Source organism: Candidatus Methylomirabilota bacterium, from assembly GCA_036001065.1.
Lineage (GTDB): Bacteria > Methylomirabilota > Methylomirabilia > Rokubacteriales > CSP1-6 > MNEF01.
The window spans coordinates 1-45235 of record DASYUQ010000216.1 but is presented as its reverse complement, the minus strand read 5'-3'; the positions used below and the strand labels follow the sequence as shown (position 1 = coordinate 45235).

The 45235-nt window shown below is 68.9% G+C and carries 50 protein-coding genes, 1 tRNA gene and 2 pseudogenes; 41 read left to right on the top strand and 12 right to left on the bottom strand.

The features are described 5' to 3' along the window. The first annotated feature begins 157 nt into the window (after positions 1 to 157). From VGV13_20900 to VGV13_20860, 9 genes are all read left to right on the top strand, one after another. Complete coding sequence (locus VGV13_20900) at positions 158 to 1516, top strand: sigma-54 dependent transcriptional regulator (protein HEV8643542.1); 1359 nt, start codon at positions 158 to 160, stop codon at positions 1514 to 1516. A gap of 136 nt (positions 1517 to 1652) precedes the next feature. Next, the gene (locus tag VGV13_20895) at positions 1653 to 2063 is read left to right on the top strand and encodes a hypothetical protein (protein ID HEV8643541.1); all 411 of its coding nucleotides are present in this window, start codon (positions 1653 to 1655) and stop codon (positions 2061 to 2063) included. Beyond that, the gene (locus tag VGV13_20890; protein ID HEV8643540.1) at positions 2060 to 2377 is read left to right on the top strand and encodes a hypothetical protein; all 318 of its coding nucleotides are present in this window, start codon (positions 2060 to 2062) and stop codon (positions 2375 to 2377) included. Before VGV13_20895 ends, VGV13_20890 begins: the two co-directional genes overlap by 4 nt. A gap of 18 nt (positions 2378 to 2395) precedes the next feature. Further along, on the top strand, positions 2396 to 2761 hold the full coding sequence (locus VGV13_20885; GenBank protein HEV8643539.1) for a response regulator: 366 nt from the start codon (positions 2396 to 2398) through the stop codon (positions 2759 to 2761). Positions 2762 to 2940: 179 nt separating this feature from the next. Beyond that, a complete protein-coding gene (locus VGV13_20880) occupies positions 2941 to 3450 on the top strand; it encodes a transcriptional repressor (protein HEV8643538.1) in 510 nt (169 codons plus the stop codon). Beyond that, positions 3422 to 3871 carry a rubrerythrin family protein gene (locus tag VGV13_20875; GenBank protein ID HEV8643537.1) on the top strand — a complete coding sequence of 150 codons (450 nt, stop codon included), beginning with the start codon at positions 3422 to 3424 and terminating at the stop codon, positions 3869 to 3871. The genes VGV13_20880 and VGV13_20875 overlap by 29 nt, the downstream gene beginning before the upstream one ends. Before the next feature lie 151 nt (positions 3872 to 4022). Next, positions 4023 to 5297, top strand: a complete 1275-nt coding sequence (locus tag VGV13_20870; protein ID HEV8643536.1) for an anaerobic glycerol-3-phosphate dehydrogenase subunit C — start codon at positions 4023 to 4025, stop codon at positions 5295 to 5297. After that, the gene (locus VGV13_20865; GenBank protein ID HEV8643535.1) at positions 5294 to 5875 is read left to right on the top strand and encodes a DUF3501 family protein; all 582 of its coding nucleotides are present in this window, start codon (positions 5294 to 5296) and stop codon (positions 5873 to 5875) included. The genes VGV13_20870 and VGV13_20865 overlap by 4 nt, the downstream gene beginning before the upstream one ends. Further along, positions 5872 to 6204, top strand: coding sequence for a cytochrome c (locus tag VGV13_20860; protein ID HEV8643534.1), 333 nt, complete (start codon positions 5872 to 5874; stop codon positions 6202 to 6204). The genes VGV13_20865 and VGV13_20860 overlap by 4 nt, the downstream gene beginning before the upstream one ends. 150 nt (positions 6205 to 6354) lie before the next feature. Here the strand turns inward: VGV13_20860 and VGV13_20855 are convergent, their stop codons facing one another. After that, complete coding sequence (locus VGV13_20855) at positions 6355 to 7080, bottom strand: urate hydroxylase PuuD (GenBank protein HEV8643533.1); 726 nt, start codon at positions 7078 to 7080, stop codon at positions 6355 to 6357. A 28-nt stretch (positions 7081 to 7108) separates the two neighbouring features. Next, complete coding sequence (locus tag VGV13_20850) at positions 7109 to 7357, bottom strand: hypothetical protein (GenBank protein ID HEV8643532.1); 249 nt, start codon at positions 7355 to 7357, stop codon at positions 7109 to 7111. 254 nt (positions 7358 to 7611) lie between these two features. Here VGV13_20850 and VGV13_20845 point away from each other — a divergent pair. Beyond that, positions 7612 to 7686 (top strand) — tRNA-Met (locus tag VGV13_20845). Between the two features lie 77 nt (positions 7687 to 7763). Here VGV13_20845 and VGV13_20840 read toward each other — a convergent pair. Both VGV13_20840 and VGV13_20835 read right to left on the bottom strand, forming a co-directional pair. After that, positions 7764 to 7979, bottom strand: coding sequence for a CsbD family protein (locus VGV13_20840; protein ID HEV8643531.1), 216 nt, complete (start codon positions 7977 to 7979; stop codon positions 7764 to 7766). 42 nt (positions 7980 to 8021) lie between these two features. Beyond that, complete coding sequence (locus tag VGV13_20835) at positions 8022 to 8189, bottom strand: DUF1328 family protein (protein ID HEV8643530.1); 168 nt, start codon at positions 8187 to 8189, stop codon at positions 8022 to 8024. Here VGV13_20835 and VGV13_20830 point away from each other — a divergent pair, their 5' ends adjacent. From VGV13_20830 to VGV13_20745, 18 genes and pseudogenes are all read left to right on the top strand, one after another. Next, a complete protein-coding gene (locus VGV13_20830) occupies positions 8190 to 8900 on the top strand; it encodes a response regulator (protein HEV8643529.1) in 711 nt (236 codons plus the stop codon). Positions 8901 to 8931: 31 nt separating this feature from the next. Continuing rightward, complete coding sequence (locus VGV13_20825) at positions 8932 to 9177, top strand: response regulator (protein HEV8643528.1); 246 nt, start codon at positions 8932 to 8934, stop codon at positions 9175 to 9177. A 126-nt stretch (positions 9178 to 9303) separates the two neighbouring features. Beyond that, positions 9304 to 10095 (top strand): enoyl-CoA hydratase, encoded by a 792-nt coding sequence (locus VGV13_20820; protein ID HEV8643527.1) that lies wholly within the window; start codon positions 9304 to 9306, stop codon positions 10093 to 10095. Beyond that, entirely contained in the window at positions 10095 to 11153 is a 1059-nt protein-coding gene (locus VGV13_20815; GenBank protein HEV8643526.1) for a glycosyltransferase family 4 protein, read from the top strand. Before VGV13_20820 ends, VGV13_20815 begins: the two co-directional genes overlap by 1 nt. Then, positions 11150 to 11557 (top strand): 6-carboxytetrahydropterin synthase, encoded by a 408-nt coding sequence (locus VGV13_20810; protein HEV8643525.1) that lies wholly within the window; start codon positions 11150 to 11152, stop codon positions 11555 to 11557. Before VGV13_20815 ends, VGV13_20810 begins: the two co-directional genes overlap by 4 nt. Before the next feature lie 4 nt (positions 11558 to 11561). Beyond that, positions 11562 to 11963 carry a 6-carboxytetrahydropterin synthase gene (locus VGV13_20805; GenBank protein ID HEV8643524.1) on the top strand — a complete coding sequence of 134 codons (402 nt, stop codon included), beginning with the start codon at positions 11562 to 11564 and terminating at the stop codon, positions 11961 to 11963. Continuing rightward, positions 11960 to 12181 (top strand): annotated as a pseudogene (locus VGV13_20800) (GTP cyclohydrolase I). The gene VGV13_20805 and the pseudogene VGV13_20800 overlap by 4 nt, the downstream one beginning before the upstream one ends. 1014 nt (positions 12182 to 13195) lie before the next feature. After that, positions 13196 to 13546, top strand: a pseudogene (gene folE / locus VGV13_20795) (GTP cyclohydrolase I FolE). 17 nt (positions 13547 to 13563) lie between these two features. Next, on the top strand, positions 13564 to 14262 hold the full coding sequence (locus VGV13_20790; GenBank protein HEV8643523.1) for an SDR family NAD(P)-dependent oxidoreductase: 699 nt from the start codon (positions 13564 to 13566) through the stop codon (positions 14260 to 14262). A gap of 62 nt (positions 14263 to 14324) precedes the next feature. Next, positions 14325 to 14651: an iron-sulfur cluster assembly accessory protein gene (locus VGV13_20785; GenBank protein ID HEV8643522.1), complete on the top strand. Its 327-nt coding sequence runs from the start codon at positions 14325 to 14327 to the stop codon at positions 14649 to 14651. A 19-nt stretch (positions 14652 to 14670) separates the two neighbouring features. Beyond that, positions 14671 to 15417: a molybdenum cofactor biosynthesis protein MoaE gene (locus VGV13_20780; GenBank protein HEV8643521.1), complete on the top strand. Its 747-nt coding sequence runs from the start codon at positions 14671 to 14673 to the stop codon at positions 15415 to 15417. After that, positions 15417 to 16787 (top strand): tRNA lysidine(34) synthetase TilS, encoded by a 1371-nt coding sequence (gene tilS / locus VGV13_20775; GenBank protein ID HEV8643520.1) that lies wholly within the window; start codon positions 15417 to 15419, stop codon positions 16785 to 16787. Before VGV13_20780 ends, tilS begins: the two co-directional genes overlap by 1 nt. Before the next feature lie 31 nt (positions 16788 to 16818). Beyond that, positions 16819 to 18240, top strand: coding sequence for a DegQ family serine endoprotease (locus VGV13_20770; protein HEV8643519.1), 1422 nt, complete (start codon positions 16819 to 16821; stop codon positions 18238 to 18240). Next, positions 18237 to 19679 carry a sigma-54 dependent transcriptional regulator gene (locus VGV13_20765; protein ID HEV8643518.1) on the top strand — a complete coding sequence of 481 codons (1443 nt, stop codon included), beginning with the start codon at positions 18237 to 18239 and terminating at the stop codon, positions 19677 to 19679. The genes VGV13_20770 and VGV13_20765 overlap by 4 nt, the downstream gene beginning before the upstream one ends. Positions 19680 to 20407: 728 nt before the next feature. Continuing rightward, a complete protein-coding gene (locus VGV13_20760; GenBank protein HEV8643517.1) occupies positions 20408 to 20572 on the top strand; it encodes a hypothetical protein in 165 nt (54 codons plus the stop codon). Positions 20573 to 20580: 8 nt separating this feature from the next. Further along, complete coding sequence (locus VGV13_20755) at positions 20581 to 20754, top strand: hypothetical protein (GenBank protein ID HEV8643516.1); 174 nt, start codon at positions 20581 to 20583, stop codon at positions 20752 to 20754. A 287-nt stretch (positions 20755 to 21041) separates the two neighbouring features. After that, positions 21042 to 22058 (top strand): thermonuclease family protein, encoded by a 1017-nt coding sequence (locus VGV13_20750; GenBank protein HEV8643515.1) that lies wholly within the window; start codon positions 21042 to 21044, stop codon positions 22056 to 22058. 228 nt (positions 22059 to 22286) lie between these two features. After that, the gene (locus VGV13_20745; protein HEV8643514.1) at positions 22287 to 22607 is read left to right on the top strand and encodes a GYD domain-containing protein; all 321 of its coding nucleotides are present in this window, start codon (positions 22287 to 22289) and stop codon (positions 22605 to 22607) included. Positions 22608 to 22680: 73 nt separating this feature from the next. On the opposite strand, the gene VGV13_20740 is transcribed toward VGV13_20745, so the two are convergent. From VGV13_20740 to VGV13_20705, 8 genes are all read right to left on the bottom strand, one after another. Beyond that, on the bottom strand, positions 22681 to 23697 hold the full coding sequence (locus tag VGV13_20740; protein ID HEV8643513.1) for an alpha/beta fold hydrolase: 1017 nt from the start codon (positions 23695 to 23697) through the stop codon (positions 22681 to 22683). Beyond that, a complete protein-coding gene (locus VGV13_20735) occupies positions 23679 to 24311 on the bottom strand; it encodes a class I SAM-dependent methyltransferase (protein ID HEV8643512.1) in 633 nt (210 codons plus the stop codon). The genes VGV13_20740 and VGV13_20735 overlap by 19 nt, the downstream gene beginning before the upstream one ends. Before the next feature lie 109 nt (positions 24312 to 24420). After that, on the bottom strand, positions 24421 to 25767 hold the full coding sequence (mgtE, locus tag VGV13_20730; protein ID HEV8643511.1) for a magnesium transporter: 1347 nt from the start codon (positions 25765 to 25767) through the stop codon (positions 24421 to 24423). Positions 25768 to 25886: 119 nt separating this feature from the next. Beyond that, positions 25887 to 27338 carry an aspartate ammonia-lyase gene (locus VGV13_20725; GenBank protein ID HEV8643510.1) on the bottom strand — a complete coding sequence of 484 codons (1452 nt, stop codon included), beginning with the start codon at positions 27336 to 27338 and terminating at the stop codon, positions 25887 to 25889. 12 nt (positions 27339 to 27350) lie between these two features. After that, positions 27351 to 27578: a hypothetical protein gene (locus tag VGV13_20720; protein HEV8643509.1), complete on the bottom strand. Its 228-nt coding sequence runs from the start codon at positions 27576 to 27578 to the stop codon at positions 27351 to 27353. A gap of 146 nt (positions 27579 to 27724) precedes the next feature. Further along, entirely contained in the window at positions 27725 to 29962 is a 2238-nt protein-coding gene (locus VGV13_20715) for a trehalose-6-phosphate synthase (protein HEV8643508.1), read from the bottom strand. Positions 29963 to 30013: 51 nt separating this feature from the next. Beyond that, complete coding sequence (locus VGV13_20710; GenBank protein HEV8643507.1) at positions 30014 to 31213, bottom strand: 2,3-bisphosphoglycerate-independent phosphoglycerate mutase; 1200 nt, start codon at positions 31211 to 31213, stop codon at positions 30014 to 30016. Positions 31214 to 31315: 102 nt separating this feature from the next. After that, positions 31316 to 32218 (bottom strand): fumarylacetoacetate hydrolase family protein, encoded by a 903-nt coding sequence (locus VGV13_20705; protein HEV8643506.1) that lies wholly within the window; start codon positions 32216 to 32218, stop codon positions 31316 to 31318. A 190-nt stretch (positions 32219 to 32408) separates the two neighbouring features. On the opposite strand from VGV13_20705, the gene VGV13_20700 reads away from it, so the two are divergent. The 13 genes from VGV13_20700 to VGV13_20640 all read left to right on the top strand — a co-directional run bounded on the left by VGV13_20700 (position 32409) and on the right by VGV13_20640 (position 45221). Beyond that, positions 32409 to 33056, top strand: coding sequence for a hypothetical protein (locus VGV13_20700; GenBank protein HEV8643505.1), 648 nt, complete (start codon positions 32409 to 32411; stop codon positions 33054 to 33056). Positions 33057 to 33102: 46 nt separating this feature from the next. Next, positions 33103 to 33396 (top strand): copper-binding protein, encoded by a 294-nt coding sequence (locus tag VGV13_20695; GenBank protein ID HEV8643504.1) that lies wholly within the window; start codon positions 33103 to 33105, stop codon positions 33394 to 33396. Positions 33397 to 33999: 603 nt separating this feature from the next. Continuing rightward, positions 34000 to 35133 carry a TRAP transporter substrate-binding protein gene (locus VGV13_20690; protein HEV8643503.1) on the top strand — a complete coding sequence of 378 codons (1134 nt, stop codon included), beginning with the start codon at positions 34000 to 34002 and terminating at the stop codon, positions 35131 to 35133. A 226-nt stretch (positions 35134 to 35359) separates the two neighbouring features. After that, positions 35360 to 35848: a TRAP transporter small permease subunit gene (locus tag VGV13_20685; GenBank protein ID HEV8643502.1), complete on the top strand. Its 489-nt coding sequence runs from the start codon at positions 35360 to 35362 to the stop codon at positions 35846 to 35848. After that, positions 35845 to 37161, top strand: a complete 1317-nt coding sequence (locus tag VGV13_20680) for a TRAP transporter large permease subunit (protein ID HEV8643501.1) — start codon at positions 35845 to 35847, stop codon at positions 37159 to 37161. The genes VGV13_20685 and VGV13_20680 overlap by 4 nt, the downstream gene beginning before the upstream one ends. Before the next feature lie 83 nt (positions 37162 to 37244). Next, positions 37245 to 37778, top strand: coding sequence for a TRAP transporter small permease subunit (locus tag VGV13_20675; GenBank protein HEV8643500.1), 534 nt, complete (start codon positions 37245 to 37247; stop codon positions 37776 to 37778). After that, a complete protein-coding gene (locus VGV13_20670) occupies positions 37775 to 39091 on the top strand; it encodes a TRAP transporter large permease subunit (protein ID HEV8643499.1) in 1317 nt (438 codons plus the stop codon). The genes VGV13_20675 and VGV13_20670 overlap by 4 nt, the downstream gene beginning before the upstream one ends. A 108-nt stretch (positions 39092 to 39199) precedes the next feature. Further along, complete coding sequence (locus VGV13_20665) at positions 39200 to 39757, top strand: TRAP transporter small permease subunit (GenBank protein ID HEV8643498.1); 558 nt, start codon at positions 39200 to 39202, stop codon at positions 39755 to 39757. Beyond that, a complete protein-coding gene (locus VGV13_20660; protein HEV8643497.1) occupies positions 39754 to 41073 on the top strand; it encodes a TRAP transporter large permease subunit in 1320 nt (439 codons plus the stop codon). The genes VGV13_20665 and VGV13_20660 overlap by 4 nt, the downstream gene beginning before the upstream one ends. A gap of 257 nt (positions 41074 to 41330) precedes the next feature. After that, entirely contained in the window at positions 41331 to 42662 is a 1332-nt protein-coding gene (locus VGV13_20655; GenBank protein HEV8643496.1) for an extracellular solute-binding protein, read from the top strand. 3 nt (positions 42663 to 42665) lie between these two features. Further along, a complete protein-coding gene (locus VGV13_20650; protein HEV8643495.1) occupies positions 42666 to 43646 on the top strand; it encodes a sugar ABC transporter permease in 981 nt (326 codons plus the stop codon). A 175-nt stretch (positions 43647 to 43821) separates the two neighbouring features. Further along, positions 43822 to 44694 carry a carbohydrate ABC transporter permease gene (locus VGV13_20645; protein ID HEV8643494.1) on the top strand — a complete coding sequence of 291 codons (873 nt, stop codon included), beginning with the start codon at positions 43822 to 43824 and terminating at the stop codon, positions 44692 to 44694. A gap of 38 nt (positions 44695 to 44732) precedes the next feature. Beyond that, complete coding sequence (locus VGV13_20640; GenBank protein HEV8643493.1) at positions 44733 to 45221, top strand: cupin domain-containing protein; 489 nt, start codon at positions 44733 to 44735, stop codon at positions 45219 to 45221. Positions 45222 to 45235 lie beyond the last annotated feature (14 nt).

Genomic DNA, 45235 nt, shown 5'->3' with positions numbered 1-45235 from the left:
CCCCGGTGATGACGGTGAGACGGTCGTGGGGAATCTCGAGCGAGATGTTCTTGAGGTTGTTCTGTCGGGCTCCTTCGATGAGGAGTCCCAGGGGGCGCGGCATCCGGGAAATCCTCCTGAGGTCGATATCTTACTGGAAGTGCTATGATGGCGCCACATGGCCAACCGCATTCAGGTGGCGGTGGTTGACGACGATCCTGAGGTCCGCTCCCTGCTCCACCGGGTGCTCGGCAAGAGCGGGTTCACCACCGCCGAGGCGACCTCCGGCGCCGAGGCGATGGCGCTGCTCGGTCGCCAGGCCTTCGACGTCGCGCTGGTCGACATCAAGCTGCCCGATGCCTCCGGACTCGACATTCTGCGCTGGGCGCGCGAGTCCGAGGTCGACTCCGAGTTCATCGTGCTGACCGGGAACGCCGACGTAGAGACCGCCGTGGAGGCGATGCGCCTGGGCGCCTACGACTTCGTCACCAAGCCGTGGCGCAACGCCGAGCTGGTCGAGATCATCGGCAAGGCCGCCGAGAAGAAGACGCTGCGCCGCGAGAACTCGGCCCTCAAAGAGGTGATGACCCGGCGTGACGGCATGCCCCAAGTCATCGGCCAGACGCCCGAGATGCAGGAGCTCGCCTCGATGATCGGGCGGGTGGCGGCCAGCGACAGCCCCGTGCTCGTCCAGGGCGAGAGTGGCACCGGCAAGGAATTGGTGGCCCGCACCATCCACCTCAAGAGCCGGCGGGCCGGACGGCCGTTCGTCTCGGTCAACTGCGGCGCGCTGCCGGACACACTGCTGGAGACGGAGCTGTTCGGCCACAAGCGCGGCGCGTTCACCGGCGCCGTCGCCTCCCGGGTGGGGCTGTTCGAGGCGGCCGACGGCGGAACGCTTTTCCTGGACGAGATCGGCGAGATGTCGCCGGCCATGCAGGTGCGGCTGCTGCGCGTGCTCGACTCGGGCGAAGTGCGCCGGGTCGGGGAGGAGCGCGCCTTCCATGTCGACGTGCGCATCGTGGCCGCCACCAACAAGGACCTCAGCCGCGAGGCCGCCGAGGGGCGGTTCCGCTGGGATCTCTTCTACCGCGTGAGCACGATCACGGTCCCGGTGCCGCCGCTGCGCCGCCGCCGGTCCGACATCCCGCTGCTGGTCCAGTACTTCGCCGCGCCGGGGGCCCGGGGCGGCAAGACGCTGCGGTTCTCGGCGGGAGCCATGGAGCGGCTCATGCAGTACGACTGGCCCGGCAACATCCGCGAGCTCCGCAATCTGATCGAGCGCCTGCTCATCCTCCACGAGGGGGACGAGGTGCAGGTGGGCGGCCTGCCGACGGAGCTGGCCTCGGCCCCGCGCGTGACCGCCGAGCCGGTCGACGCGACGCTCGTATCGCTCCAGGATATGGAGCGCCGTCACGTCGAGCGCGTGCTGCAGGCGACGGGCTGGAACAAGGCGCAGGCCGCCCGCGTGCTCGACGTCGACATCAAGACGCTGAACAAGAAGATCCGCGATTTCGGGCTGACCCGCTCCGCCTAAATTCGTCAGGGAGAAACTCCCGGCGCCAGGGACGTTCTCCTACCCGCGCGAACTTCACCCTTTCCCAATCCCTGTAATATCCTGCCGTTAGAGGGTCCGCGGCTGTGGCACCTGAGTTGCCTAAGACATCCGCATCATGGATGTGATCAGGCCGCGCCCGAAAGCCGCGATCGACATGCCGCAGCAGCCGCTCAAGTCCCGGGCTTCCGGGATCACGCTGTGGCGCCCGGAAATCCTCCTGGCCAAGACGATGACGCCCGGCGCCTGGCGCCCACGCGTCCTGATCGCCGAGCCGGCCCTCCGTCCCGAGGCCGTGAGGGCGCAGATCGAGGCGACGGGGTCGGCGCTGGCCTCGCTGGCCGAGGCGCGCCTGATCCTCACCTCCCGGGCCGCGGCGACGGAGGCCGGCGCGATGGAGGCGGACTCCGATCGCGGGCGCGTGGCAGCGATGATCGAGGCCTACCGGGTCAAGACGGCGCTCGACGACGTCTTGCGGGGGACGCTGCGCCAAGTGACTGCGCTCATGGAGGAACGGGGGCTCAGATGAACGGCATCCTGATCGACTCGAACGTCTACTATCTCCCCAGGCCGGAGTCGCCAGCGCCGGCGTCCGTCGAGCCCGAGTGGCCGACCCTCTGGAGCCGCCTACAGACCGCGTGGTGGCGCCTGCGACTGGCCGTCGCGGAGGTGCGAGGGATTCTCCGCCGCCCGCGCTACCGCCTGGCCCCCGGCGATTACGGGGCGCTCTTCGAGGACGCGGTGGAGCTGATCGTGCCGTCCCGGCCCCGCCGGGCTCGGCCGGCCCGGGTCATCGACTTCGAATCGGCGCGGCTCCGCCTGCGCCCGGTGCCGAGGGACTGAAGAGGGGCTGGCACTGAAGTGGCCGCCGCCACCACTCGCCCGCGGATTCTGCTCGTCGACGACGAGGCCGACGTGCAGGACGTCGTCGCCGAGCTGCTGACCGGGGTCGGCTACGACGTCGATGCCGTCGCCTCCGGCGAGGACGCCCTGGATGCGGTGGCGTGCTGCCCCTACGACCTGGTGATCTCGGATCTGCGCCTGCCCGGGTGCTCGGGCACGACGCTCAACGGGGAGATCGCCCGCCGGCATCCGAGGCTGGCCAATCGCATCATCCTCCTGACCGGCGAGCTGGACGACCCGGCCGGTTCGCTGCCGGTGATCCGCAAGCCGTTCAGCGTCGGCGACGTGCTGCACGTCGTGGCGGCGCACCTGGCCACCGCCTAGTGCCGTTCCAACTATTCGCGCCTAGGAAGGCACCGTGTACGTCGTTCGTGGACAGATTTAGTATCAACAAGTTGGAACGGCACTAGTCCCTCCGACCGCGGTCCGCATCGGTTGACAGCCGCCTTCCCTCGTGGCTACAATCCCGTCTGCTGTTTTTGAGAATCATTCCTAAAAAGACGATGAGGCCGATACGACCGCACGCCGCCGACGCTGCCGTCCGGACGCGGGACACTCTGCGCGCGCGGGGGCTGCGTCTGACCGAGCCCCGCCGGATCATCCTCGACGTGGTGCGAGCCACCGACGCCCACCCGTCGGCGGCCCTGGTGTATCGCCTCGTGCGGCGCCGGCTGCCGGGGGTGAGCCTGGCGACCGTCTACCGGAATCTGAGGGTGCTCGCCGCCCAGGGGCTGCTGACGGAGCGGCCCGATGTGGCGGGCATGCGGTTCGATGGCAAGACGGCGGCGCACGATCACTTCACGTGCGTGGTCTGCGGGCGCATCTACGACGTGCCGCCGCGGGCGGGCGGCGGGGTGCGCCGGGCTCTACGCTCGACCACGGGCTTCGAGGTGCTCGATCACCGCATCGAGTTCTACGGCCGCTGCGCCCGCTGTCGCGCGGGCGGCGGCTCATCCGGAAACCCATCACCGACAAGGAGGACATATGCCCGGCAAAGGCCTCAATGGGACTAAGAGCCTCGAGAACCTGAAGGAAGCGTTCGCCGGCGAGTCACAGGCGAACCGACGCTACCTCTACTTCGCGCGGGTCGCCGACATCGAAGGGTTCCCCGACATCGCGGGCCTCTTCAAGGACACCGCCGACGCGGAGACCGGCCACGCCTTCGGCCACCTCGACTTCCTCAGGCAGGTGGGCGACCCGGTCACCAGCGTGCCGTTCGGCAGGACCGAGCTGAATCTGAAGTCGGCCGTCGAGGGCGAGACCTACGAGTACACCCAGATGTATCCGGGCATGGCCAAGACCGCCCGCGAAGAGGGATTTCCCGAGGTGGCGGAATGGTTCGAGACCCTCGCCAAGGCGGAGAAGTCGCACGCGGGGCGTTTCAGCAAAGGGCTGAAGCAGGTCGCCGGCAAGGAGCCCGCGGAGGCGATCTGAAGCGTCCGGGCGCCGGGCGGCCCTCGTCGACCACGCCGGCGACCTCCCGCGCGCTGCGCTGTCCGCGCGGTGTTGACACGGTGCCCAGAAGCTACGGGTCTCCGAGGGCCGCCCGCCGCCCGCACGCGTCAGTCGCCTCTCGTTATTCAGCATGAGCAAGCTGGATATCCGGTCGGCGGAGTTCTGGGATCTTTCGAAGGTCGAGGGCGAGTTCCGGCGGGTCGCCGACATCTGCAACGGCTGCCGGCGGTGTCTGCCGCTCTGCCCGTCCTTCAAGGTCCTCTTCGACCGCCTGGACGTGGAGGCGGTGGACGGCGACGCCGAGAAGCTGCCGAAGCGTGACCTCAAGGAGGTCGTCGACCTCTGCTACCAGTGCAAGCTCTGCTTCAACCACTGTCCGTACACGCCGCCGCACCGCTGGGAGGTGGATTTCCCGCGGCTCATGCTCCGGGCCCGCGCCGCCGAGGCGCGCCGGAGCGGCGTCACCCGCCAGGACCGCATCCTGGGAAACACCGCCCTGGTGGGCAGGCTCGGCAGCCTGACGGCGCCGCTCAGCAACTGGATGGCCCAGTGGAGCGCCCACCGCGCTCTGCTGCAGGCCATCACGGGGATCCACAAGGCTCGCCGCCTCCCGCGCTTCCACCGCCGGACGTTCAGCCGCTGGTTCCGGTCCCGCCCCCCCGGGGGCGCCGGCGGGCGCGAGCTGAAGGTGGCGTTCTTCGCGACGTGCACCGTCGAATACCAGGACCCGGCGGTGGGACGCGCGGCGGTCCAGGTCCTCGAGCGCAACCGAGTCGACGTCAGCCTGCCCGACCAGCGCTGCTGCGGCATGCCCTATCTCGACGGCGGGGCGATGGATGAGGCACGCGCGCTCATCCGCGACAACGTGCGGACGCTCGCCGCCGCCGTGCGCGAGGGGCGCGAGATCGTCGTGCCGGGCCCGACCTGCAGCTACATGCTCAAGCAGGAGTACCCGTGGCTCGACGGCTCCGAGGAGGCGAAGCTCGTCGCGTCGCACACGCGCGACCTCTTCGAGTACCTGGCCCAGCTCGCCGCGGCCGGCCACCTGGACACCGGCTTCCAGCGGCCGGCCGGCCCGATCGCCTACCACGTGCCTTGCCACCTCCGGGCGCAGAACATGGGCACCAAGTCGGCGGACGTGCTGCGCCGGATCCCCGGCACCGAGGTGACGTGCATCGAGCGCTGCTCGGCGGTGGACGGGACGTGGGGGCTCAAGAAGGAGTACTACGAGCTGTCGCTCAAGCTCGCCCGGCCGCTCTTCGACGCCATCGCCGTTACCGGCGCCGCGACCTGCGCCACGGACTGCCCGCTGGCCGCGCTGCAGATCGCCGAGGGCACCGGCCGGACGCCGCGACACCCGATCCAGATCCTGGCCGCGGCCTACGGGATCGACGCGGAGCCATGAACCCGCTCACGGTCGCCGACATCCTCAATCTCCACGAGTACGAGAAGGTCCGCGAGGAGCACCGGCGGGCCATCATCGCGCTGAAGGCGGTGCGGCGCGTCCCGGTCGGTCGGTACCTCTCCTTCGTGTTCGAGAACCGGGAGACGGTCTCCTTCCAGATCCAGGAGATGTGCCGGACCGAGCGCATCGTCGACGAAGCCCGGATCGCCGAGGAGGTCGGGGTCTACAACGCACTGCTGCCGGGACCCGGGGACCTGGCTGCGACCATGATGATCGAGATCACCGAGCCGCCGCAGATCAAACCGATCCTCGACAGGCTGCTGGGCATCGACACCCGTGACTACGTGCGGATGGAGGTAGGCCCCCACACGATCGTGGGCGTCTTCGAGGCCGGGCACTCTGACGAGGAGCGCGGCAAGATCAGCGCGGTCCACTTCGTCCGCTTCCCGCTCCCGCCCGAGGCCCGGCGCATCTTCGGCCAGGCCCAGGTCGCGCTGGTGGTCGATCACCCCAAGGAGCGCGCGCGTACGGTCCTCTCCGAGGAGACCACGCGCAGCCTGGCCCGGGACCTCGAGTGAGGTCCGCCGGTGGGGTGGTCCTGCTGGCGGCGCTCGCCCTCGCGCTGGCCGCGGTCGGCTGCACGGAATCCGCGCCGAAGAACCCGCTGGCCCAGCGCGGGCGGCAGGTCTACCTCGCTCAGTGCACGCAGTGCCACGCGACCGATCCCGGGCAGGCCGGCCCCGTGGGACCATCCCTGAAGGGGGCCTCGCGCGAGCTGCTGGAGGCGAAGATCCTCAGGGGAAGCTACCCGGCCGGCTACCGGCCGAAACGCTCGACGTCGATCATGCCGCCGCAGCCGGCGGTCGCCTCGGACATCCCCGCCCTCGCCGAATACTTGAAAGACTAGTGCCGTTCCAACTATTCGCGCCTAGGAAGGCACCGTGTACGTCGTTCGTGGACAGGTTTAGTATCAACAAGTTGGAACGGCACTAGCAGCGCCGATGGCCCGGCGATGGTCACCGGGCCATCGGCGGTTCCTTGCGCGCGCGCCGCGCGCCTAGCGCATCATCGCCGCCAGCAGGAAGTACAGGATCGCGGTGAGGATGAAACCGCTCCAGAACGTGCCCTTCAGGGTACTGAGCATCTTCTTGCCGGCGCCGGTGGTCCCGACGAGGGCGTTCACCTCGGCGGCGGCGACGACGATGGCCAGCAGGATGAAGGCGCCGATCTTGGCCCCGCGCGTGGTCGGGTCGGCCATCGCGAGATGGGCGGCGGCGCCCATGAAGAAGAGCATCGGGATCGAGAGCAACGTGTTGGTCCGCGACGCGAACCCCGAGCGCTGGCCCCGGGCGGCAGCTTCGGCGATGGCCTGCCCGCCCTTGGCGACCTGCGTCGCGGAGGCGATGACCACCTTCTGGGCGGGCCAGATGATGAACCACACGTTGAACCACATCGCGGTGCCCAGGATACCGCCGAAGAAGATCTTCCACCCGTAAGCGCTCGCGAAGAACTCGCGCGCGCCGCCGTACTGGGCGAACATCTTGTGCAGGACGATCAACCACCCCGTGAGGAAGGTGAACATCGCGCCCCAGCGGAACCACCAGAGCGCGCGGCCGACGAGGCTGCCGGCGATCATGCCGGTCCGGACGGGCGCCTCCGCCGTGGCGAAGAACGGGGTCTGGACGAAGTTGAAGTAGTAAAGCATCCCGATCCAGGTGATTCCGGCGAGAAAGTGAAACCATCGGAGCAGGAACAGCCAGCCTTCTCCACTGAACAGCGCCATATCCGTGCCCCCCTAGCCGCGTGGTGGACTACTGGTCGTGGTGGTCTTCTTCCTCGTCCTTTCCCTCGTCCTCGATCTCCTCGTCGATCAGGGTTTCTTCGTCCTCCTCGAGCTCGTCTTCGTCATCGAGCTCATCGTCCTCGAAGTCTTCGTCGAACTCGTCCTCGTCGTCCAACTCGTCCTCCTCGAGCTCGTCGTCCTCCTCCTCTTCGTCCCCGTTCGGGTTCGGTTGATGGAGTTCGGCGGCGGAATCCCAGGAGTGTGTCCGGAACTGCATGTGAAGGTTCCTCCGAGCCGTGCCCGGCCTGCCTGTAGCTTGAGTCGCTACCGTTGGGATGCTCGAGCCCGGATTATAGCAAAACGTCTCACCTGTCCAGTCCATTTCGCCCGTAAACGGCGGCTACTTTCCGACGACGACCGCCTCGCCGCCAGCGGCGAGCGGCGTCGGCCGTGGAGGCGGTTCGGGGATGTTTTCGGGCGCGTCGGTCGGAGTTGCGGTACACTCACAACGCTGGTTGTTGCCCTGCTCACGGCGGTGTAGCTCAGCGGCAGAGCAGGGGTCTCATAAGCCCCGTGTCGGAGGTTCAATTCCTCCCACCGCCACCAACTTCCTTCGGGCGAAGAACGAAGGGGCCGGCCTGGGTGGCCGAGCCCCTCGTCGGAATTCCGGTGTTCAGCTGGACCTAGGAGGCTTGGGTCATTCGTTGCTGCTCCAGCCACCGGTCCAATTCACGTTCAGCCTCTTCACGGCTGTGGCCATACCGCTCCTGGATCTTCCCGATCAGCATCTCGACGTTGCCCTGGGCCTGCTCGACATCGTCATCGGTGAGCTTGCCCCACTGCGTGCGGACCTTTCCCTTGAGCTGCATCCATTGACCCTTGAGGGTGTCTCGGTTCACGGTTCACTCCTTTCCGGCGCCACGGTCTCGGGCGCGCCCCACTCACGCGGCTGGCGGTACACGCCCTCGCACCATGTGCACCACGACGAGCACAATGCCGACCACGAACAGGATCCAGGCGATCTGCCCCGCGACCTCGGCCACGCCGGCCACCCCGAGGGCACCGGCAATCAGGCCGACGATCAAGAACACGAGCGCGTAGTACAGCATGTGAGCCTCCTGGAAACACGATTGCGGCTCTGGTGGACGCTACGCTTGGAGCAGCAGGTAGCGTGCCAGGGCGAACGGGGTTGCGCCGGGGAGCCGTTCTCGCCGAGATTCGACCGCCAGGAAAGAGTTACACTGGGTGGCCTCGCCGCGGCTGACCGGCTCGCCCCGAGCGAGGCAGGCCCGGGCGCGGCTGGAGAGGACCTTGACGTCTCAAACCCTCTCGACATACGTTCGGCGCTGCCGGGAGCCCAGACCGGCGAAAAGGAGCCTGCAGATGCCACGAAGGACCCAGCAGGCCGGCCGGGTCGACTGAACATGGCCGTCGTACCCAAGAAAATTCTCATCGTCGATGACGACCCGGTGATCGTGGAGACCCTGACGGCGATCCTGCGGGACTCCTGGGAGACCTACATTGTGGACCGAGCCGCCAACGGCTCTGACGCGCTGGCGGCCATCGCCTCCGAGCGTCCGGATCTCGTTCTGCTCGACGTTGCCCTGCCGGACATCAACGGCTTGGAGGTTCTCCGGCGGGTCCGCTCGATTGATCCAAGCCTTCCCGTCATCATGATTACCGGGATGGCGGACCGCACCGCCTTCTCGGAGGCCATGAGAAGTGGCGCCTTCGGCTACATCCCCAAGCCGTTCGACATCCGGCAGATCGAGCCCGTCGTCGCCATGGCGCTGGAGAGATCACAGTCGACCGGTCGATGAGGACCAGGCGCGGCTCCGCCCCTTGAGCGACATGGCAGCCTCAGCGAAGCGGATCCTGATCGTCGATGACGAGCGAGAGGTGGCCGAGGCGCTGAGCGAGTATCTCGCCGTCCGGGGGTACGCGGTGGAGACCGCCGCCGACGGCCCCGAGGCGCTCGCCGCCGTGCGGCGGGCTCGACCCGATCTGGTCCTGCTCGCCAAGCCCTTTGCGTACGAGCAGCTCGGCCGGGTGGTGAGAGCGGCCATGTCGCGCCCCGGTGGGCCCCCTCCGTCTTGAGGAGCGCGCCGTCGATCTCTGCTACACTTTTCGTCCGTGAACAGCGCCCGGGGTGACACTCTGGTCCGGAACGGGCCGGTCGAGGCCGAGGCCCTGGGCGGGGCGGGCGTCAACGAGGGGGGCGAAATGAGCGACACCGCGGACATCGTCGTGCGCCACGACGGCCCCCTCGCCACGGTGGTGTTCAACCGGCCGAAGGTCCGCAACGCGATCAGCCTCGGCATGTGGGCCGAGATCGCGCGCGTGACAGACGGCATTGCCAAGGACGATTCCATCCGCGCCATCGTGTATCGCGGGGCGGGGATGGAGGCGTTCGCGTCCGGCGCCGACATCTCCGAGTTCGAGGAGCAGCGCAAGGACACCGAGTCGACGCTTCGCTACAACGCCCAGACCAGCGCCGCCTACGCGGCGATCCGCGGGTGCCCCCAGGCGACCGTGGCGATGATCCACGGCTTCTGCATGGGCGGCGGGATGGGCATCGCGATGGCGTGCGACCTGCGCTTCGCCGCCCAGGGGGCGAAGTTCGGCATTCCCGCGGCGCGCCTGAGCATCCTCTACGGGGCCGACGCCGTGCGCCAGCTGATCGACCTGGCGGGGCCGGCCTACGCCAAGGACATCCTCTACTCGGCCCGAACCGTGAGCGATCGTGAGGCCCTGGCGATGGGCTTGATCCAGCGGCTGCTGCCCGCGGCCGAGCTGGAGTCCTACACCTACGACTACCTGCGGCAGGTGGCGGACAACGCGCCGCTCTCGGTGCAGGGCGCGAAGATGACCGTGGAGGCGCATCTGGCCGGCATGACCGAAGTGCACCGCCAGCGGCTGCGCGAGCTGCAGCTGGAGGCGTTCGAGAGCGAGGACTACAGGGAGGGAACGCGGGCGTTCCTCGAAAAGCGCCCGCCCCGGTTCCAGGGCCGGTAGTGCGCTTCGCCTTCCTCACCTCCACCCCCTTGAGCCCGACCGAGGGGAGCGGGACCTTCGTCGCGCTCGCCGGGCTCGTCCGCGGGCTCGCCCGACTGGGCCACGACGTCGGCGTCCGCTCCCTCCGCCTGCGCACCCGCTTTCACACCCTGGACCGCTGGCTGTACAACGCCGCCGTGGCCCTGGCGCCGCCGGCCGCCGACGTGGTAGTCGGCGTGGACCTGGACGGGTTTCTCTGGGCGCGCCGGGCGCGGCGCGCCCCATTCGTGGTCGCCCTCAAGGGCGTGATCGCCGACGAGCTTAGGAACGAGCAAGGCTGGATCCGGGCGCTCCTCAGCGTCCAGGCACGGTGGGAGGGCGCCAATTGCCGCCGGGCCGATCGGGTCGTCGTCCCCAGCCGCTACTCGGCGGGCGTGGCCGCCGAGGCCTACGCCATCCCGCAGGAAAAGATCGCCGTCGTCCCCGAGCCGATCGACCTCGCCGAGTGGCGGGGACGCTTCGCTGAGTCCCGGCGCGGGCCGGTGACGCGCCCCACGGTGCTCGCGGTGGCGCGCATGTACCCGCGCAAGCGACTCTCCGATCTGCTCCAGGCGGCGGTCCTTCTCCGCGAGCGAATCCCGCGGGTCCAGGTGCGCATCGTAGGAGAAGGGCCGGAGTCCGCGCGGCTGCGCGACCTCCACGCGCGCCTGGGTTTAGGCGACGCCGTGATTTTTCTCGGCGAGATTTCGCGCGACGCCCTGGCCGTAGAATATATGGGAGCGCACTGCTTCTGCCTACCCAGCGTGCAGGAGGGGTTCGGTCTGGTCTTCGCGGAAGCCATGGCGGCGGGGCTCCCGGTGGTGGCGTGTCGCGCCGGGGCCGTGCCGGAGGTCGTCGCCGATCGCCGTACCGGGCTGCTGGTCAACCCGCGGAGCCCCGAGGAGCTGGCGATGGCGCTGGAGACGCTGCTGGCGAACGAGGGGTTGCGCAAGGATCTGGGCGAGGAGGGCAGGCGACGCGTGGAAGCGTTCGACCTGGTGCGCGTGGCGGCGCGCTTCGTGGGAGAACTCCCGCGATGAGTGGACCGGCCTACAGCACGCGGCGGTTCACGTTCTCGGCCGGCCACCGCTACTGGGTGGAGGGCTGGTCGGACGCGGAGAACGACCGCGTCTTCGGGCGGCTCACCGTGCCCCACGGCCACAACTACACCGCCGAGGTGACGATCCGGGGACCGATCGACGAGCGCACGGGGATGGTCATCGACCTCTCCGAGCTCAAGCGCATCGTCGGCGAGACGGTCGTCGAGCGCTTCGATCACGCCAACCTGAACGCCGACGCCTTGTTCCGCGGGCGCGTTCCCACCACCGAGAACCTCGCGGTGGCGATCTGGGAGCTGCTGGCGCCCAAGCTCGGGCCTGACCGGCTGTGGCGGGTGCGGGTGTGGGAGGATCCGACGCTGTACGTCGACTACTTCGGTGACTAGCCCGATGGAGCTGACGCGGGTCTATCACTTCAGCGCGGGCCACCGGCTGGAGAACCCGGCACTCGGTCGGGAGGAGAACGCGCGCCTGTACGGCCCCTGTGCGCGGGAACACGGCCACAACTACTACCTGGAGGTGACGGTGGCCGGCGCCCCGGACCCGACCACCGGGATGCTGGTCGACGTCGCAGGCTTGGACGAGGTCGTCGGGCGCGCGCTGGTCGAGCGCGTCGATCACCGGGCGCTCGAGGGCGTGCCCGAACTCGTCGACGTCATCACCACGGGGGAGAGCCTCGCGCGCGCCTTCTGGCGGATCCTGGCCGGAACGCTGGCGCCGGGAGCGCTCCGGCAGATCGCCGTCGTCGAAACTGCGAAGAACCGGTTCGAATACCGGGGCGAGGATCTATGAGCGAGTCCCCAGGTGCGATCGCGCGACTGGTCGAGCAGCTGCTGAAAGAGCTGGGGGAGGACGCCTTCCGGGAGGGGCTGGAGCGCACGCCCGACCGCGTGGAGAAGGCGCTGCGGTATCTGACGGGCGGCTACCGCATGAAGGTCGAGGACATCCTCAACGACGCGCTCTTCGTCGAGGAGTACGACGAGATGGTCGTCGTGAAGGACATCGACGTCTTCAGTTTGTGCGTGCCGAGCAAGCAGGTTGTGAATGCGGTCGACGGGGCGAAGCAGGCGCGCCGAGTGCGCCCAGGTGACCGCCTCTGGACGCTGCACCAGGGCTTCTTGAAGCTGACTATCGTCGCGAACGTGTCTTCGCACAAGACCCGGGACATCGTGGAGGTCAGGACCCAGCACGGGGCGATCCGCCTCACCCCCGACCACCCGGTCATGACGGAGTCGGGTTGGCGGGAGGCTCAGGATCTTAAGCCTGGGGCGCGTGTGGAATGGATCAACCCGAGATCCCTCTGCCGACGACCCATTCAACCGAAGCCCGGATACGCCGCAGGATACGTCCTGGGCGCCACCGCCGCGGATGGTAGCATCCAGGACGGGCGCCGGATCGCTCTCGTCGTGAAGAGTGAGCAGTTTGCCGAGAAGTACGCGGCAATGGTGGCCGAGGCGCTTCCGGGGCTGAAGCCTGCCATTGAGCGAGTAAAGGTCCCGTCCGGATTCCTCAAGACGCAACTTCCGATGTGTCGTGTGCGTACCGTGTCTCGCGCGATGGGCGAGAAGCTGTGCCGGTGGCTCGGAGTGCCTGAGAACGGGTCGCGGAGCAAGACGACGCGGTTCGAGTTCCCCAGGGTCGTGACGTCGTCCAGGGAGATGATGCAGGGGTTCTTGGACGGCTACTGCGACGGCGACGGGTACGCCATAAAGCAGGGGCGGTTCATCATCAGCGCAAACCTGGATTTTTTGGGCGCTCTTGGCCGGTACCTCCAGACGCCGGTCGCGAGGACCGGGACTGCCGATTGCGGGAAAATCTATGTTTCTGACCGGTGGGCTCAGGCCGGCTGGTACGGCAAGCACGGGTTCCGTCAACAGAGCAAGTTTTATGTTCCCATCGATAGCACCTACACAACGGTCCTCGACGTGCGGCGTCTGGCGCGGGCGAAGAAGCCCCATACCGTCTACAGTTTCAAGTGTGAGCCGTATCCCACCTTCCTGGTCGGCGGTCACCTCACGCACAACTGTGAGCACCACCTCCTCCCATTCTTCGGCAAGTGCCATGTGGCCTACATGCCGCGGAAGAAGATCGTGGGTCTGTCCAAGATCCCCCGGCTGGTGGAGATGTACGGCCGCCGGCTCCAGGTGCAGGAGCGGCTCACCACGCAGATCGCCACCACCCTCAACGAGGTGCTCCAGCCCCGGGGGGTCGCGGTGGTGATGGAGGCCGTCCATCTCTGCATGGTCATGCGAGGCGTGGAGAAGCAGAACTCCAAGGCCGTGACCTCAGCCATGCTGGGGGCGTTCCGCGACCGGCCGGAGACCCGGGCCGAATTCATGGAGCTGATCAAGGCCCGCGGCGGGCTTCAGATTTGAGCGCGCTGAGCGGGCAGGTGGCGATCGTCACCGGCGCCGGCCGGGGCATCGGCCGGGCGGTGGCGGGCGCGTTGGCCCGCGAGGGGGCCGCGGTGGCGCTGGCGGCGCGAACGCGGGCCGAGCTGGCGGCGGTGGCCGCCGAGATCCGGGAGGCCGGCGGCCGCGCGCTGGCCCTGCCAACCGACGTGACGCAGGACGCTGCCGTGGAGGCGCTCGTCGAGCAGACGCTGGGCGAGCTGGGACGGCTCGACATCCTGGTCACGGCCGCCGGCGTCGCCTCGTTCGGGCCGGTGGTGGGCGCCAAGCCGACGGATTGGGACCCGATGCTCGCCGTGAATCTGCGCGCGGTGATGGTGTGCTGCCGCGCGGCGCTGGCCCCGATGGTGCGCCAGCGCCGGGGGACGATCGTGAATATCGCCTCGGTGGCCGCCTCGCGGGCCATGCCGGGCGCGGCGGCCTACTCCGCCACCAAGGCCGGCGTGGTGGGCTTCAGCCGCGTCCTGGCCGAGGAGCTCCGGGGCGAAGGGGTGCGCGTGGGCGTGCTGCTGCCGGGTGCCGTGGCCACGCCGCTGTGGGACACGATTCCCAACGCGCCCGAGCGGAGCCGCATGCTGACCCCCGACGACGTGGCGCGCGCGGCGCTGCTGATGGTCACGCTCCCGCCCGGCGCCGCGCTGGAGGCGCTGACCCTGCTGCCGGCGGGTGGCATCCTGTGATACGATCGAGTTGGTCGTCGTTCGAAGCCACGATTGCGACGTTTGCGCACGGGAGGAATCGCATGGTCACGCTGACGGAAACGGCCGCCAAGAAGATCGCCGACCTCCGCCTGGAGGAAGGCAAGCCCGAGTGGGGGCTCCGCGTTCGCCTGGTGGGCGGCGGCTGCTCCGGGATGTCGTACGAGCTCGGGTGGGAGGATGAGGCGGCGCCGGGCGACACGGTGGTCGAGCTGCACGGCGTCAAGGTGTACATCGATCAGCACAGCGCGTCCTACGTCCAGGGCAGCGAGATCGACTTCGTCGACAACAACATGCTGGGCGCCGGCTTCGCGATCAAGAATCCCAACGTGAAGTCGAGCTGCGGCTGCGGCCAGTCTCACCGCTTCTAGCTCTCCCCCCTATCCTGCCGTGCGCATTCGGGTCCGCCTCTTCGCCCGGTACCGTGAAGCCGCCGGGCGCGAGCGGCTCGAGCTCGAGCTCCCCGAGGGCGGTACCGTCGAGACCGCGTGGTCGGCGGTCGTCGACCGCCACCCCGAGTTGGGGCGCTACCGGCCGTACACGCTCTTCGCCGTGGGCCACGACTACGTCGCGCCCGAGCACCCCCTCCGGCCGGACGACGAGCTGAGCCTGTTTCCACCCGTGAGCGGGGGGAGCTCATCGGAGGGGGCGGACGTTACGGCCCCCTCCGAGCCTCCCCCAGAGATGGCGCGGGCCAAGCCCGCGCTCAAACACGGTGACACCTACCGCGTCGTAGACGCGCCCCTGTCGCCGGAGGCGATCGCGGCCGCGGTGGACGATCCCGGCGCCGGCGGAATCGTGATCTTCTCCGGCGTCGTGCGCAACGAGACCGGTGGACGGCCCGTCAAGTTCCTCGAGTACGAGGCGCACGCGCCGATGGCGGAGGCCAAGATGCGCGAGATCGGCGAGGGCCTCCACGCGCGCTGGCCCGGCGTCAAGCGCGTGGCGATGCTGCACCGCATCGGGCGGCTGGAGATCGGCGAGCCGAGCGTGCTCATCGCCGTCTCGGCCGCGCACCGGCAGGAGGCGTTCGAGGCGTGCCGGTACGCCATCGACACCCTGAAGCGCTCGGTGCCGGTGTGGAAGAAGGAGCACTTCGAGGACGGAGAGGTCTGGGTGGGCCCGCAGGGAGGCTAGTGACGGTGCAGGCCGACGTCCTCGACGTCGTGCGCGACACCATTCGCCGCCACGCGATGCTCGCGGGCGGCGAAACTGTCCTGGTCGCCGTCTCGGGCGGCGCGGACTCGACGGCGCTGCTCCACGTGCTCGGCGGGCTGGCCGCCGAGTGGCGCCTCCGACTTCACGTGCTCCACGTCGATCACCAGCTCCGCGCCGGCTCGGCCGGTGACGCCGACTTCGTGCGGGCGCTGGGACGACGCCTGAGCGTTCCCGTGGAGGTCGCCACGGTCGAGGTGGCCGCGCGGGCCTCCCTCGAGGAGGCCGCCCGGCAGGCGCGCTATATCGCGCTGGAGGCCGAGGCCGACCGCATCGGGGCCCACCGCATCGCGCTGGGCCACACCGCCGACGATCAAGCGGAGACCGTCCTCATGCGGCTGCTGGAGGGCGCCGGTGTGCGGGGGCTGGCCGGGATCCCCGCGGTCCGGGGGCGGATCATCCGGCCGCTGCTGGACGTCCGGCGTCGCGATCTGATGGTTCGGCTCGAGCGCGTGGGGCTCGCCTGGATCGAGGACCCCAGCAACCGGGATCCCAAGTTTTTCAGGAACCGTGTCCGGCACGAGTTGCTGCCGCTCCTGGCCGCGTCGTACGCGGCCGACGTCGTCGTCGCGCTCAATCGCGTCGCCGGCCACGCGCGCACGGCGCTCGAGGCCCTCGAGCGGGTCGCCAGCGTCGAGCTGGATCGCATGGCGCGAACGGAAGGCGAGGGGCTGATCCTGCCGGGGGACGCGCTCTCGGCGCTGCCGCGGCCGCTGGCGGCCGAGGTGCTCCGCCTGGCGGCGGCGCGCCTGGGCAGCCGCGCCCCCCTCCGGGCGTGGGCCCATCGGGGCCTCGAGCGGCTCCTGGCCACGCCCCCGCCGCGGCGACCGTTCAGGCTCGGCGGCCTCACCGTCGAGGTGAGCGGCCGGCTCGTGCGGCTGGCCCGCGGGGTTGCGCCGGCTCTGATCGCACGGCCGGTGCCGATCCCCGGCAGCGTGGCGCTGCCCGAGGTCGGCCTGCGGCTGGAGACGCGCCTGCTGCCCGCCGACGGCTATGCCGTGCCCCGCGAGCCCGACCGTGTCGCGTTCGACGCCGACGAGTTGCCGGGTGCTTGGGTGGTCCGGGCTCGGCAGCCGGGCGATCGATTCCGGCCGTTCGGCGCCGGGGCGCGGCGCCTCAAGACATTCCTGATCGACGCGAAGATTCCCCGCTGGGAGCGCGAGCGCCTGCCCATCGTCGAGGCGAAGGGCGAGATCGTATGGGTCGCCGGGCTGCGCCGCGGCGCTCGGGCCCCGCTGACGTCCGGCTCCCGCCGCGTCCTCGAGCTCAGCCTGAAGCCCCTGGCCAACTAGCGACCGCGCCCGGTAGAATGCGGGGACACCCATGAAATGCCTCGCCCTTCTTGTGTGTCTCTTCGCCCTGGCGCCGCCGGCGTGGGCCGAGCGGCGCGGCGAACCCGCCACCGATCCCAGGGCCCTCCTCCGGGCGATGGAAGAGGCGTTCAGCGCGGTCGCGGACCGGGCGACGCCGGCCGTCGTCAACGTCAGCACCGTCCCTCAGAAAGGGGCGGCGGGGCCGCCCGAAGACCTGGAGCGCTTCCGGGAGTTTTTCGGCGAGGAGTTCTACGAGCGGTACTTCCGGCGGCGGCGGGAGGAGGTGCGCGCCACCGGCTCCGGCGTCATCGTGGATCCGAATGGATACATCTTGACGAACAATCACGTCATCGAGAACGCTGCCGAGATCGTCGTCCGTCTCTCGGACTCCCGGAAATTTACCGCGCGGCTCGTCGGTCGCGATCCGAAGACCGACCTGGCCGTGCTCAAGGTCGACGCGCCGAGGCCGCTGCCGGTCGCCGAGCTGGGCGATTCCGACCGCCTGCGGGTGGGCCAGTGGGCCATCGCGATCGGCAACCCCTTCGGTCTGGACCGCACGGTGACCGTCGGCATCATCTCCGCCACGGCGCGCACCCGCGTGGGCGTGGCGACGTACGAGAGCTTCATCCAGACCGACGCCTCGATCAACCCCGGCAACTCGGGCGGGCCGCTGCTGAACCTGGACGGCAAGGTGATCGGGGTCAACACCGCCATCGTGGCCGCCGGGCAGGGCATCGGCTTTTCGATCCCGATCAACATGGCCAAGGACGTCATGCGCCAGCTCATCGCGCGGGGCCGGGTGGTGCGGGGCTGGCTCGGTATCGTCATCCAGGACGTCACGGACGAGCTGGCGGGAAGCTTCGGCGTGCGCGAGCGCGAGGGCGTCCTCGTCGCCGACGTGATGAAGGGCGGCCCGGCGGAGGCGGCCGGGCTCCGGCCCGGGGACGTGATCGTCGAGTTCGGGGGGGCCCGGGTGAAGGAAGTGCCCGATCTCCAGCGCCAGGCCGCCGGCGCGATGCCCGGGCAGACGGTGGCGCTGACGGTTGTCCGCGACCAGGGACGGGCGTCGGTCAAGGTGACCGTCGGCGAGATGCCGACCGATGAGCCGGTGGCGGCGGCGGAGGGGGACGAGAGCTGGGGCCTCGCGGTCGAGCCGCTGGCCAGCGATCCGGCGCGGCGCCTGGACCTGCCCTTCGCGCGGGGCGTGGTCGTCACCGACGTGGTGCCGGGCAGCCCCGCCGACAAGGCCGGCCTTCGCCGCGGCGACGTGATCCTCGACGTCAAGGGGCGCCCGGTCACCGACGTCCAAGGCCTCTACCGCGAGCTCGGCGCGCTCAAGCCCGGCCAGTCGGCTCCGCTCTACGTGCATCGCCCCGCGGGCGGCGGTGGGCACAAGGAGTATCTCGTCCTGGAGCGCCCGAGCGCGCGATGAGCCTGGCGTCGCCTCCCGATCAGACCGAGCTGGTTCGGCGCGGGACGGTGCTCGTCGTCGACGACGAGGAGGGCGTGCGGGCCTCCGTGCGGGCCATCCTCGCGGACACCTGCCGCGTGCTGGAGGCCGAGGACGGCGCGGTGGCGCTGGAGCTGCTCCGGGCCCACGACGTCGACGTGGTCATGCTCGACCAACGGATGCCGGGCGACCAGGGCATCGACCTCCTGCCCCGCGTGAAGGCGCTCGACCCCACTCTGGTCGTCGTCCTGGCCACGGCCGTCCGTGACGTGCGCACGGCCGTGGAAGCGATGCGGCTGGGCGCCTACGACTATCTGGTCAAGCCGTTCGACGTCGACGACATCATCCTGCTGGTCCAGCGCGCGCTCGAGAAGCGGGCCCTGGAGCGGGAGGTGCTGTGCCTGCGGTCGGCGCTGGCGCCCAGCGGCGTCGCGACCGTCGGCTTCGAGGGCATGGTCGGGCGGCACCCCGAGATGATCCGCATCTACCAGCTCATTACCCAGATCGCCGAGACGCCCACGACGGTCCTGATCACCGGCGAGAGCGGGACGGGCAAGGAGCTCATCGCGCGCGCCATCCACCAGCGGAGCAGGCGCCGCGGCCAGCCCTTCGTGGCGGTGAACGTCGCCGCCCTTCCCGAGACGCTGCTGGAGTCCGAGCTATTCGGCCACGAGAAGGGCGCGTTCACCGGCGCCCACGCGCGCAAGCTGGGCAAGTTCGAGCTGGCCCAGGGCGGCACCGTGCTCCTGGACGAGATCGGCTCACTCCGCCTCGATCTGCAGACCAAGCTGCTGCGCGTGCTGCAGGAGCGCGAGATCGAGCGCGTGGGGGGCGCCCGGCCGGTCGCCGTCGACGTCCGGGTGCTGGCCGCCACGAACCTGAACCTCCGCCAGGCTGTCCGGGAGCGGGCGTTCCGTGAGGACCTCTTCTACCGGTTGAACGTCGTCCCCATCCACGTGTCTCCGCTGCGCGAGCGCCGGGAGGACATCCCGATGCTGGTGGAGCACTTCGTGCGCAAGATCGCCCGCGAGTGCCACCGCGACGTGCGCGGCGTCTCGGCGGGCGCGTTGGAGGTGCTCACCCGCTACGACTGGCCCGGCAACGTCCGGGAGCTGGAGAACGTCATCCACCGCGCGGTCGTGCTGGCGCGCGAGCCCGTGCTGTATCTGAAAGACATTCCGCTGGACGTGGCGCTGCCGGAGACCGGGCCGCGGCTGGCGGAGGACACCGGGCTGCCGCTGCGGGAAGCGTGCGAGCAGTTCGAGCGCCAGTACGTCCTGCGCGTGCTCGAGCGCGTCGGCTGGAACGTCAGCCGGGGGGCCCGGCTGCTGGGCGTGCACCGCAACACCGTGCTGGCCAAGCTGTCGGCCTGGGGCGTGCAGCGCCCCGGTACTCCGGAGGGCCGCAGCGCCTCGATGTGACGGCCACCCGGCGTCTCAGGTCAGGTTGAGCGCCGCTCCCCTTGAAGTCAGGATCGACGACGGGCCACGTTTCACTTTCTCGTGCGCTCGCAGGATCACCGGGGCGCTGGACGCGGAAAGGCGTGGAGGCGTCAAGGGCTCGTCGCTGTAATACCTGCAGAGTCCCACGCGAGGGAATCGGCACAGGAATCGCGAGTCCTACACCTCAGAGATCCCGTCCGGGGTCTACTTGACCTTGGCGCTCGGTTCGATGGCGTTGTCACTGATGATGATGGTCATGGGACGCCGCAACGTGGCGAACTTCATCGGTCAGTGGGTACCCACCCTCCTCATCATGGGCCTCTACAACAAACTGGTGAAGGTCGAGGGGAGCGAGTAGAGGTCACTGCGCTCTCCCACCCCCTCTACGCGAGCGCCATCCGGGCTGCCGCTGCGGGAAGCCTGCGAGCGGTTCGAGCGCCAGTACGTCCGGCACTCCGGAGGGCCGGAGCGCTTCGCTATAACGGCCCCGGGCTCGCGAATCAGCTCCTTTTCGAGGCCCGCGTTGGGTCACCAGCGGTGTGACGCGGGCGAAGCCGGGCACGACGCCTCAATCCACGTAGGGCATTCTGCCCGAATGCGGTATGGGCGGCCCCCGTAACCCCGTGAACCGACGAGCTTTCCATACATGGCACGCTCCCTGCCGTTGGTAGACGGTCGACGCGGGCGAGGCGGAGGAGGTGCTGGCAATGTTCGATGTCCTCTACGAGCTACGTCTTCGAGAACTGTTCGAGTCTAAGGACAGCGTGTCCGTGGTGCGGCCCGGGGAGATGCTGCCGGTCGCGGCCAGGGACGATGGCCGACAGGAAGCTGAACAGGCGATGGCCGGCCGCCCGAAAGCGGAGGTCGCGTGAGGACGGCGATGGCAAAAGAGGATTGTGCGGTGCTGGCGGCAACCCTCGTCGGGCTGGCGGTGTTCGGCTGGTCGGTCGTACACACGCTTTCCGTACTCGCCGCGACGAGTGCGGACGTGGAAATCATCTGTGCGGGGATGACGACGGCCGACTGCGCCCGACTGGTGGTCGGCGCCCCCTGAGCGATGAGCACCCCGGGGAGCCAGCTGCTCATCATCGTGTCGCGGGAAGAACCCCTGGTGTGCGTCCATCTCACCCAGGTCTTCGCGGAAAACGAACGTGTCGGGGTCGTCCTCGACCGCCGCGTGGCCAGACGGCGCTCGCCCGATGGACAACCCGTGTTTACGCGTGACCGACGCCAGCACGACGTGAGTTCATCCCTGGACAGGCTTGGATGGGCCATCGTCCTGCGACCGCGCGGTGAGGCTGCGCAGTCTGCTACGTCCCTTGCCGAGGGGAGGGTACTGCAATGACTCAGGGGTTCCTAGAGGTCCAGGGACAGATCCCGCTCGAGCAGTTCTGGCCCGAGGGTGAGTCGGACGCCGACACCACCAAGGTGAAGATCGAAGTCGGTGACGAAGCGTTCAGATTCCGAGAGCATCCCGGCGCCGAGTTTCGCGTGACCCATGCCTTCGACAAGGCCCGCGTGAGAGGTCGGGTCAGCAAGGAGATCATCGACCCCAAGGGCCGGATCACCATCCGACTGCAGGGGGTCGACGCGCCGGAACTTCACTACACGCCGCCGGCGGCAAAGCGCAAGGCGGAACAGACGGCGGAGCAACACCGACTGTATCTCGAGTGGAACCATAAGTACCGCCAGCACTTCGCAGAGTCGGCGACGGCCGCCCTGAAGAGCCTCCTCGAGAAGGAAGGGGTATCGCATCTGCCCTGCGTCGTCTGGACCGCCGTCGAACAGCCCGACGACGCCATCGACACCTACGGGCGCCTGGTCGGCGACATCCTGGTCGGCCTCGAAGGCCAGGACCAGAACATCAACCAGTGGCTGACCGCGGCGGGCTGGACCGTTCCGGCGTTCTATAACTCCATGTCGGCGGAGGAGATCAGGACGCTCCTGGAGCTCGCCGACGAGGCCCGAACAAAGGGCCGGGGGATCTGGCCGGAGCTCGCGGAGGTCGTCGGAAAGTTGGACTTCGACCTTCGTTACCGGAAGAGCGTGCCGGAGGACGGGGCGGACGACTCGGGAGCCGTGCTCATGCCGAAGCTCTTCCGCCGGCTCTGCGCGTGGGCCGTCAACCGGAAGGCCAAGATGCTCACGGGCAGCTTCAAGTCCTACCTCGTGAAGAAGCGCGACACCTGCTACTTGATCGACGAATTCATCGAACAAGGGGCGACGGCAGCGACGCCACGCAACCTCGGCGAATTCGTTGGCGCCAACGGCGCCCTGCTCGCGCGCCCCGAAGATCTCGTGTTCCACGAGGAGGGCGCGAAGCTCTTGGGACCTGACGGCCAGGCGCCCGCCTGGTAGCGCGGTTGGCTCGTTGACGCCGGCCAGACGCGCGAGGCGCGGTGCGTCGCCCCGTCGAGGGATCGTCGGTAGGCCGTCGCGCGGATGGCCGTCGACGCCGCTTGACAGCCCTCGTGCATCAGCGCAGAGTCGCGCCACGCATCGACCGTCCGGCCCTGGGGAGGTAGCCGTGCCTGCGGATCGAGTCTCGGGAACAGTGCGCCAGTGCTCTTCGTTGGGAGGTGCTGTATGCCAAAGTATCTGATCCAAGCGTCGTACACCGCGGAGGGCGTCAGGGGGCTCATGAAAGACGGAGGCTCTCAACGGCGTTCGGCGGCGGAAGCCGCCCTGAAGGGGGTGGGTGGAAGGCTGGAATCGTTCTACTTCGCCTTCGGCGAGACCGACGTGTTCGCCGTCGCTGACGTGCCGGACAACGCCAGCGCCGCGGCCGTCTCGTTGGCTGTCAGTGCCAGCGGGGCGGTCCAGGTCACGCTGACCGTGCTGATGACGCCCGAGGAAATGGACCAGGCGACGAAAAAGATGATCAACTATCGCCCGCCGGGGCACTAGGCCGACACCCAGGGCCGGAACGCCGTGCCACGGGCGCCGAGTCACCCTCGGCGCTCGTGGTGTTTTCCAGGCGTCAATCACGCGTCATCTGTAGTCCATACACTGCCGTCCAGAGGGCCAGCAGATCACCGAGCTGGCGCCACCCGAGCCTGCTCCCGGGCCCTTCCACGTGGTCCACGATCCCGAGCAGCAGCACGCGCGTCCGCAGGGGCCGCGCGGCGGCCAGGCGCAGGGTTTCGGTGTAGGGCACCGCCCGATCCTCGCGCCCGTGCACCAGGAGCAGGCGCGCGCGGATGTCGCTGGCGACACGCTCGGGGGAAAGCGCATCGAGCAGGCCGCGGAGATCGGGCGGCGGGTGCCGCAGGAAGGCGGCGGTCCTGGCGGGATCGCGCGCGCTCAGCGCGCGCCGGGTCGGCTCGTCGATGAGGTCGGCGTTGGCCGCGATGAAGGCCCGCACTACCTCGGGGTCGTGGACGACGTGGCCCCGCACGTCGTCATAGGCGTAGCCGCCGGTGAGGAAGAAGCGGAGCAGCTCCAGGGCCGACGCGTAACCGCCCAGGCTCACCACGGTGGCGACGCGGTCGCGGACCCGCGGATCGGCCGCGGCGAGCAGCGCCGGACCGGCGCCCACGCTGACGCCCATCACGACCACGCTGCGGGCGCTCCGAGCGCTGGCGGCGGCGATGGTCGCGACCACCGGCTCCACGTCCTTCGGGCGGAGCCGACCACGCATGAGGCCCGGAAGGCTGGGGACGGCCACCTCGAATCCCGCGCGCGCGAGCAGGCGCGCGGCCTGCCCGGCGCGCGGGTCGTCTTTGCCCTCCGGCGTGAAGCCGTGGACGAGCACGAGCGGGACGCCCGCCCGCAGCGCCGGAGCCGCGTAGCGATCGGCGGAGACGCCGGCCACCGGCAGCGGCTCGCGCCGGGGCTGGCGGGTGACGTGCGTCAGGAGGGCCGGGCGGCCGTCGGTCAGGAACTCCACGAGGAAGGCCCCGGCCACGAGCAGAGTCCGCCCCGCGAGGGCGACGGGAAGGAAGAAGGCGAGGGCGAGGAGGAGCGGGAGGAGCGGCGCTACTTTCGGTTGACGCACTTCACGAGGCGCCACCCGTTGAACATGTTCACCTTCACGATCAGCTCAGGCTTGAAGCCGACCTGCGCGAGCAGCGGCCGGAGCGCGAGGTTCGACTTCCAGCCCAGTCGCGTGCACACCGGCGCGACGAAATCTTCGAGGCGCCCCATCAGCCCCCGCTCGCTCCGGAAGTGGTTCAGGATGACGATCGTCCCGTTCGGTCTCACCACCCGCCGCATCTCGCGGAGCACGGCCACCGGGTCGGGGACCGCCGAGATCGTGTAGGTCGCCAGCGCCTTGTCGAACTCGTTGTCGGCGAAGTCCATGGACGTGGCGTCCATGACCTTGAGGGTGACGTTCGGCATCGTCAGCGTCTGCACCCGCTCGACGGCCTTGTCCAGCATCTCCTGGGAGAGGTCGATTCCCGTCAGCCGCACCGCGGGCGGGTAGAGGGGCAGGTTGAGCCCGGTCCCGATGCCCACTTCGAGGACGCGATCGTTGGGCTCCAGCTTGAGCTGCTTGACGGCGGTCGCCCGACCGGGAGCGAAGATCCAGTCGAAGATGTAGTCGTAGATCGGCGCGTACAGCTCGTACGCCCGCTGGACCTGCCTCTTTTCCAGGACTACATCGTCCACGTGGGGTCCTCCAGCGTCACGGATTCGAGGCCGGCCCCGGGGTGAAATGTCAAATCGCGAGCATCTTACCCGTCGACGGGGCAAGTTGCCAAGAGAGACTTTGTGGGGGTCAGAGCAGGAACTTCATGAGCAGGGTGGCCAGCCCCAGAAATGAAAAGAATCCAAATACATCCGTGAACGTCGTGATGATGACGCTGGACGCGATGGCCGGATCGATCCGGAAGGCCTTGAGCGCGACCGGGATCAGGGTGCCGACCACAGCGGCCACGAGCATGTTGAAAACGAGCGCGACCCCCAGGATGAGCGACACCAACAGATGGCCTTTCCACACGTAGGCGATGGCTGCAATCACCAGGCCGTTGGCCGCCCCCGTCGTCAATCCCAGCCAGAGCTCCTTCCAGAGCACACGCCCGAGCACGCTCCGGGTCAGTTCACCGAGCGCGATGCCGCGCACGACCACCGTGGCCGTCTGGGTGGTTCCGATGCCCCCCATCGAGGCCACGATCGGCATGAAGATGGCCAGCATCGCCAACTCCCGGATCGACGACTCGAAGAGCCCGATGACGGAGGCCGCCAGGACGGCGGTGCCGAGGTTGATCAGACGCCAGACGAGGCGCTTGGGAAAGGCCGCCCGCGGCGGGTCCAGCACCGTCTCGTCGCCGGCGACGCCCGCCAGCCGCTGGATGTCCTCGGTCGCCTCCTTCTGGATGACGTCGATGACGTCGTCGACGCTGATCGAGCCCAGCAGGCGCCGGTTGGCGTCGACGACCGGGACCTGAATCAGGTCGTAGCGCTGCACCAGCCGCGCGACCTCCTCCTGGTCGGTATCCACGGTCACGCTCGGCACCTCGTCGGTGCGGATTTCGTGGATCGGCGTGGTGGGATCGGCGGTGAGCAGGCGGTGCAGGGGCACCAGCCCGACCAGATGGTCGTGGCCGTCGACCACGTAGAGGTAGAAGGCGCGGTCGCCCGATGTGGATTTCCGGATGTGCTCGATGGCCTCACCGACGCTCGCCGCCTCGTGCACGGCGACGAAGTCGGGTGACATGAGGCGACCGGCGGTGCCCTTGCCATACGCGAGGAGCTCCTGGACCTCCTCGGACTTCTCCTCCTGCATGAGCTCGAGGATCTTTTCGGACTCCTCCTTGGGCAGCTCCTCCAGGATCTCGACGACGCCCTCGGCGGGCATGCGCCCGAGGACGCGCGTGACCTCGCTCTCGTCGAGCGTCTGGAGGAGCTCGTGGGCGGTCGAGTCGTCCAGCTCGGCGAGCACGGCGCCGGCGTGCTCCGCCGAGAGCAGCCGGAAGACGTGGATCTGGTCGAGCGGCGGCAGCTCCCGGATGATCGAGGCCACGTCGGCGGCGTGAGCATCCTCGAGAAGTGCCGCCAGCCGCTCGTCCCGGCCCCCGCTGAGCAGCTCCTTGACCGATTCGATGAGGCGGTCCGTCTCGCTCATAGCTCACTTCGAAGTATGGACCGGCGAGCGCGGCGCACAAGTGTTTTGTTGGTCGCAGGGGGTGCCCGGCCGGGGCAGCGCCGCCGGCTTCGGGACGCGGCCCCGCCCGGCTCGGCGCGCTACGACAGCCGGGCGCGATAGCGACGGTAGGCGGGGCTCGCCTGCAGCCGACGGCGGAGGGCGAGGTCCAGCCGCTGCGGGCGCGTGACCGCGCTCGGCCGGAGCAGGCGCGCGAGCGGCCGGGAGTCGACCAGGCCCTGCCCGCTCACGACCTCACGCAGCGGCCGGCCGGTGGCCAGCGCCTCCTTCACCAGCTCCGCGGTGACCTCGTAGCCGAGGTACGGCGAGAGCGCCGTGGCCTCGACGAGGCTCCGGGAGACCAGCGCCGCGACCCGCGCCCGGTTGACCGTGATCCCCTCGACGCACCGCGCGCGCAGGAGGCGCACCGCCCGTGTGAGGAGGTCGAAGCTCTGTCCGAGATTGAGGGCGACCAGGGGCGTCATGACGTTCAGCTCCAGCTCGCCGCGCGCCGCTGCCAGCGCGATGGCGGAATCGTGGCCGCACGCCTGGACGCAGGCCATCTCGACCGCCTCGGGCACGGACGGATTGACCTTACCGGGCATGATGGACGATCCCGGCTCGACCTCGGGGAGCCTGAGCTCGCCGAGCCCCGTGTGGGGGCCGGAGGCGAGCAGGCGCAGGTCGAAGCAGATCTTCGCGAGGTCCACTGCAAGTCCGCGGAGGGCGGCCGAGCAGGCCAGCAGGGGCCGGAGGCTCCACGTCGCCGTCACGGCGCTGCGCGCCGGGATCAGGCGCTGCCCGACCTCGCGGGACAGCTCGCGCGCGACCATCGCGCGGAAGCGCGGATGCGACGTGATCCCCGTGCCCACGGCCGTGCCCCCGAGGCCGATCACTCGCAGCTCTCTGGCGGTCGCGGCGAGGGACCGGGTCGCCTCGTTCAGGCTCTGGGCGTATCCCGTGAAGACCTGGCCGTACGTGATCGGGACGGCGTCTTGAAGGTGAGTCCGGCCGGGCTTCACCACGTCGCGCTCGCGCCCCGCCAGCTTCCGGAAGGCGCCCTCCAGCCCGGCCGACTCCTCGCGCAACGGCCCGAGCAGCTCCAGCGCCATCAGCCGGATCGCGGTAGGGGTGACGTCGTTGGAGGACTGGCCGAGGTTGACGTGGTTGTTCGGGTGGATGGGCTGGTAGCGCCCACGCCGCCCGCCCAACCGCTCGTTGGCGAGGTTGGCGATCACCTCGTTGACGTTCATGTGGGTGGGCGTCCCCGCCCCCGCCTGCAGACTGTCGAGCACCGCGGTATCGGGCACGCGGCCGGCGGCGACCCGATCGGCGGCCCCGGCGATTGCCCGGGCCCAGGAGAGGGGAAGCAGGCCGAGTCGGGCATTGGCCCGGGCCGCGGCCTTCTTGATGCGGGCGTACGCGCGGATCAGCGCCGGATGGGGCGGCCGACCGCTGAGGTCGAACGTCTCGCGCGCGCGCTGCGTGAAGGCCCCGTAGAGCGCGCGCCTGGGAACCGCCTTGGCGCCGAGGGCGTCACGCTCTCGGCGCATCGCCGGGGAGAACTACGCGGCCATGTCGCGGATCTGGTAGCGGTGCCTGTCCCCGTTCGTCCCCTGGAGCAGCCGCGGCCGCTTGCCGTAGCGACCGAAGTACCAGGCCTCGTAGCACTCGCGATGATAGGTCCCCGTCGTGGCGACCACCTGTGGCGCGTAGCGCGCGACCAGCATGAAGCACCGGCCGCATACCGGAGCGCCCTTCATGTCGATGTCGGTGACGTTCCGATCGTCCATGACTCGATGCACCCCCTCCCGGCCTGTCAGCCGGTGTCTCAGATGCGAACGGTCTCAGCAAGGCCGATGCCACGGAGGGAAACTCGGATTTTCTGGGACTTGAGTGCTAGGCGGGTGGGGGCGAGCAATTATTACACGAGCAATAATTACAGGGGTCCGGAGGCCGCCTGGCGGTCCAGGACGGGTCGCGGGATGCGCGCCAGCTCCGCGAGGAGCATGGCTGCCCACCGGTAGATGTTCTGCTCCCGCACGAGGGCGCGCATGCGCGTCATCCGATCGCGCCGCTCCTCCGGCGGCATGACGATGGCGCGGTGGATCGCCTCCGCCATGTCCTCGACGTCGTAGGGGTTGACCATGAGGGCATCGGTGAGCTCGCGCGAGGCGCCCGTGAACCGGCTCAGGATCAGCACGCCGCCGTCGTCCTCGCGCGCCGCGATGAACTCCTTGGCCACGAGGTTCATGCCGTCGTGCAGGGAGGTGACCGTGCAGAAGTCGGCGCAGCGGTAGAAGGCGCGGATCTCCCGATGGTCGTGGTGGCGCTCGCGGTAGACGATCGGGCGCCAGCCGCGGTCACCGATGTCCTCGTTGATGCGTCGCACGATCTCGTGGATCTCCTGCTGGAGCTGCTGGTACCGGGGGATCCGGCTCCGGCTGGGGGACGCGATCTGGGCGAAGACCACGCGCCGCCGGTACTGCGGCCAGCGCTCGAAGAACCGGCGGATCGCCCGGAAGCGCTCGGGCAGCCCCTTGGTGTAGTCGATCCGCTCGACGCCGACGCCCAGGAACTCTGCGGAAACCTCCAGGCTGGCCATCAGGGTGGCCCGGTCGACGGGCGGATCGTCGATCAGCGCGTCCGTGGCCACGCTGATCGGGAACGGCAGCACGTGGGTGGTGTGCTGACCGCGGATGACCGTGAAGTGGTCCCATTCGACGCGTCCTTCGATCGTGCGCTCCACGGTCTCGAGGAAGTTGTTGCAGTGGAACTGGGTGTGGAAGCCGATGAGGTCGGCCCCCAGCATGCCCAGCAGAATCTCCTCCTGCCAGGGACAGATTCCGAACGCCTCGAAGTTGGGCCAGGGGATGTGCCAGAAGAGCGCCACGCGCGCGTCGGGGCGGGCCTGCTTGATCATCCGCGGCAACAGCGCGAAGTGGTAGTCCTGGACCAGGACGATGGGCGCGTCCGCCTTCTCCATCTCCTCCAGCAGCGCGTTGGCGAACTTCTGGTTGACGGCGCGGTACTGCTCCCAGTCGCCGGCGCGGAACTGCGGCCGCTCGTGAACGATGTGGCACAGCGGCCAGAGGCCCTCGTTGGCGAAGCCGTAGTAGTAGCCCGTCTCCTCCTCGGGCTCGAGCCAGACGCGGCGCAGCGTATAGGTCGGGTCGAGGGAGGGCAGCCCGATCCGCTCGCCGAGGACGCGGTCGGCATCGCCGCTGCCGTGCGCGACCCAGACGCCGCCGCATGCCAGCATGATCGGCTCCAGCGCCGTGACGAGGCCGCTGGCGGGCTGGAGCTCGCGGATCGTCGTGCCGTCGCGGACGTGGCTCACCGGCTCCCGGTTGGAGACGACGTAGACGGGCTGCGCGCCGAACCGCATCTGGACGAACTGCTTGAGGCGCTCCTCGGTCCACACGCTCTCGCCACTCAGCCGCAGGCGCGCCTCCTGCTCGGCGATGGCCCGGGTCCGCGCCAGGGTGCGCGCCAGCCCGGTGACCTCGCCGGCGAGGGTCCCGAAGAGGCTGGCGTCGGCCTCAGGCGGGGGCGCCACCGGCTGCCCGGCCTTCAGCTGCTTCGTCCACTCGGCGATGCGCGCGATGGGCCGGGTGACGGTCGTCCGGACCAGAATCCACGTGATGCCCGTCAGGATGAGGATGAGCACGCCCAGGCGCACGGCCGTGCGGCGCCAGAGATGCCACTCCTGGGTGTCGAGGAACTGGGCGTCGAGGAAGACCGCGGCCGCCCCGACCGCGCGGTCGTCGCGCTCCAGCCGCACCACGTGCACCCAGCGCATGCGTCCGCCCACCTCGTGAAACGCGCGGGAGGGCGTGCCCGTCCGGATCGTCTCCGAGATGAGCGGGGACACCGGTCCCACGAAGGGCTTCACGTCCGGCGTCGCCTCGATCACGCTGCCGAACTCGTCGTAGATGGCGATGCCGCGATCCGGGCGGCCGAAGCGCTTGAGGACGCGATCGTACCCGGTGCGCGCCTGCCGGGCCGCCAGGGGCTCGGCCGTTTCGCGCACGGCGTCCGCCGCCAGCGCCGCGCGGCGCCCCAGGTCCTGGACGAGGCGCACGCGCTCCTCCTGGACCTCGAGATAGGCGAAGCCTCCGGTGACGAGGAGCGCCGCCAGCCAGATACCGCCGAGGAGCCTCAGCAGGAGCCGCATGGATCGATCCGCCGTCCGGGGCCGATGGGCCGGAGGCGCCCGCTCACCCCATCACGCGCCGAACTTCGTGAGGCGGAGCGCGTTGGCCATCGCCAGCGGCATCAGATGTTGGGCGGCCAGCACGCCCAGGCTGCCCGCCGCGCAGGCGCGCTCGGTGAACGTGGAGACAGGGTCGGCCCCGCAGTAGCGGCTCCAGAGGACCACAGGCACCGGCTGCCAGCCGTGTCCGGCCAGGACGGCGGGGCTGGCGTGGTCGCCGGTGACGAGGAGCACGTCGGGGCCCAGGGCCTGGATCTCGGGGACGAAGGCGTCGAAACGCTCGAGCGCGTCCACCTTGGCGTCGAAGTCCCCGTCCTCGCCCGCCTTGTCGGTGTCCTTGTAGTGGACGAAGAAGAAGTCGTAGGCCTCCCAGTGCTGGCGCAGCGTCGCGATCTCGTCGGCGAACGAGGTGCCCGTCTTCAGCACCTCCATGCCGACGAGCCTCGCCAGCCCGCGGTACATGGGGTAGGCGGCGATGGCGGCGGCGCGCAGGCGGAAGACGTCGGGGAAGCGTGGCAATTGCGGCAGCCGATCGAAGCCGCGCAGCAGCACCATGTTCGCGGGGGCCGCGTCGGCCAGTCGCCCGCGCGCCTCCTCGACGAACGTATTGACGAGCGCGGCGGTGCGCTCGGACCCCGGGTCGAGCCCGTGCACGGACAGGGGCGCCTTCCCCAGGGCCTGGGGGTCGGTCTCGGACAGGCGCCCGCCGAGCTCCCCGCCGCGGAGCACCAGCGCGAAGCGGTGCTCCTTCACGGGCTCGACGAAGACGTCGACGCCGGGCAGGCGGATACCGCGCAGACGATCGGTGAGGCGCATGCAGGTCTCGGTGGTGATCCGCCCCGCGCGCCGGTCCGAGATGAGCCCGTGCGCATCCACCGTGCAGAAGTTGCCTCGAGCGGCGACGTCGCCGGGACGGAGGTCGAACTCGATGCCCAGCGCCTCCAGCACACCGCGGCCGACGGGGTAGGTGAGTGGATCGTAGCCGAAGAGCCCAAGGTGGCCGGGACCGCTGCCGGGCGTGATGCCGGGGGCGACGTGGCGGATGAGCCCGCAGGCCGCGCGCGCGGCGAGCGCGTTCAGGTGCGGCAGCCGCGCCGTCTCCAGTTCCGACTTGCCGGTCTGGAGGTGAGGCAGCCCCCCCAGGCCGTCGAGCGAGAGCAGGACGATCTTCGAGTCACTCGTCACCACGAGCGAGGTGATCAGGTCCAGCACGAGCCCAGTGTACCTGAGAAACTGGCAAGAAGCGGGCACCGGCTGGCCCCTGCGAGACCCGTGGGGTTTCGTGGTCGAGGAGGGGCCAGCCGATCCCGCCCCTTACGCATCCTTGATGGGGTTCTCGAGGGTCCCGAGACCGGTGATCTCCATGCGGCACGTGTCGCCGGGCTGCATCCAGACCGGCGGCTTGCGCCCGAGCCCGACGCCGGCCGGCGTGCCGGTCGCGATGAGATCGCCGGGCGAGAGCGTCATGAGCCCGGAGAGGTAGCTCACGATGTAGCGGACGTCGAAGATGAAGTTCCGTGTGGTGCCGTTCTGCATGAGATTCCCGTTCACCCAGGTCTTGAGCTCGAGGACGTGCGGATCCCGGATCTCGCTGCGGTCGGCGATGTAGGGGCCGACCGGCGCGAAGGTGTCGGGGATCTTGCCGGCCGCCCACTGGCTCGTGATGAACTGAAAATCGCGGGCGCTGGCGTCGTTGATGATCGTGTAGCCCCAGACGTAGTCGAGGGCCGCCTCCTTCGTGACGTAGCGGGCGGTCCGTCCGATGACGACGCCCAGCTCGACCTCCCAGTCCAGCTGGGTCGAGCCGCGCGGTCTTAGAATGGGCTCGCCGGGATCGAGGATCGCGTTCGCCCACTTGGGAAAGATCGGCGGCTCCTTGGGGATCGGATTCTTCGTCTCTTCGGCGTGGTCCTTATAGTTGAGGCCGATGCAGATGAACTTGCCGGGATCGGCGATCGGCGCGTGCAGCCGGGCGGAGGCGCGGGCCACCGTTACCCACTCCGTGATCGCGCCTACCGCGTCCTGCGTGGCCCCGCCGCCTTCGAGGAACTCGCGTGTGCTCTGCGGCGCGAGCGCGGCGGCGATCTCCTGGGCCCGCATCACTCCCCGCCGGGCCAGGGTGGCGGCCAGGCTCGCCTGCAGGTCGGCGATGCGGTCGTTCTGGAGCGCACCGAGGCGCGGGGCTTGGCCATTGAGGGAGAAGCGGACGAGTTTCATCGAAGTGCCCTCCAAGAAAGGGATGTGGGGGGATTATAGCGCCCCGTGGATTTCCGTGGGTGGGCTGGGCGGTCGAGGCGGATAATGACATATTCGTCTCCCTCGAGCCCCCGGGCCGGGATGGCCTGGCCGTCGGAGCGCCGGGATCCGGTGACGTCGGCGCGCGGGCGACGGAACAAGGAGGACGAGAATGATGGGCGCTCGACTGGTCGCGGTATGGGTCGTGGTGGCGCTGGCGGTCGCCGGTCCGTTACAGCCCCTGGCCGTGGCGCAGCAGGCCGGACAGGCACAGCCGGAGATGCAGACCCCACCGGAGACGCAGACCCAACCGGCGCCGCCGACGGAAACGCCGGCGCAACCGGCAACGCAGGACCAGCCAGCGACGCAACCACCGCCGGAAACGCAGGCGCAGCCGGCGCCCCCGGCACCGCCGGCCATGCCGCCCGAGCCGCAGCCGGTGACGCAGCCGCCGGTGCCGGCGCCACAGCCCGAGGCCCAGACGCCGCCACCGCCGCCGCCGGCACCGCGGGTGCAAACCCCTCCGCCGCCGGCGCCCGCGCAGGCCCGCCAGAGGGTAGCGCTCCGGTCCGAGGTGCGAAGGACGCGCGGCGGCTTCGTGTACGACGCGGGTGCTGCGGTAATCACCGTGATCGGCCTGCCGTTCAAGGCCGGTATCTGCGCCCTCAGCGTCCCCCTGGGGCTGACGCTCCTGGTGATCACCTTCGGGAGCGCCGACCGGGCCTCGGTGGCGATCATCAGGGAAGGATGCGGCCAGAGGTGGATCGTGCGCGGCGACGACATCCGGCCCGAGGGGTCCCAGTCGCGGGTGGTCGACTAAAGGCAGCCTGAGCGTCTCGCGCCGCCGCACTCGCTGGCTTCTGGCCGTGCTCTTCGCCGCCCTGCTGGCGGCCTTCGCCGCCGGCATCTGGGGCACCCTCGTCAGGCCGCCCGCCTACGAGGTGAGAGGAGAAATCGTCGCCCGCCCCGCGTCCAACATGATCCTCGTCCGCCACGACGCTATCGCCGCCCTCGGCATGGGGGCGATGGAGCTGATGGCGGTCTACGCTGACCCCGCGCTCCTCGACGCGAGCGGGGCCCGGCCGGGCGACCGCGTCAGGCTCGCAGTCCGGCCGGTGGACGACCAGCTCGCCCTCATCCGGATCGACACCGTCCGCTGAGCGCGCAGCGGCGCTCTGCGCGCCGAGCCCCCGCACGTACTGCACCAGGGCCTCGATGTCGGCGTCGCTCAGGTGGAAGGCGAAGCCCGGCATCCCGGGCCGTCCCAGGGGCGCCCCGCCGTGCTTGATGATGTCGAAGAGGTAGCGGTCGGAGTGCTGGCTCATGCGGGCGCGGTCGGTGAGGTCGCCGGGACGGATCAGGAAGAGCATGGCCCGCCAGGAGCCGCGACCGTCGGCGCCGTGGCACTCTGCGCAGAAGCCGTAGTAGAGGCGCGCGGCCCGCGACGCCCCGGGAGGAGGCTTCGGGATGTCGAGCAGCCCGGCGAGCCCGCCGGCGAAGGCACCGATCACGCCCAGCGCGACCACGAGCGCGATAACGGGCCGGCCTCTGCGCATCGCGGTGAGATTAGCACGGCGGATCGCGGCATTTGGACGGCCGGGAGGCCGCGTGGTGCCTCAGAGGTAGGTGTGACCGAAGCCGGGCGTCGGTAACACTTCTTTTGAGTCGATGCGGCGTCTTGACAGGTTGAGCACTGCTGTCTAGACTCACGCCACTTTCAGAGCCGAGAAGCTCCTATCACCCGTCTCCCGGGAGGGACGCATATGCGTAGACTGATCCCCTTGAGATCCGCGATCGCCCTCGCCCTCGCCCTCGCCTTCCTCGCCTTCCTCGCGGGCTCGTACAGCGCGCCCACCCCGGCCACGGCCCAGGCCCCGATCCGGTGGAAGGTGCAGAGCGCCTGGCCCCCGACCTCGATCGTCCAGGACGCCGCGAAGCTGCTGGTGGAGACGATCGAGAAGACGTCGGGCGGGCGGCTCAAGCTGGAGCTGCTGCCCGCGGGCGCCATCGTCCCGGCCTTCGAGATCCAGGACGCCGTGAACCGGGGCGTGCTGGACGCGGGCCACACCACCCCCGGCTACATCATCGGGAAGCTGCAGGCCTTCATCCCCCTGACCCACGGCCCCCTCTACGGGATGGACTTCATCGATTACTTCGGCTGGTACTGGGAGGGGGGAGGACACGAGCTGCTCAACGAGGCGTACCAGAAGAACTTGAAGATGAACGTGGTCAGCTTCCAGGTCCACCCGGAAGGCCCTCAGGCGATGGGGTGGTTCAAGAAGGAGATCCGCACGTTCGCGGACATCAAGGGGCTGAAATACCGCATCTATGGCATCGGGGCTGAGACCTACGGCAAGCTGGGCATCAGCGCCGTGACCATCCCCGGGGGCGAGATCGTCCCGGCCCTGGAGCGGGGAGTGATCGATGGCGCCGAGTGGATCAACTGCTACGACGACAAGATCCTGGGCCTCGACAAGGTGGCCAAGTTCCACTACGCCCCGGGGATGCACGAGCCGGTGACGGTCGGGGAGTTCATCATCAACAAGACGAAGTGGGATGCGCTGCCGGCGGACCTGAAGGAGATCATCAAGACCTCCGTCCAGGCCGCGTACTGGGTCCACTTCGTCCGGTTCCAGGAGAAGACGGCGAAGGCGTGCCGGGAGTTGATCGCTCAGGGCATCAAGATCATCAAGACCACCGACGAGCTCAACAACCGGTTCCTCAAGACGTACGACGAGATCCAGAACGGGTACGCGTCCAAGGACCCCTTCTACAAGAAGGTGGTGGATTCCCAGACGAAGTACGCCGGCCTGATCGTCCCCTACCGGCTCTCCTACTGGCCGCCTTACAACTTCATCGGCGAGCACTACTGGAAAGAGAAGATCTGGCTGAAGTAGCGGCCTCGGCGGTCTGAAGGCATCGCGCGTGATGGGGCCGGCGCACCGCCGGCCCCTTCACGCGCTCGGGCATCATCGGCGCGCGTCCCGCCAGCAGTTCGGACGTATGTGCTACGCCCGCTCGGGCCTCGGTCCCGAGACACAGGAGGAGAACGCCTTGGCGACCCCTGCTCGCGGTGAGGCGAGGGCGGACGGACCCCCACCGGCGCTGGTGCGGATAGTGCGGGTGATCGACACCATCTCGGAGTGGTCGGGCCGGATCTTCGCCTGGCTGATCATCCCGCTGATGGTCGGGACCACGTACGAGGTGTTCGCCCGCTACGTGTTCAACGCGCCCACCATCTGGGCCTACGACCTCAGTTACATGCTGTACGGCAGCCACTTCATGCTGGGCGCGGCCTACACCCTCCTCAAGGGTGGCCACATCCGCACCGACATCTTCTACGAGAAATGGTCGCCCCGCACCAAGGGGCTGGTCGACGCCCTGCTCTACGTCCTCCTCTTCTTCCCCGGGATGATCTTCTTCTTCTGGATGGGGGGCCAGGAGGGCTGGCACTCCTTGCAGATCGGCGAGCGCTCGGACGCCAGCCCCTGGCGCCCGATCGTCTATCCGTTGAAGCTCGTCATCCCGGTCACGGCCCTGCTCATTCTCGTCCAGGGCGTCTCCGAGTTCATCAAGAGCGCCCACTTGGCACTCAGGGGACGGCCGCTGTGAGCCCCGAATACCTCGGCCTCGTCCTCCTGGCGGCGCTCCTGACGGGCATCTTCGTCGGCTTCCCCATCGCCTTCACGCTCATCATCCTCAGCCTCGTGTTCGGCTACATCGGGTTCGGCGACACCGTCTTCTACCTGATGGTCTTCCAGACCATCGGGCTCATGAAGGAGGAGACCCTGGCCGCCGTGCCGCTCTTCATCTTCATGGGGCACGTCCTGGAGCAGGCCGGGCTCATGGAGCGACTGTTCAATGCCTTCCGCCTCATCCTGGCCCCGGTGCGCGGCTCGCTCTACCTCGGGGTCCTCTTCACGTCCACCATCTTCGCAACGGCCACCGGGATCATCGGCGCCTCGGTGACGGTGATGGGGCTGATGGCCGGGCCGGCCATGATCAAGGCCCGCTACGACCCCAAGCTCTCGGCCGGGACCATCACCGCCGGGGGGACCCTGGGGATCCTGATCCCGCCGAGCGTGATGCTGGTCGTCATGGGCCCGATCGTCGGCGTCTCCATCGTCGTGCTCTTCGCCGCTGCCATCGTCCCCGGCCTGCTCCTGTCTGGCCTCTACATCGTGTACGTGATGATCCGGAGCTTCATCAACCCGGATCTGGGCCCTCCGCTGCCCAAGGCGGAGCGCGCCACGTCCTACGGTCAGATCGTGCGGGAGTTCTTCGCCGGCGTCATCCCGCTCGCGGTCATCATCTTCGCCGCGCTCGGCAGCATCATCGCGGGCCTGGCCACGCCGACCGAGGCGGCCGCCATGGGGGCCTTCGGGGCCGTCATGCTGACCATCTTTTACGGGCGGCTGAACTACGCGATGATGCGGGACGCCGCCATCAAGACGCTCCAGACCTCGAGCCTGGTCCTGTTCCTCGCCGTCGCCTCCAACGTCTACGGCGCCGTGTTCACCCGCCTGGGCACCAGCACCATGATCGCCAACACGTTGGTCGCGCTTCCGGTCCCCCCGCTGGTCATGCTGGCTCTCCTGATGTTCATCATCTTCCTGCTGGGATGGCCCCTGGAGTGGCCGGCGATCATCTTCATCTTCCTGCCGATCTTCGTCCCGGTGGTGCAGGCGCTGAAGTTCGATCTGGTGTGGTTCAGCGCACTGGTGGCGGTGAACCTCCAGACGGCGTTCCTGTCGCCGCCGGTGGCCATGGCCGCCTACTATCTCAAGGCGGTCGTGCCCCAGTGGGAGCTGCGCGACATCTATCGGGGGATGTTCGACTTCATGGTGCTCCAGGTGATCGGCCTGGCGGTCCTCTTCTTCTTCCCCCAGATCGCGCTGTGGCTCCCGAACCTCCTCTACAAGTAGCCGGGCGGTGATGCCAGCCGCCCGGCTCCGGACGCCTCGCTCAATCGGGCGCCTCCGCCAAACCTAATATCCCCCCTGGCACCGTGCCCGAGACCCCGGATCGTCTGCGCCGCCTGAGCCGCTGGTTCGCGCTCGTCGACCGTGTGAGCGAGCTCTCGGGCCGAGCCAGCTCCTGGCTCGTCATGCCGCTGATCCTCGGGGTGACGTACGAGGTCTTCGCGCGTTACGCCCTGAACGCGCCGACGGTCTGGGCCTACGACCTCGCCTACATGCTGTACGCGAGCATCTTCATGCTCGGTGCCGCCTACGCGCTGCGGCACGGCGCCCACGTCCGCACCGACTTCCTCTATAACGGCTGGTCCGATCGAAGGAAGGCGGTGGCGGATGCGGTGGGCTACGTCCTGTTCCTGCCCGCGCTGCTCTTCTACCTGCTCGCCCTCGGATCGCAGGCCCAGCACTCCTGGATGATCGGCGAGAAGTCGGTCGAGAGCGCCTGGCGTCCGCCGCTCTACCCCTTCAAGTGGATGATGGTGGTCGCGATGGTGCTGCTCCTGCTCCAGAGCGTCGTCGAATTCCTCCGCACGCTCGCCGCGCTTCGGCGGCCCCGCTCGGAATGAGCCCCGAGCTTCTGGGTGCGGTGATGATGGCGGCGCTCATCGCCGGCATCTGCGCCGGCTTCCCGATCGCCTTCACCCTCGTGGTGATCACGGTGGTGTTCGGGTACATCGGCCTCGGCCCGATGGTCTTCGACCTGATCGCGCTTCAGACCATCGGGCTCGCCAAGGAGGAGGTGCTGGCCGCCGTTCCCCTCTTCATCTTCATGGGCTACATGACCGAGCAGGCCGGCCTGATGGAGCGCCTGTTCCTGGCGTTCCAGCTCGCGCTGGCGCCCATCCGCGGCTCGCTCTACCTGGCCGTCATCCTCACCGCGACGGTCTTCGCCATGGCCACCGGGATCGTGGGGGCGGCGGTCACCGTGCTCGGCATCATGGCGGGGGGCACGATGATCAGGGCGGGCTACGACACGCGCCTCTCGGCGGGGGTGATCACCGCCGGCGGCACGCTCGGCATCCTCATCCCGCCGAGCGTGATGCTCCTCGTCATGGGCCCCGTGATGGGTGTCTCGGTGGCGAAGCTCTACGCCGCGGCGTTCGGCCCCGGCTTCCTCCTGTCCGCGCTCTATATCACCTACGCGATGGTCCGCAGCTATCTCACGCCGGCCCTGGGGCCGCCGCTGCCGCCCGAGGCGCGCGCGCCCTCCGTCACCGTGCTGGTCCGCCGGCTGGTGACCGGCCTGGTCCCGCTGGCAATCCTGATCTCTGCGACGCTGGGCAGCATCCTCGCCGGGCTCGCCACCCCGACCGAGGCCGCGGCCACCGGCGCGTTCGGCTCGATCGTGCTCGCCGTCGGCTACCGCCAGCTGACGTGGGGGCGTCTCCGCGACGCGATGATCAAGACGCTGGAGACCACCAGCATGATCGTGTTCCTCGCCCTGACCTCGAACATGTTCGGCGCCGTCTTCGCGCGGCTGGGGACCGCGACCGTCGTGACCGACGCGCTGCTGGAACTCCAGGTCCCGCCCTTCTTGATGCTGCTCGTGCTGAACGCGATCTTCTTCGTCCTCGGCTGGCCGTTCGAGTGGCCGACCATCGTCCTGGTCTTCCTGCCGATCCTGCTCCCGATCGTGCACGCGATGAAATACGACCCGGTCTGGTTCGCGACCCTGATCGCGGTGAACCTCCAGACGACCTTTCTCTCGCCGCCGGTGGCGATGGCCGCCTACTACCTGAAGGCGGTCGTGCCCCAGTGGGAGTTGGGCGACATCATGCGCGGGATGATGGCCTTCCTGGTCCTCCAGGTGATCGCCCTGCTCGTGGTCATGCTGTACCCCCCGATCGCCCTCTGGTTGCCGAACCGCCTCTTCCCTTAGACGCGTGACTCCCGAACCCCCTCTCGTGCGCGTGAATCGTCGGGGCCGCGCGTCCCGATCGAGACCCGGATCGCCTGGGAGAAGGACTGTTCCGATGGAGGTGACCGCGTGAGCTCACCCCTCGGCGCGTCGACGCCGCCCCCGGCGCCTGGCGCGGTGGACCGGGTGGTCAGGGCCATCGACGCCGTGAGCACGGCCACGGGCTGGCTCGCCGGCTGGCTGATCGTGCCGATGACCCTCGCCGTGGCGTACGAGGTGGCCGCCCGCTACGCCTTCAACGCCCCGACCCGCTGGGCCTACGACACTACCTACATGCTCTACGGCGCCCAGTTCATGCTGGCGGCGGCCTACACCCTGCTCAAGGGCGGGCACATCCGGACCGACGTGTTCTACGAGCGGTGGTCGCCGAGGACCCGGGCGACCATCGACGCGGTCTCCTACGTGTTCTTCTTCTTCCCCGGCATGCTCTTCGTCCTGTACGCGGGGACGGTGGAGGCGTGGCAGGCCTGGGAGATCGGCGAGCGTTCAGGGATGAAGATCGGCCAGAACGCGTGGCCACTCTACCCGTTCAAGGCGGTGATCCCGCTGACCGCGCTCCTCCTGGTACTCCAGGGCGTCTCAGAGCTGGTCAAGTGCGTGCGCGTGATCCGGGGGCGCCCCCGGTGAGCCACGAGCTGGTCGGCTTCGTCCTGCTCGGCGTCTTCTTCTTCGCCATCTTCATCGGGTTCCCCGTCGCCTTCACCCTGATCTGCCTGTCCCTCACCTTCGGCTACTTCGCGCTCGGCGACATGGTCTTCTACCTGACCGTGCTGCAGACCATCGGGCTCATGAAGGAGGAGGTCCTGGCCGCGGTGCCCCTGTTCATCTTCATGGGCTACCTCCTGGAGGAGGGCGGCCTCATGGAGCGGCTCTTCCGCGCCGTCCAGCTGCTGCTGGGGCCGGTGCCCGGCTCGCTCTACGTCGCGGTGCTCCTCACCGCCACCATCTTCGGGATCGCCTCCGGCACCGTCGGGGCGACGGTGGCGGTCGTCGGCATCATGGCGGCGTCGACCATGGTCAGGGCGGGATACAGCCCGCGGCTCTCGGCCGGGTCCATCACCGCCGGCGGCAGCCTCGGCATCCTGATCGCACCGAGCGTGATGCTGGTCGTGATGGGGCCGGTGATGGGCGTCCCGGTGGCCGACCTCTACGCGGCCTCGTTCGGCCCGGGCTTCCTCCTGGCGGGGATCTTCATCGCCTGGACGCTCATCCGCTGTCTGATCAATCCGCGCCTCGGGCCGCCGCTGCCGCCCGACCAGCGCGCGGCCTCGCTCCGCACGCTCGCGGTCGAGTTGACGCTCGGGATGCTTCCCCACGTCGTCCTGACCGTGGTGACGCTGGGGCCGATCCTGGCCGGCATGGCCACGCCCACCGAGGCGGCCGCGGTGGGTGTCCTGGGCACGATCGTCATGGCCGCCGCCTACCGGACGCTCTCCTGGGCGCGGCTCAAGCAGGCGATGATCCTGACTGCCCAGCAGTCGAGCATGATGCTGTTCCTCGCCGTCGCCTCCAACATCTTCGGTGCGATCTTCACGCGCCTCGGGTCGGCCACGCTGATGACCGAGACCCTCGTCGGGCTGCCCCTGCCACCCATGGGCACATTGCTGGTGGTCATGTTCCTCATCTTCCTGCTCGGGTGGCCCTTCGAGTGGCCGGCGATCGTCTTCGTCTTCGTGCCGCTGCTCCAGCCGGCCATCATGGCCCTCAACTTCGACCCGCTGTGGTTCGCGATCCTGATCGCCGTGAACCTCCAGACCGCGTTCCTGTCACCGCCGGTGGCGATGGCGGCCTATTACCTCAAGGCGGTGGCGCCGGACTGGAAGCTCACCGACATCTACCGGGGGATGGCGGAGTTCATGGTGCTCCAGGTCATCGGGTTGCTGCTGCTGATGTTGTTCCCCGGGATCGCCCTGTGGTTCCCGCATTGGCTGTACGGGGCGTGAGGCGGGCCGGCCGATGCGCGCTCTGGTTCCCGAACTGGCTCTTCGGCGAATAGCGCGGGGCCCCGGGGGCGCGCTCCGGCGGGCGGCCGTCCCACTAGTGCCGTTCCAACTTGTTGATACTAAATCTGTCCACGAACGACGTACACGGTGCCTTCCTAGGCGCGAATAGTTGGAACGGCACTAGCCCCTTGACAAGGCCCGTCGTCCAAGCCTAAATCACTGAATCCTCGGCCCCAGAGGCCCAAGGAGGTTCACCGATGAGCGACCCCCGACCCGTTCCGAGCGACGCGACCGTCAACCGCCGCGACTTCATTCGAGTTACGGGCGCCGGGGTCGCGGGGGCGTCACTGCTCACGATGCTCGAGGCCCGCCAGGCGCCGGCCCAGCTCCGGGGCACGAGCCTGCGCGTGCTGACATGGAGCCACTTCGTCCCGGCGTACGACGCCTGGCTCGACGACTTCGCCAAGAACTGGGGTGAGAAGAACGGGGTCCGGGTGCGGGTCGACCACATCCCGCACCTCGAGATGCCGGCGCGCTTCGCCGCCGAGTTCGCGGCGGGCACCGGGCACGACCTCATGCAGTTCAACGGGCAGATCTTCACCGGACAGTACTACCGGCACCTGGTGGACTTCGGCGACGTCGCCACCGCGCTCGAGAAGAAGTACGGCAAGTGGATGGAGAGCTCCAAGAGCGCGGCCCAGGTCAAGGGCGCGTGGTACGCCATTCCCGACTACTTCATCGCCATCCCGGTGCTGTGGCGGAAGGATCTTTTCGACTCGGTGGGCCGCCCCGAGCCCAAGACGTGGGACGATCTGAGAACGGCGGCGCGCCTGCTCAAGCCCAAAGGGCATCCCACCGGGATGCAGTTCTCACACTGCAACGACGCCAACCACAACTGGCGGGCGCTCCTCTACTGCTTCGGCGCCAAGGAGACCGATCCCTCCGGCGACAACCTCACGCTCGACTCCAAGGAGACGCGGGAGGCGCTCCGCTTCGCCAAGGCGATGTACGACGAGGGCATGACGCCGGAGGTCTTCTCGTGGGACGACGCCTCCGACAACCGGTTCCTCGCCTCCGGCGTCGGCTCCTGGATCCACGACGCCATCTCGGCGTTCCGGACCACCCAAGACACCAACCCCAAGGTGTTCGAGCATACCTACTGCGTGCCCGAGGCGGCGGGCCCCGGGGGGCAGAAGTGGAACGTCGGCGAGCCGATCATCTGGGCCGCGTGGAAGTTCTCCAAGAACACCCAGGGCGCCAAGGAGTTCGTCACGGCCATGGTGGACGCCCAGAAGGACGCCATGCTGGCCAGCCGCGGCTACAACATGCCGTTCCTCAGCGGCCATTACTCGAAGAACATGCCGGGACTCGGCAACGACCCGAAGCTGGCCGTGCTTCAGGAGCAGCACAAGATCACGGCGTTCTTCGGTCACCCGGGGCCGATGTCGCCGCCGGCCCAGGAGGTGCTCACCACCTTCATCATCCCCGACATGTTCACGCGGGTGGCGCGCGGTGCCGCCATCGAGGACGCGATGAAGTGGGGTGTCGGAGAGATCCGGCGCATCTACGCTAAGCACAAAGCCTCGTAGCGGATGGCTGAGACGACGGGCGGAAGCTCCTCGCCCGGAACTTCGCTGGCCGTCGCCGTCGGCGGGCGGGCCCGGGTGCTGTCGTGGTGGCGCACCCCGACCGCCCGCCGTTATGTCTTCGGCTACACGCTGCTGGCGCCGGCCGTGCTGTACGTCGGGCTGCTGGTCGGCGTCCCTTTCGTCTTCTCGCTTTATCTCTCGCTGAGCGACGCCACCGTCGGCGATCCCCTGGCCAGGTTCGTCGGCACGGCGAACTTCACGGCGGCGCTCGAGAACTCGGTCTTCTGGACGGCCGTCAGGAACACCTTCGTGTTCACTATCGGCGCCGGCATCATGAAGGGCCTGCTGGGGACGACGCTGGCCTTCCTGCTCGTCCAGCCCTTCACCGGGCGGCGCGTGATCCGCGCGCTGGTCGTCATCCCCTTCACGCTGCCCATCGCCGTCAGCGTGCTGGGATGGAAGTGGATGTTCGACTCGCAGTTCAGTGTCGTCAACTGGGCGCTGAGCCGGCTCGGGGTCATCGGCGGCTATGGCTCGGCCGACTGGCCGGTCTGGCTCGGCCAGCCGAACCTGGCCCTCTTCTCCGTGATGTTCGTCAACGTGTGGCGCGGCTTCCCGTTCAGCGCGATCGTGCTGCTGGCGGGCATGACCTCGGTGCCGCCCGACATCCTCGAGGCGGCCAAGGTGGACGGCGCCAATTTCCTGCAGCGCTTCCAGAAGGTGATCGTGCCGATGATCGCGCCGATCCTCTTCATCGGCGCCGCCTTCGACACGGTCTTCACGCTCTCGGACCTCAGCATCGTGTACCTGCTCACCAACGGCGGCCCGGACGGGGCGACCGAGATCCTGCCCACGCTCGCGTACAACACGGGCATCCGGGCCGGCGCCCTCGGCCGCGGGGCGGCCATCTCCCTCTTCCTGTTTCCGGTCCTCCTGCCGTTGATGATCTTGCTGCTCCGCACGCTCCGCCGGAGGCAGTACTGATGGCGCGCCTCCGTCTCGCGTCGCCTCGCTTCGTTCTCGGATTCACGCAGGCTCGCCTCGCGCGCGGAGCGCGCTGCGGCTTCGCACCCCCACGCCGATCCTCACGGACAACAGCGTACGCTCCGGTCGGCTCCTCGCTCGGGCCTCGCGATGCTCGCGACCTGGAGGCGCGCTGATGGCGGCGCGCGGAGATGGGCCGCCCCAGAGCCGGCGCTCCAAGGAGATGCGGCGGCACCTACTGATCTATCTGGGGCTGGTCCCGTTCCTCGTCATCGCCGTGTTTCCGATCTTCTGGATGGCCATCACCGCGCTCAAGCAGGAGGCGGATCTGTACCGGATGGACGCGGTGCCGTTCTGGTTCCACCTGCCACCCACCTGGAAGAACTTCGACTTTCTCTTCCAGCGCACCTTCTACGCGGATTGGATCGTCAACACCATGTCGATCTCCTTCTGGGTCTCGGCCATCACGCTGCTCACCGCGGTGCCGGCCGGTTATGCGCTGGCCCGCCTGCGCCTGCCGTTCGCCGAGAACCTCGGCATCGGAATCTTCATGACCTACCTGGTACCGGCTATCATCCTCTTCATTCCGCTCGCGCGCGTGGTGAGCTTGCTCGAATTACAGGATTCATGGTGGTCGCTGGTCGTCGTGTACCCGACCTTCACGATCCCCTTCTGTACCTGGCTGCTCATGGGATTCTTCAAGACGGTGCCCTTCGAGATCGAGGAAGCGGCGATGATCGACGGCTGCGGCCAGCTGGGCGCGCTGCTCCGGGTCGTCCTGCCGGTGAGCTGGCCGGGGGTGATCACCTCGGTGATCTTCTCCTTCACGCTCTCCATGCAGGACTTCCTCTACTCGCTGGCGTTCGTCTCGATCTCCGAGCAGAAGCCGGTGCCGCTGGGGGTCGCTACCGAGCTGATCCGGGGCGACGTCTATTTCTGGGGCTCGCTCATGGCGGGCGCGCTGCTGGTAGGCGTGCCGGTGGCCATCGTGTACAACCTGTTTCTCGACAAGTTCATCTCCGGCATCACAGGGGCGGCCATCAAGTAGGTGTCTCTAGCGCATCGCGTTTTTCGGGGAGGGCAGCGATGAGACTCAGGGGCTTCGTCGCAGTAATCGCGGCACTGGTGGTGTTCGTGGGCGGCGCGCAGGCGCAGTACTACGGGGGCGGCGGGACGGCTCCCGCCCAGGCCCAAACCGGCAAGCCGGCGCTCGAGAAGGGCGTGAAGGCCAGAAACCTCGTCACGTCGCTGGGCGGCTTCCGGGGGACGGCCAACGTGCCTGTCGTCCTCACCGGTCAGATCGTCGAGATCGAGCCCGGCGGGCAGACCGGTCGGCAGCGCCACCTGGTGCCGTCGTACATCTACGTGCTCGAGGGCACGCTGACCACGAACAGCGAAGGCGGACCGGTGGGCGTCGCCGGCGCCCAGTACCACAGCGAGGGCCAGTCGTACATGGACGCGCTCGGCGTCTGGCACAACCACTCGAACGCGGGTCAGAAGCCGGTGAGGTATCTCCTGCTGCTGATCGGCACTCCGGGCGGCTCGACGACGCAAAAGGCCGGCGCCGACGACTAGTGCCGTTCCAACTA

Bases quoted from the DNA above. Each gene is read 5' to 3' on its own strand.
- mgtE (HEV8643511.1), bottom strand. From the start codon at position 25,767: ATGAGCGAGACGGACCGCCTCATCGAATCGGTCAAGGAGCTGCTCAGC.
- VGV13_20820 (HEV8643527.1), top strand. From the start codon at position 9,304: ATGAGCGACACCGCGGACATCGTCGTGCGCCACGACGGCCCCCTCGCC.
- VGV13_20835 (HEV8643530.1), bottom strand. From the start codon at position 8,189: ATGCTGTACTACGCGCTCGTGTTCTTGATCGTCGGCCTGATTGCCGGT.
- VGV13_20700 (HEV8643505.1), top strand. From the start codon at position 32,409: ATGATGGGCGCTCGACTGGTCGCGGTATGGGTCGTGGTGGCGCTGGCG.
- VGV13_20855 (HEV8643533.1), bottom strand. From the start codon at position 7,080: ATGGCGCTGTTCAGTGGAGAAGGCTGGCTGTTCCTGCTCCGATGGTTT.
- VGV13_20715 (HEV8643508.1), bottom strand. From the start codon at position 29,962: ATGCGGCTCCTGCTGAGGCTCCTCGGCGGTATCTGGCTGGCGGCGCTC.
- VGV13_20810 (HEV8643525.1), top strand. From the start codon at position 11,150: ATGAGTGGACCGGCCTACAGCACGCGGCGGTTCACGTTCTCGGCCGGC.
- VGV13_20745 (HEV8643514.1), top strand. From the start codon at position 22,287: ATGCCAAAGTATCTGATCCAAGCGTCGTACACCGCGGAGGGCGTCAGG.
- VGV13_20880 (HEV8643538.1), top strand. From the start codon at position 2,941: ATGAGGCCGATACGACCGCACGCCGCCGACGCTGCCGTCCGGACGCGG.
- VGV13_20760 (HEV8643517.1), top strand. From the start codon at position 20,408: ATGTTCGATGTCCTCTACGAGCTACGTCTTCGAGAACTGTTCGAGTCT.
- VGV13_20850 (HEV8643532.1), bottom strand. From the start codon at position 7,357: ATGCAGTTCCGGACACACTCCTGGGATTCCGCCGCCGAACTCCATCAA.
- VGV13_20765 (HEV8643518.1), top strand. From the start codon at position 18,237: ATGAGCCTGGCGTCGCCTCCCGATCAGACCGAGCTGGTTCGGCGCGGG.
- VGV13_20725 (HEV8643510.1), bottom strand. From the start codon at position 27,338: ATGCGCCGAGAGCGTGACGCCCTCGGCGCCAAGGCGGTTCCCAGGCGC.
- VGV13_20895 (HEV8643541.1), top strand. From the start codon at position 1,653: ATGGATGTGATCAGGCCGCGCCCGAAAGCCGCGATCGACATGCCGCAG.
- VGV13_20690 (HEV8643503.1), top strand. From the start codon at position 34,000: ATGCGTAGACTGATCCCCTTGAGATCCGCGATCGCCCTCGCCCTCGCC.
- VGV13_20865 (HEV8643535.1), top strand. From the start codon at position 5,294: ATGAACCCGCTCACGGTCGCCGACATCCTCAATCTCCACGAGTACGAG.
- VGV13_20870 (HEV8643536.1), top strand. From the start codon at position 4,023: ATGAGCAAGCTGGATATCCGGTCGGCGGAGTTCTGGGATCTTTCGAAG.
- VGV13_20645 (HEV8643494.1), top strand. From the start codon at position 43,822: ATGGCGGCGCGCGGAGATGGGCCGCCCCAGAGCCGGCGCTCCAAGGAG.
- VGV13_20705 (HEV8643506.1), bottom strand. From the start codon at position 32,218: ATGAAACTCGTCCGCTTCTCCCTCAATGGCCAAGCCCCGCGCCTCGGT.
- VGV13_20770 (HEV8643519.1), top strand. From the start codon at position 16,819: ATGAAATGCCTCGCCCTTCTTGTGTGTCTCTTCGCCCTGGCGCCGCCG.
- VGV13_20875 (HEV8643537.1), top strand. From the start codon at position 3,422: ATGCCCGGCAAAGGCCTCAATGGGACTAAGAGCCTCGAGAACCTGAAG.
- VGV13_20650 (HEV8643495.1), top strand. From the start codon at position 42,666: ATGGCTGAGACGACGGGCGGAAGCTCCTCGCCCGGAACTTCGCTGGCC.
- VGV13_20825 (HEV8643528.1), top strand. From the start codon at position 8,932: ATGGCAGCCTCAGCGAAGCGGATCCTGATCGTCGATGACGAGCGAGAG.
- VGV13_20720 (HEV8643509.1), bottom strand. From the start codon at position 27,578: ATGGACGATCGGAACGTCACCGACATCGACATGAAGGGCGCTCCGGTA.
- VGV13_20805 (HEV8643524.1), top strand. From the start codon at position 11,562: ATGGAGCTGACGCGGGTCTATCACTTCAGCGCGGGCCACCGGCTGGAG.
- VGV13_20640 (HEV8643493.1), top strand. From the start codon at position 44,733: ATGAGACTCAGGGGCTTCGTCGCAGTAATCGCGGCACTGGTGGTGTTC.
- VGV13_20755 (HEV8643516.1), top strand. From the start codon at position 20,581: ATGGCAAAAGAGGATTGTGCGGTGCTGGCGGCAACCCTCGTCGGGCTG.
- VGV13_20655 (HEV8643496.1), top strand. From the start codon at position 41,331: ATGAGCGACCCCCGACCCGTTCCGAGCGACGCGACCGTCAACCGCCGC.
- VGV13_20670 (HEV8643499.1), top strand. From the start codon at position 37,775: ATGAGCCCCGAGCTTCTGGGTGCGGTGATGATGGCGGCGCTCATCGCC.
- VGV13_20750 (HEV8643515.1), top strand. From the start codon at position 21,042: ATGACTCAGGGGTTCCTAGAGGTCCAGGGACAGATCCCGCTCGAGCAG.
- VGV13_20900 (HEV8643542.1), top strand. From the start codon at position 158: ATGGCCAACCGCATTCAGGTGGCGGTGGTTGACGACGATCCTGAGGTC.
- VGV13_20785 (HEV8643522.1), top strand. From the start codon at position 14,325: ATGGTCACGCTGACGGAAACGGCCGCCAAGAAGATCGCCGACCTCCGC.
- VGV13_20890 (HEV8643540.1), top strand. From the start codon at position 2,060: ATGAACGGCATCCTGATCGACTCGAACGTCTACTATCTCCCCAGGCCG.